The sequence below is a fragment of the Colwellia sp. Bg11-28 genome (genome assembly GCF_002836245.1).
In the GTDB taxonomy this organism is placed as follows: domain Bacteria; phylum Pseudomonadota; class Gammaproteobacteria; order Enterobacterales; family Alteromonadaceae; genus Colwellia; species Colwellia psychrerythraea_A.
This window is the reverse complement of the sequence record NZ_PJBA01000002.1, coordinates 173014-216600: the sequence shown is the minus strand read 5'-3', so window position 1 is coordinate 216600 and position 43587 is coordinate 173014. Positions and strand designations below refer to the sequence as shown.

General features: G+C 38.4%; 32 protein-coding genes. 10 read left to right on the top strand and 22 right to left on the bottom strand.

The annotated features are described in order from the left end of the window. Nucleotides 1-21 precede the first annotated feature (21 nt). Both CXF79_RS02870 and CXF79_RS02865 read right to left on the bottom strand, forming a co-directional pair. Nucleotides 22-1050 (bottom strand): DUF5677 domain-containing protein, encoded by a 1029-nt coding sequence (locus CXF79_RS02870; protein WP_198560022.1) that lies wholly within the window; start codon nucleotides 1048-1050, stop codon nucleotides 22-24. A gap of 121 nt (nucleotides 1051-1171) precedes the next feature. Further along, a complete protein-coding gene (locus CXF79_RS02865; RefSeq protein ID WP_101153862.1) occupies nucleotides 1172-1582 on the bottom strand; it encodes a hypothetical protein in 411 nt (136 codons plus the stop codon). Between the two features lie 342 nt (nucleotides 1583-1924). On the opposite strand from CXF79_RS02865, the gene CXF79_RS02860 reads away from it, so the two are divergent. Beyond that, complete coding sequence (locus CXF79_RS02860) at nucleotides 1925-2884, top strand: integron integrase (protein ID WP_101153860.1); 960 nt, start codon at nucleotides 1925-1927, stop codon at nucleotides 2882-2884. A gap of 418 nt (nucleotides 2885-3302) precedes the next feature. Here the strand turns inward: CXF79_RS02860 and CXF79_RS02855 are convergent, their stop codons facing one another. From CXF79_RS02855 to CXF79_RS02825, 7 genes are all read right to left on the bottom strand, one after another. Further along, on the bottom strand, nucleotides 3303-3848 hold the full coding sequence (locus CXF79_RS02855) for a DUF7010 family protein (protein WP_101153858.1): 546 nt from the start codon (nucleotides 3846-3848) through the stop codon (nucleotides 3303-3305). 125 nt (nucleotides 3849-3973) lie between these two features. Next, nucleotides 3974-4651, bottom strand: coding sequence for a hypothetical protein (locus tag CXF79_RS23475; RefSeq protein WP_198560021.1), 678 nt, complete (start codon nucleotides 4649-4651; stop codon nucleotides 3974-3976). A gap of 129 nt (nucleotides 4652-4780) precedes the next feature. Continuing rightward, nucleotides 4781-5254: a GNAT family N-acetyltransferase gene (locus CXF79_RS02845; protein WP_101153856.1), complete on the bottom strand. Its 474-nt coding sequence runs from the start codon at nucleotides 5252-5254 to the stop codon at nucleotides 4781-4783. A gap of 413 nt (nucleotides 5255-5667) precedes the next feature. Beyond that, on the bottom strand, nucleotides 5668-6450 hold the full coding sequence (locus tag CXF79_RS02840) for an ABC transporter permease (protein ID WP_011042718.1): 783 nt from the start codon (nucleotides 6448-6450) through the stop codon (nucleotides 5668-5670). Next, complete coding sequence (locus tag CXF79_RS02835) at nucleotides 6450-7178, bottom strand: ABC transporter ATP-binding protein (RefSeq protein WP_232769062.1); 729 nt, start codon at nucleotides 7176-7178, stop codon at nucleotides 6450-6452. The genes CXF79_RS02840 and CXF79_RS02835 overlap by 1 nt, the downstream gene beginning before the upstream one ends. Then, a complete protein-coding gene (locus tag CXF79_RS02830) occupies nucleotides 7175-8179 on the bottom strand; it encodes a YVTN family beta-propeller repeat protein (protein ID WP_101153852.1) in 1005 nt (334 codons plus the stop codon). The genes CXF79_RS02835 and CXF79_RS02830 overlap by 4 nt, the downstream gene beginning before the upstream one ends. A 38-nt stretch (nucleotides 8180-8217) precedes the next feature. Next, entirely contained in the window at nucleotides 8218-9396 is a 1179-nt protein-coding gene (locus CXF79_RS02825; RefSeq protein WP_232769061.1) for an ABC transporter substrate-binding protein, read from the bottom strand. 372 nt (nucleotides 9397-9768) lie between these two features. Here CXF79_RS02825 and pedF point away from each other — a divergent pair, with 372 nt between their 5' ends. The 7 genes from pedF (at nucleotide 9769) to CXF79_RS02785 (ending at nucleotide 21343) form a co-directional block, all read left to right on the top strand. After that, nucleotides 9769-10209, top strand: coding sequence for a cytochrome c-550 PedF (gene pedF / locus CXF79_RS02820; RefSeq protein WP_011042714.1), 441 nt, complete (start codon nucleotides 9769-9771; stop codon nucleotides 10207-10209). Beyond that, nucleotides 10199-11089 carry a substrate-binding periplasmic protein gene (locus CXF79_RS02815; protein ID WP_101153849.1) on the top strand — a complete coding sequence of 297 codons (891 nt, stop codon included), beginning with the start codon at nucleotides 10199-10201 and terminating at the stop codon, nucleotides 11087-11089. Before pedF ends, CXF79_RS02815 begins: the two co-directional genes overlap by 11 nt. A 274-nt stretch (nucleotides 11090-11363) precedes the next feature. Next, nucleotides 11364-13127 (top strand): PQQ-dependent methanol/ethanol family dehydrogenase, encoded by a 1764-nt coding sequence (locus tag CXF79_RS02810; RefSeq protein ID WP_011042711.1) that lies wholly within the window; start codon nucleotides 11364-11366, stop codon nucleotides 13125-13127. A gap of 289 nt (nucleotides 13128-13416) precedes the next feature. Next, nucleotides 13417-14937, top strand: a complete 1521-nt coding sequence (gene exaC / locus CXF79_RS02805) for an acetaldehyde dehydrogenase ExaC (RefSeq protein ID WP_011042709.1) — start codon at nucleotides 13417-13419, stop codon at nucleotides 14935-14937. Between the two features lie 105 nt (nucleotides 14938-15042). After that, complete coding sequence (locus tag CXF79_RS02800; RefSeq protein WP_101153847.1) at nucleotides 15043-17190, top strand: 4Fe-4S binding protein; 2148 nt, start codon at nucleotides 15043-15045, stop codon at nucleotides 17188-17190. A 447-nt stretch (nucleotides 17191-17637) separates the two neighbouring features. Further along, complete coding sequence (nosP, locus tag CXF79_RS02790) at nucleotides 17638-18786, top strand: nitric oxide-sensing protein NosP (protein ID WP_011042707.1); 1149 nt, start codon at nucleotides 17638-17640, stop codon at nucleotides 18784-18786. Further along, nucleotides 18779-21343, top strand: a complete 2565-nt coding sequence (locus CXF79_RS02785; protein WP_101153846.1) for a hybrid sensor histidine kinase/response regulator — start codon at nucleotides 18779-18781, stop codon at nucleotides 21341-21343. The genes nosP and CXF79_RS02785 overlap by 8 nt, the downstream gene beginning before the upstream one ends. A gap of 139 nt (nucleotides 21344-21482) precedes the next feature. Here CXF79_RS02785 and CXF79_RS02780 read toward each other — a convergent pair whose 3' ends face one another. Genes CXF79_RS02780 through CXF79_RS02755 form a run of 6 tightly spaced genes read right to left on the bottom strand, consistent with a single transcriptional unit; the run spans nucleotide 21483 to nucleotide 28643 of the window. Next, nucleotides 21483-22064: a Tll0287-like domain-containing protein gene (locus tag CXF79_RS02780; RefSeq protein WP_198560020.1), complete on the bottom strand. Its 582-nt coding sequence runs from the start codon at nucleotides 22062-22064 to the stop codon at nucleotides 21483-21485. Nucleotides 22065-22093: 29 nt separating this feature from the next. After that, nucleotides 22094-23893 carry an amino acid ABC transporter ATP-binding/permease protein gene (locus CXF79_RS02775; RefSeq protein WP_101153845.1) on the bottom strand — a complete coding sequence of 600 codons (1800 nt, stop codon included), beginning with the start codon at nucleotides 23891-23893 and terminating at the stop codon, nucleotides 22094-22096. Beyond that, entirely contained in the window at nucleotides 23890-25668 is a 1779-nt protein-coding gene (gene cydD, locus CXF79_RS02770; protein WP_101153843.1) for a thiol reductant ABC exporter subunit CydD, read from the bottom strand. The genes CXF79_RS02775 and cydD overlap by 4 nt, the downstream gene beginning before the upstream one ends. Before the next feature lie 51 nt (nucleotides 25669-25719). Then, nucleotides 25720-25851: a cytochrome bd-I oxidase subunit CydX gene (cydX, locus tag CXF79_RS02765; RefSeq protein ID WP_011042702.1), complete on the bottom strand. Its 132-nt coding sequence runs from the start codon at nucleotides 25849-25851 to the stop codon at nucleotides 25720-25722. A 40-nt stretch (nucleotides 25852-25891) separates the two neighbouring features. After that, nucleotides 25892-27046, bottom strand: coding sequence for a cytochrome d ubiquinol oxidase subunit II (cydB, locus tag CXF79_RS02760; protein WP_101153841.1), 1155 nt, complete (start codon nucleotides 27044-27046; stop codon nucleotides 25892-25894). A 10-nt stretch (nucleotides 27047-27056) separates the two neighbouring features. Beyond that, nucleotides 27057-28643: a cytochrome ubiquinol oxidase subunit I gene (locus tag CXF79_RS02755; RefSeq protein WP_101153840.1), complete on the bottom strand. Its 1587-nt coding sequence runs from the start codon at nucleotides 28641-28643 to the stop codon at nucleotides 27057-27059. A 401-nt stretch (nucleotides 28644-29044) separates the two neighbouring features. Here CXF79_RS02755 and CXF79_RS02750 point away from each other — a divergent pair, with 401 nt between their 5' ends. Continuing rightward, on the top strand, nucleotides 29045-30349 hold the full coding sequence (locus CXF79_RS02750; RefSeq protein WP_011042699.1) for a sigma-54 interaction domain-containing protein: 1305 nt from the start codon (nucleotides 29045-29047) through the stop codon (nucleotides 30347-30349). A gap of 50 nt (nucleotides 30350-30399) precedes the next feature. Here the strand turns inward: CXF79_RS02750 and CXF79_RS02745 are convergent, their stop codons facing one another. Beyond that, complete coding sequence (locus tag CXF79_RS02745) at nucleotides 30400-33435, bottom strand: DUF748 domain-containing protein (RefSeq protein WP_198560019.1); 3036 nt, start codon at nucleotides 33433-33435, stop codon at nucleotides 30400-30402. A gap of 427 nt (nucleotides 33436-33862) precedes the next feature. Here CXF79_RS02745 and CXF79_RS02740 point away from each other — a divergent pair, with 427 nt between their 5' ends. Then, nucleotides 33863-34138 carry an HU family DNA-binding protein gene (locus tag CXF79_RS02740; protein WP_011042697.1) on the top strand — a complete coding sequence of 92 codons (276 nt, stop codon included), beginning with the start codon at nucleotides 33863-33865 and terminating at the stop codon, nucleotides 34136-34138. A 65-nt stretch (nucleotides 34139-34203) separates the two neighbouring features. Here CXF79_RS02740 and CXF79_RS02735 read toward each other — a convergent pair whose 3' ends face one another. From CXF79_RS02735 to CXF79_RS02710, 6 genes are all read right to left on the bottom strand, one after another. After that, nucleotides 34204-35958: a Mur ligase family protein gene (locus tag CXF79_RS02735; RefSeq protein ID WP_232769060.1), complete on the bottom strand. Its 1755-nt coding sequence runs from the start codon at nucleotides 35956-35958 to the stop codon at nucleotides 34204-34206. Between the two features lie 48 nt (nucleotides 35959-36006). Continuing rightward, on the bottom strand, nucleotides 36007-38826 hold the full coding sequence (cphA, locus tag CXF79_RS02730; RefSeq protein ID WP_011042695.1) for a cyanophycin synthetase: 2820 nt from the start codon (nucleotides 38824-38826) through the stop codon (nucleotides 36007-36009). 253 nt (nucleotides 38827-39079) lie between these two features. Beyond that, entirely contained in the window at nucleotides 39080-39904 is an 825-nt protein-coding gene (locus CXF79_RS02725; RefSeq protein ID WP_011042694.1) for a cyanophycinase, read from the bottom strand. Between the two features lie 8 nt (nucleotides 39905-39912). Next, nucleotides 39913-41100, bottom strand: coding sequence for a beta-aspartyl-peptidase (gene iadA / locus CXF79_RS02720; protein WP_011042693.1), 1188 nt, complete (start codon nucleotides 41098-41100; stop codon nucleotides 39913-39915). A gap of 313 nt (nucleotides 41101-41413) precedes the next feature. Further along, complete coding sequence (locus CXF79_RS02715) at nucleotides 41414-42136, bottom strand: PTS sugar transporter subunit IIC (protein WP_232769059.1); 723 nt, start codon at nucleotides 42134-42136, stop codon at nucleotides 41414-41416. A gap of 29 nt (nucleotides 42137-42165) precedes the next feature. Then, on the bottom strand, nucleotides 42166-43422 hold the full coding sequence (locus CXF79_RS02710) for an IS110 family transposase (protein ID WP_101153835.1): 1257 nt from the start codon (nucleotides 43420-43422) through the stop codon (nucleotides 42166-42168). Nucleotides 43423-43587: the final 165 nt, after the last annotated feature.

The window sequence follows — 43587 nt, the reverse complement described above, 5'->3', positions numbered from 1 at the left end:
TTGTCCTGCTTTAATGACTTGTTATGAATTCATTTTTGCCACAGCTAGAAAATCTTCCCCAACTTGATCTTGAAACTCACGAATGATGTTCATTAATACAATATGATCTATCGTAGGATGTAACATTAATATTGTGCATGTTATTTGGCTTAAACTAATAGCTGTTGAATGTGCGGGATCTGTCATACCTGAATTACTTTGTCCCACGAGCAGTATATCTTCTGTTGCCTCATTAAGACCCAAACGGTTTCTTGTCCCTTTGGAACCGGAATGGATGTTCTGACTAGCCCACTTGTAGTAAGGGCGCATATGATCTAACTTAACGTCTTTTTCGATAGCTCCAAATCCAACACGATTATGCTCAGGAAATAAATATGCAGCCCAACCATAATGACCAGAAAACTTTTTACCATATTCTTTAACTAAGTTGTCATATTCAATTTTGCACTCGTCGATATCTTGCTGTTCTGGTGCTTTTTCGTTGAGTCTGCTTTCATATTTTTTATGTTCACGCATTCCATCGTATGAATCGACAACATCATGAAAATAAAACCTCTCTGCACATTCTTGCCCATGTTTAGCAATAAACATGGCTGTTACACTTACTTCATGGAGAGCGCGCCATCTTGCATGTGCGGCATCTGCAAATCCCGACTTCATTAGGCTCAATATTTCTTGAGAGATTTGACATGCTCTTGCGTGAAGCCTTACAACTAAATCAAATACTAAATTTTGCTCTTCCGCTGCTTCATTTCGATAGGAATAATTAACATCTTCTCCAGCTTCTGTACACGTAACAATTAATATCTCAAGAGTATCAAACCCTTTAGCCCATCTTTCACTGTTGCGTTTAACAAACCCCTCAGATAATCCTCGACGCTCTTTCAACATTTCAGCTGATGATTCTAATAGCGAAGCCTTAATTAGGCGAACTGCATCTGGAGTTACTTCAGAAATTAATTCAGAAATATCTATTTCATCTGCAACTTCAGGGTTTTCTTTCAATCTTTCATTGAGAGAGTCCATGAATTGTTTATGAAGAATATCCACCCAACTCTCCTATGATTCATAACGCCCTGTTAACAGGCAATAAAATAGTTGGTTAAAATAAGCGACGCAGGAGCAAAAACCAACTGTTTTTTGTCCTTGTTTAACAGCTTGTTATGTGAATTTAACTGCTAACATGCCAAGCACCACTTTCTTCACTTTTGTATAATTTAGATGATTCTTTAGGGAAACACTTTCCACTTAGTTGCCAAAAATCACCGTAGGTGCGGCGGTGAACAATATGACTTAAAACAGCAGAGTCTGTAGCAAACAAGATAACATTATGACTATCCGAAACTAATACATCAGTGTATTTATTTACATCCCAGTTAAAACCAAGAGCCTTTGACGAATCGGAGTTGTATGGACCAAGAAAGCATACTTTTGTCCATTTATTACCTTGCATGGTTGAGAAGTCTATATAGGCATAGTTATTAGCTTTATAGGTTTCACCAAGCTTAATACTAGATTCACTTCTAGGAAGTGGAGAATCTTCACACCCAACAAGTAATAGTAAAATTAAAACTCTCAACATAATGTATTCACATAACAGCTTATTATGGAGACTTCTCAGTAATGTCCGTCCCATAAAATTAATTCATTACCGCTTAATATTCCATAATTTCAATGAATTAGAAAGATTAAAATTTAAGAAAACAGCTCTAGTTGGATATTACTGAGAAGTCTCAGTAATATCCAATTACCATAACACTAATTAAATTGATGTTTTTCATAAGGTTAACCTATTACCCTAATGAGTTAATCCTATTTATTGGCATTTACTGAGACTTCTCAGTAATATCCCGCTGAGAAAATATTTGATATTTATTTACCTCAAACACATACTGTATATAAATACAGCTACGGGGTTTGAAAAATGTCTACATCGCCTTTTCTTGAAAGTATCCGTCATATCCTCCGTACAAAGCATTACAGTATCCAAACTGAAAAAGCGTATTTACTATGGATTAAACGATTTATTCTCTTCAACCAAAAACGCCACCCCAAGGATATGGGTGAACAAGAAGTAAGTAATTATCTCACTTATTTAGCGGTTAATAGGCAGGTAACATCTTCAACTCAAAACTTAGCATTATGTTCAATTGTTTTTATGTACAAACACGTCTTTGAAAGAGAACTCATTTTGCTATCTGATACTGTTAGAGCAAAAGCCCCAACCAGAGTACCGATGGTATTATCCAATAAAGAGGCGACTGCAATTATTAATGGATTAAAGCCTCCTTATCATCTGATGTTCAGTTTGCTATATGGCTCAGGGTTAAGAAAAGCAGAGTTGTTAGCGTTACGTATCAAAGATATCGATTTTGACGGGAATTCAATTTATGTTTTTCGTGGTAAAGGGGCTAAGGATAGAATGACCTTATTGCCTAAAATTCTTATAGAGTCACTTAAAGAACAAATAGAGAAAGTCGAAGGTCTACACCGTAAAGACTTAGCAGAAGGAGAAGGGAAAACGAGTTTACCGTCCGGCTTAGCACGTAAATACCCAAAAGCAATTACTGAATTTAAATGGCAATATCTATTCCCGTCAACTGTTAGATGTAAGCATCCAACAGATGGTTATTTTTGCCGTCACCACTTACATTGGACTTCATTGTCTAAAGCTCTGAGAGCTGCTGTTTTGAAAAAAGGCATTAGAAAACATGTCACAGCACATACCTTTCGGCATACTTTCGCGACTCAGTTATTATTAAATGGAGCTGATATTAGAACGGTACAAGAATTACTTGGCCATAATGATTTGAAGACTACTCAAATCTATACTCATGTGATTGGCCAGCATGCATCAGGGACTCTTAGCCCCATTGATAGATAACTTAACCATTAGTAAAAGTATCTCTTTTTTTATTTTGCTGATGCCCTCAGTTAGCATTAACTATTTGATGACGAATGACCGCTGTGGTGGCATTTTTGCCAGTTAGGATTAACAGGTTATTGTCAAAAAGTTATCATCAATATACTCATGTTTTTATACTTTGGGAACGTCCGCTAACGTATCAAAGTGAACATAAAACAGGGTTGTTTTGACCATTGAATTAGGTCAGGTTTGTGGCTACTGCCCTTAGAGTTATATTTTAGAAGTTAGCTATTTCAAAGTTTAATTAAATTTTTTGAAAGGTATTTTCGGCTCTTAAACGTAATAATTCCAGTTTCCGATTTTATTTAACGGTTTCCATCTTTATTTAGACGTTTCTAACTTTATTTAGAACCCACAGTTCAATTTGAAGTTATTGTTAGGGCTTTACTACAACAGGCTTTGCCACATTAGTTTCCGAAAAAAGTAATCCAATTGTAATTGCATATACTGGAATCAATGCCGCGAAAGTGTATTGGTATGAGATTTCTTTCCCAAGCAGTGCCAACAGGCACCCTAAACTTGGCATAACGATACCGATAAAATAATAAGCCTTACTTTTATAGAGCCACCCATAAGGTATAAAATGAGACCCGAATAGAATGGCCATAGAAAATGGTATCCAAGCAGGTGCAATATTAAAAACAAGGATAAAAAGAGGCCAATAAAATATCTGCACACCAGCCAAAATTGCACCAAGGTTAGATAAGGGAGGAAATTTAACAAATGGATTTACTTTAAATAACTTTGAGATAAACATAGCAATAGGAAACACACTCCCTGTCGCAATGAATATTGATATCAAGGCTTGCCTCTCTGGTAGTAGGTTAACTGCAATGGCGGCAAAAGTAATTATGATCAAACCTGCAACGGGAAACCCTATACCTTTTTTGGTTGCTACAATTAACTTATCTCTATAACTCATAAAGTACTCCAGGTTTGGCCTATAGCCCTAACGCTTTGCTAAGCGGCTAAAAATGGCTGGCTATAATAGCAAGGATTGAGCACAGCCAGCTGTTTGTGTCCGTTTAAGCAACTTATTATATGCCGTTACAACTTCCATGAAATTTTATTACGCAATTGCTCAACTTGTTTGACGTTTTTGCCTGCTACAGCCGTATAAACAAAAGTGGTGCTATCAAAACCTACACACTTTATGGTCGCACGATTCTGATTGAAGTTCCCATAAACATAATCGCCATTCTTCACAACAGAGCTAAAACCAAGAAAATTTAATATATCGACTCCCTTCTTAGCACACAATTCAGGTGATGTTTTTAACTGTTTATGGTGCGACCATAATTGAGGTGTATAAGAGATTTGAGGGTTTTTACTTTGTGTGATATCAGACTCGGTGTTAGTTAAAATAACCTTTGCTATACCCGAAGTTTCTTTTTCTTTAAAAAAATTTGTATTTAAATTATGTTTTAGAAGATTTTGTACAATATCATTTAGCATTACAGCAGATTTGTGATCTTTTTTAGCTACATACATGTAACTCGAATATTTATTTGATGAGGCTTTGTTTTTTGCAACGCTTACTAGGTAACCCTTTTTGATAAGTGCATTCTGTAAAGTTACAGCATCATCTTTTCTTAACGAATTATAATATACAGTAACCTTAATAATTTCATTGTTACTAGTGTCAATATCTTCAATGTTTTTTGTAGAGGAACACCCTTGCAGTAAAGTAATTAAAACCAATAATGTTTTCAACTGAAAATTCATATTCATCCTTGAGCCTTTTTAGACATATAACGCCACATTAAGCGGCTAAGTAATAGTTGACTATAATGTGCGAGGCACGAAGCGCAGCCAACTGTTGCGTGTCCGTTTGAATGCCTTGTTAGCAATATTTTACGCCAGTGCTTGTCTCATTTTACGACCACCAACAGGAATTAAACCATTTTTTTGATAGAAATTTAATGTTCTTTCAAATTCAGGTAGAGGTGGTGTGCATAATTCAATGCATGACCAATCGTGCTGCTTTCCGTATTTTTTAACTTGTTCGATTAATGTAGAACCAACACCTGAAGCTCTAAGTTCAGGTGAAACATAAAATTCTTGAATTACACCAATTTTACCACCAGCATATAAAGCATATGTTTCTGTAAAAGTAACAACCGCAACAGGCTTATTTTGATATTCACCAATAATGGCAGCGTAATGACCATCACTAATTAATTCACGGCAACGCTCAATTGTACTATTAAGATTAATATCAAAATGCTGAGCTTTTGTTAATTCACAAATTTCATTTGTAAGGTCAACAACCAAAGATCCTATGGTTTCTGAATCTTCGGATTTGGCCACTTTAAATTTAATTTGCATACAGACTCTTTAATATTGCTAACAGCTTATTATGAGGCAAAATTCCTTCTTTCTACAAGATGAGAAAAATCGTCCATAATTTTATAATGTAGTGAGATTACTTTATTGTTATTGATAGATCAATGAGTTAAAAACAAAGCTTAAAGTGGTTGATGTGTGAAAGGAGGCAATTTGTACGCTTTGTTGTAGAAAGAAGAAATCACGAATAATTGTGTAAATAAACAGCTGTAATTAAGGTAAATATAAGACTATTTTGTTATTAAATAAACATTATTAGAACGAATTAAATTAATTCCTCACTTAAATAAAAAATGTGACTTAATCTACACACAATAACATCACCAACTTAATAAAATGGCTGTGCCCTTAAGGTTAGTAATTTTACCTTAAGGGGGAAAAGTAGTCGTTTAATGCTATTTACGACCATGTAACGGTTTGAAACTCATCAGAGCAAAAAACGACGCTATGCTTGTGGCGATTAACACTGTCGTCAGTGCAGCAAGGTTCATTTGTCCATAAAGCGCAAATCGTAATAGCTCAACACATGAGGTAAAGGGATTAAACTGACAAAGCCAATATAACCACAGACTAGCTTCTTGCATTTTCCACAGCGGATATAAGGCACTTGAAAGAAAGAACATTGGGAAAATAACAAAGTTCATCACACCGGCAAAGTTTTCTAATTGTTTAATAAGATTAGATAACATTAACCCTAACGCACCAAGGAAAAAGGCAATTAAGAAAATTGCAGGTATTGAACTAACATAACCCATTAGCGGGATATCAACGTCAACTAGCCGAGCGAAAAGTAAAAATATGACTACCTGTAAAAGTGACAGCAACGCACTAGCAATTAATTTACAACATAATAAAAAAGGTCGCGGTAGCGGGCTCATCAATAGAACTTTCATACTGCCCATTTCACGGTCATAAACCATAGAGAGCGAGCTTTGCATGCCATTGAATAAAATGATCATGCAACAAAGCCCTGGGGTAATATATTGCTGATAGGTAATATAAGTACCGTAGGGCTCCATAATAGAAACACCTAATGCGGCTCTAAAACCGGCAGCAAACACAACCAACCAAAGTAGTGGCCTGACTAAGGCACTTAATAAACGCGAACGTTGTTGGAAAAAACGTAAAACTTCACGCTTAACGATGCCATTAAAACAATAAAGATAACGATTATTCATCAAGTGAGCTCCGCGTTAGCCGTTAACGAGCGATAAAGCTGGTATACATCGGTGACATTATGCTTTTTACATAATTCTCCACTAATACCCTGTGCTTTAATTTTTCCTTCATCAATAATAATTAATTGATCACCTGCTGATATTTCATCGATTAAATGCGTTGCCCACAAAACACAAATACCTAATTTTTGACTAAGCGAACCAACGTACTCTGTGATCATTTTTCTGCTATCAATATCTAAACCAACCGTTGCCTCATCAAGCAATAACACTTTGGGTTGATGAATTAATGCTCGAGCAATTTCAACACGACGGCGATGTCCGCCATTCAATGATCTGACTTTATCATCGAGTCGCTTTGTTAATTGCAGTTGGGACAAAATCTCACTGATATTGTCGAGCGCTTGTGCTGATGAAATGCCATGTAGCGCAGCATAATAGGTTAAGTTCTGCTTAACCGATAAATCTAAATCTAACGTACTTTGCTGAAAAACAACGCCCATTGATTGCATAATGTTCGACTTATGATGTTTATAGTCATAACCATTGATTTTAATATCCCCTGATGCCGCCTGATAAAGGCCCGTTAACATGGAGAACAAAGTACTTTTACCTGCGCCATTGGGACCAAGTAATACATTAAAACCACTGGTAATACTGAGGTCTAAACCATCGACTGCAGGCTTTTTACCGTAATAAAAACTGAGACCCTTTGTGACGATACTCATGGCACATTTCGTATCACTACGCCCCATGGATAACGTCCTACTTTAATTGATTTTGTAACTTTCATACGTTTTACATCAATCACTGATACATCACCACTAATACCATTGGTGGTTAATAACTTGCTTTCATCCTGATTAAAAGCAAGTTGCCACACCCTACGGCCAACTAATAAATATTCCTCAACTTCCATTTTTTTACGATCAATAACCGCGACATGATTTGCTGGCCCCAAAGCCACGAACGCATATCGCCCATCCTTTGTTAATTCGATGCCAACAGGTTGCACACGGTCATGATGAATACCTCGTATATCAAAGGTAAATTCCTTAATGATTTTTTGCGTGGCAACATCAAGTATCACCACAGTGCCGCCAATTTCAGAGCTCACCCATAAATATTTATTATCGTCGGTAAACTTTGCCGACCTTGGCCGTGCACTCACTAACGTATTAGCAAAATTTTCATGGGTTTTGGTGTCAATCCAATGCACCATGTTGGTCGTTTCCGAGGTTACCACGACAATTTTTCCATCGGGACTTACCGCTAAGCCTTCAGGTTCAACCCCTACATCTATCTGTGCGATAACAGTAGCAGAGTCAATATCAATCACTGTAAGCAAGGCATCATCTTCATTAGAGGTATAAATAATTTTGCCATTTGGGTGTAATGCAATCGTTTCAGGATCTTCACCTGAAGGTAGCTCACCGATAATCAGGTCTGTTGCTACATCGAGTATTTGAATCCTATCTGACTCGCTCGCACAAATATAAGCAAGTGATTGTTCCTTATTGAAAATGATGCCTCGAGGTCGTTCGCCTATCGCGATTGTTTTTATGACTTTATTAAGGCTTAAATCGATAACCGAAATATTGTCATCTTTTTCATTGGTGACATAAGCAAATTCAGTGGCATAACCAGCGGTAGCGTTAAACAAAACAGCTACAATTGATAATCTTAAAATTGTGCTAAAATTTTCTCTAAAATAAAGTGTCTTTTTCATAAGTTACCTTAAAAATTTACCGTGAATATTTACCGTGATCATTCGCATTGAGATTCTTGTGCATCAAAACCAAGCGTATCAAGCTCAGTAATGGGATGAAGCATGCCTGGCTGTGGTGATTGCGATACCAAAGCGTGAGGATGAACCAGCGCCAGCGGCATTCTTAATTGTCGACTCCAAGCACGAAAACTAAGCTTTCGCCCTTTGTACGCGGCCAATTCAAAATCCGTCGAGTTAATATATTCGATGAGCTTGTCACTGGTGTTTGAATGAAGTTTGTGCACTGATTGAGCAACACTGCGCACGGCGAGATAACCGGCAAAGTCTACTTCGTTCATTTTCCTATCAGCCATTTCTATAAAACGATTTTGCAGTTGAGTAGCGCCCCACTGCTCTATCGCACTATGCCACGCCAAGGCTTCCAAACCGGCCGAGCCTATAACAGGTCGAGGTAAATAAGTATTAAAGGGTAAAAATTCAGCAAACGCTTTTGACTTGTCAGCAACATAAACAACATCATAATCTTGTACGGTTTGAGTGAACAAAGGAATTTCTTGTTGTGCACTACGTCTTAGATCGGTATTAAAATCCCACTGTTTCTCATCAATAATTTTCAAACCAAAACGTTTCGCTGCCCGTTTAAACGAAGTGGCCAGCTGAATATCTTCGGCTTTACTCCCTTGTATTAATAATACTTTATTCATCCTACGATAAAGTAACCACTGAGCAAGGGCATCAGACTTCATTGCATTACTGGGTATGGTATGAAACACGGAAGGTAAACACTGGCTATTGCGAAGTTCATCAGCAGATTCACTAACATTAAACAGCAACACTGGTTTTTTTTTGGCCCAGTGATCTACTTGAACCAGTTGTGCTGACGGCGCTTGAAGAATAAAAATGCGTCGGCCCTGTTGGTATTCTTTCTCTAGATAATCTAAAAATTGCGTTGTTTTAGTCGCTATAAAATAGTTTAGCGTAAAGTGCTGCTGTAAAAATTTTCCGGTCGTATTAGAATCACTGATCGCAAGCTTAGCGCCCATATAACCACTATCTTCTGGCTTTTTAAAAAGAGTAGATACACCAGGAGCTTGTTGCTGCGCTAATTTCACATAACTGATATCAAGGGTAATTGGACTTGATATTGCCTCAGTACTTGAGATCGCATTAGTACAATAAAAACAAAAGAGCCCTATGCAGCTAGCTATCCTTTTCACTAGATACTTTTTAAACCTTACTCTTGTCACAATAAACATGGCAACCCCAATTAATAAAATTCAATAACTATCATTCAACTGATGTATAGCTAACCACTTCACACTGATTCATGCATTCTTAAAATACTTCTATCTTTATAAGCATATAGAAAAATCTCATAAAGTTAAAAAGCTAAGTATTCCAATAAAACACCATAATGAATTGATATATAACAAAATAAAATAAATTATGCAGTTTTCTATCCTTAAATTCATACTAAAGGATGAGGCTTAACCGCGCTAAAGTACAATTCTTGAAGCGCCCTAACCTCGTTAAGATGGTTCTATCAGAATTAAACACCACAATTTTCACGTGAAAGAAGGTACACAGCGATGATAAAACTTAACTTAGGCCGCAGCCATTTAATTGCATTCATATCAATATGTTCATTTGGCGTAGCGGCTCACGGCCCTGTGACCCCACAAGCAATAAACACCTCAACATTACCGACCTTAGGCGAAGAATGGGAAGACACTAACCCTTACCGCACAAAAGATGGCGAAGTAATGACAGAAATTTTACGCGTTGGAGCATCAGCCTATAACCAAAATTGCGCTCGCTGTCATGGTTTAGGCGGAATATCTGGCGGTATTGCTCCTGATTTACGTCAATTACCAGCAGATTTTGATGGCGATGAGTGGTTTATTTATCGTGTACAAAATGGCGCGGTGCGTAATGGTGCTGTTTACATGCCGAAAATGACAGAGCATTTAAATCAAGAAGCACTATGGTCTATTCGTACTTGGTTAGAGTCAGTAAGTGATGAAGAATAAATTTTATTATCTATTCTTGTGGTTAAGTTGTTGTAGTCTATTTTGCTCAACAACTTTTGCGCGATCTTATGATGATATTATTGAAAGCAATGAAATCACCGTTGCTGTTTATAGCGATTTCATCCCGTTTTCATACCAAGAAAACGGAGAAGCAAAGGGCATTGATATTGAAGTCGCCAAACATATTGCCAAACAGTTAGGCGTAACACTTCATTTTAGGTGGGTAACCGCTGATGAAAATGTTGAGGATGACTTACGCAATAATTTATGGAAAGGACATTTCCTTAAACGCAGTGTTGCAGATTTAATGCTTAGAGTTCCCTACGATAAAGCATATTCTGAGCTGCGTGACGATATTGGTGAACGGGTACATGAACAGGTACACATGTTCGCTCCCTACCATACCGAGTCATGGAAAATCGTTTTTAATGCTAAAAAAATCGACGATGTTAGCACCATGGCTGTCTTTCAATATCATGACATTGGTGTCGAAGTAGACTCCATTCCACAATTTTATCTTCTATCGGTCTTCAATGGTCGAATGCGCAATAAAACCAAACAATTCCCTTCATTAGCCCTAGCTATTTCAGCAATGTCTGAACAGAAGATTGATGCCGTCATGGGACTTCGCAGTCAGGTAAGTCATTACCAACATCAGCTCGATTCCCCTACTTACCAGTTAGCAACGAATGCTTTTCCAATGTTAGGTAAACAACAATGGGATATAGGCATGGCAGTCAAGAGTGACTATCGCCAATTAGGTTACGCCATTGCTGATATTGTCGAGGCTATGATAAGCCAAGGACAAATGAAGAAAATATTTGATCAATACCACGCTGTTTACCAAACTCCTAACCTGTACTCAGTGAGTGATAAATAGCGAGTAGTAATGAACAGCGTTCAAACTCATCCTTTTTCATCATACTAAATGATGAAAAAAACGCTACTGCTGTGTAATAGAGAAGTAAATAGAGACGTTTTAATATCGTTATAGCCTGCTTAATTGTTTTACTGATGTCGCGAGACGACATGTAAATTCATTGACGTTATGCAGGAAGGTATAGCCAAACTACATGAATATTAGTGTTTCAGGTAGCGTGGGTAAATAGAGAAGAATATCTTTAACCAAATTTACAACCCGAGAGGAAATAACAATGATAACAACATGTAAAACAAAGGTATTGTCATTATCCATGGCAGTTTCTTTAGCGTTAACCGGCATAGCAAGTGCTGAAGTAACCGATAAAGATATTGCCAATGACCAAATGACAACTGATGATGTTGTGTCCTATGGACTTGGTCTAAGAGGACAACGTTACAGCCCTCTTGATAAAATAAATATCGACACAGTTAAAGAAATGCGTCCAGTGTGGTCATTCTCATTAGGCGGCGAAAAACAGCGTGGTCAAGAATCTCAGCCTATGGTCAAAGATGGCGTCATGTATATTACTGGCTCCTACTCTCGTGTGTATGCTATAGACGTTCATACTGGTGACGAACTTTGGCAATATGATGCAAGATTACCTGATGGTATTATGCCTTGTTGTGATGTTATCAACCGTGGTGCCGCGTTATACGGCGACCTAGTTATTTTTGCTACGCTTGATGCAAAACTAGTCGCGCTTCATAAAGACACAGGTAAAGTCGTTTGGAAAAAGAAAGTAGAAGATTATAAAGCCGGTTATTCAATTACAGCTGCTCCTATTATTGTTAAAGGTAAAGTCATCACAGGTGTTGCCGGTGGTGAATTTGGTGTAGTAGGTAAAGTAAGAGCTTATGATGCTACCAATGGCAAACTAGTTTGGGAACGCCCAACAGTTGAAGGCCATATGGGCTACATCTGGAAAAATGGCAAAAAAGTTGATAATGGTATTTCTGGTGGCAAACCAGGACAAACATGGCCAGCAGAACTTTGGAAGTCAGGCGGAGCGGCGCCTTGGTTAGGCGGTACTTATGATGCCGATGTTGATTTATTATTCTTTGGTACTGGTAACCCTGCACCATGGAACTCTCATTTACGTCCAGGTGATAACCTTTTCTCATCATCACGTTTAGCTATTGATCCTGATACTGGTAAAATTGTTTGGCATTTCCAAACCACGCCACATGATGGTTGGGATTTTGATGGTGTTAACGAGCTGATTTCTTTCGACTATAAACAAAATGGTAAAACCGTTAAAGCTGCAGCAACGGCTGACAGAAACGGTTTCTTCTATGTACTTAATCGTGAAAATGGTGATTTCATTCGAGGTTTCCCATTTGTTGATAAACAAACATGGGCTTCAGGACTTGATAAAAACGGTCGCCCTATTTATATCGACAGTAATAGACCTACGGATCCAAGCAAGTCAAAAGATGGTAATAAAGGTAGCACAGTTGTTGCCGCCCCTGCTTTCTTAGGTGGTAAAAACTGGATGCCAATGGCTTACAGTCAAGACACTGAGTTATTCTATGTACCATCTAACGAATGGGAAATGGATATTTGGAATGAGCCGACCGCTTATAAAAAAGGCGCTGCCTATCTAGGTGCTGGCTTTACTATAAAAGCGATTAATAAAGACTATATTGGTGTATTAAAAGCAATCGACCCTAAAACAGGTGAAGTTGTATGGCGCTATAATAACTATGCTCCATTATGGGGTGGCGTATTGGCTACTGCTGGTAACTTAGTATTTACCGGTAACCCTGAAGGATACTTATTAGGTCTTGACGCTAAGACGGGTGAAGTTAAATATAAGTTTAATACCGGATCAGGCATTGTTGGTTCACCGATCACCTGGGAAATGGATGGCGAACAATACCTTTCAGTTTTATCTGGTTGGGGTGGCGCTGTACCTTTATGGGGCGGTGATGTTGCTAAGCGTATCAAGCACTTAAACCAAGGTGGTAGTGTGTGGACGTTTAAATTACCTAAATAATGTAAACAATCTTATCAAAAGGCTTTTGAATTTATTCAAAAGCCTTTTTTGTTTTAAAAACCTATACTTTCAATTGGTTAAAACAACACTTCAACAGAATTTAAATCAACTCATTCTAAAGTATGATGTTTTCTATGCAAAGGGAGAATAGTGTACTTGCCGTACTGCTACTAATATGGATACATGAAAGAACGCTTTGGTAGTTATCAATTTGATAAGTATCAAAGTAAATATAAACAGGGCCACGGAAAAGAGTTTTACTCTGGCTGGTCTAGATACGAGGTGATATATGATCTATGCAAACCCAGGCAGTGAAGGTTCTGTCGTTTCTTTTAAACCTAAATATGAAAATTTTATCGGCGGTAAATGGGTTGCTCCAGTAAAGGGAAATTATTTTACCAATACCACCCCTGTAACCGGCGAAGCAATTTGTGAAATACCACGTTCAAGCGCTGAAGATATTGAGTTAGCACTTGATGCTGCTCATGCTGCAAAAACGGCATGGGGAAAAACCTCAGTACAAGATCGTTCAAACATTTTATTAAAAATTGCTGACCGTATTGAAGCAAACCTTGAGTTAATAGCAGTAGCTGAAACTTGGGATAATGGTAAACCAGTACGTGAAACACTCAACGCTGATATTCCATTAACGGTTGATCATTTCCGCTATTATGCTGGTTGTATCCGTGCTCAAGAAGGCACTCTTTCACAAATAGATGACGATACTGTTGCGTATCACTTCCATGAGCCTATCGGTGTTGTTGGTCAAATAATTCCGTGGAACTTTCCTATGCTAATGGCTGCATGGAAATTAGCTCCAGCACTTGCTGCTGGTAACTGTATTATTCTTAAACCAGCTGAGCAAACACCTGCAAGTATTCTTGTATTTATGGAGTTGATCGCTGACTTATTACCTGATGGTGTTTTAAACATTGTTAATGGTTACGGTAAAGAAGCTGGTGAAGCACTAGCAACTAGTACGCGTATTGGTAAAATTGCCTTTACTGGTTCAACACCTGTTGGCCAACATATATTGAAATGTGCTGCTGAAAACTTAATCCCTTCTACAGTAGAGCTTGGTGGTAAATCACCAAACATTTTCTTTAGTGATATCACTCAATTTGAAGATGACTACCTTGATAAATGTGCTGAAGGTTTTGCTTTAGGTTTCTTTAACCAAGGTGAGGTATGTACATGTCCTTCTCGTGCACTAGTACAAGAAGATATTTTTGATGTGTTTATGGAAAAAGTGCTTGAGAAAACCAAAAATATCGTTCGTGGTAACCCACTTGATGTTAACACTATGGTTGGTGCACAAGCGTCTAAAGAACAGTATGATAAAATCCAAGGTTACCTACAAATAGGTAAAGACGAAGGTGCTGTTGTACTTTCTGGCGGTAGCGCTGAAAGCTTGGAAGGTTCACTTGAAACGGGTTACTACATCCAACCAACTATTTTGAAAGGTAATAACTCAATGCGAGTTTTCCAAGAAGAAATTTTTGGACCGGTTATCTCTGTTACTACCTTTAAAGATGCTGAAGAAGCCCTACAAATAGCTAACGATACTGCTTTTGGTTTAGGTGCTGGTGTTTGGACGCGTGATGCTAACCTTGCTCATCGCATGGGTCGTGGCATTGAATCAGGACGAGTGTGGACTAACTGTTACCATTTATATCCTGCTCATGCTGCCTTTGGTGGTTATAAGAAATCAGGTATTGGTCGCGAAACTCACAAGATGATGCTTGATCATTATCAGCAAACTAAGAACTTATTAGTAAGCTATAGCACAAGTCCTTTAGGTTTCTTTTAAGCGTCTATTTTAATTTTTAAGTCCCAGGTTAATGAGTGTCCCTTTATAAAGTAAGCGACACTCATTTTTTTTTTACAGCTCACGACAATTTATTCAGGTGTTAACATGCCTTTTAAACAATTAAAAAACCTAAAAATATGGCTTCTCCTTAGCCTACTTTTAATGTTAACAACCTCCTTTTATTCTGTTGCTCTTAATACAACCACTCATGCCAATGTCACCGCAATCTCCGATGAAGTAGCTCAACTCTTCCCTAGTGCCACACGTGTAGGTCCTATCGACAATAAAATTGCCGTAACCCCTGTTTATCAATTGAACGAACTACTGGGTTATGTTTTTGAATCAGATGATTTTGTCAATTTCATTGGCTTTTCTGGTCAAACAATTAACCTGTTAATCGGTATTGATACCCAAGGCGTTTTTACTGGTTTAAAAATACTCGCCCACAATGAACCGATTTTTTTGCACGGTTTAGGCGAACAGCCTATGTTTAAATTCATCAAACAATATCAAGGGCATTCAATTAAGGAACGATTTATTGTTAACGCTCGCGCTAAAACGTCTCTTGATGCAACCTATATTGACGGCGTCACGCGCGCAACAATATCAGTACTAGTAATCAACGACACCATTACCGCTTCAGCACTTAAAGTCGCACGTGAAAGATTATCCGGCTTTGTGGCGCCATCACAAACCAGCATCAACCCCGACTACTATCAAACACTTACGTTTGAAGAACTCGTTAACAAAAATCTCATTAAACATTGGCAGCTTACCCGTGAGCAAGCACTCACAATGACCAAAACATCACCGACAAATTTAGCCGATGAAATTAACCAAATTAGTGAAGAAGGAGATGAGTTTATCGACTTATACTTTGCCTTCGTCAATATTCCTATCATTGGTAAAAATTTATTAGGTGAACAAGAATACCAGCGTTTGCTCGAGAGTTTAAAACCCGGTGAACACGCCTTAATGATGTTTAGTGGCGGTGAATATCATTTTGTTAGTGAAGACTTTATCCCACAAACAGTGCCTAACCGTTTAAGTGCACAACAAGCGACTCTGCCAGTTGATATTCGAGATATCGACTTTTACAGTTTCTACGATCCGTCATTTTCGCTCGCCGTGCCTGACTTCAATGAAATTAAGGTGTTTAGAATAAAGTCTCAATCGGGTTTTGAGTTAAACAAAGAATTTTCTTTATCGTTAATGCTGAGTTACAACAAATCGTTTTTATCTAAGCAACAACACAGTTTTACTATCAATAACACCTTACCTGACAGTTTATTTATTCATAAAGAGCCCGAGATTAACTTGGAAGAAAATCGGCCTTTGTGGTTGAAAATTTGGATAAGTCGTAGCACTGATATCATTATACTTAGCATTTACCTTATCTTTTTGGTTTGGCTATTTATCAAACAAGAAACACTCGCCAAAAATGCTAAAACCACTCACAGAATTCGATTTGCCTCATTAATCTTTGTCATTGCTTTTATAGGCTTTTATGCGCAAGGCCAATTATCAGTGGTCAATATTTACACCTTGTTCTTATCAATCTGGCAAGGTTTTAATATCAATGTATTCCTACTTGACCCGATAATTTTTATCTTATGGGTATTTGTCTTTATTAGCCTTTTCCTCTGGGGAAGAGGTTTGTTCTGTGGTTGGCTGTGTCCCTTTGGTGCATTACAAGAGTTTGCCGCGTTAGTGGCGAGTAAACTCAAAATAAAACAAATCAAAATAAAACCTCAACACCATAAAAATGCACAAAAAATAAAATATGTGGTGCTAGTTTTACTGGTTGGTAGTTCATTTTATTCACTCACACTTGCAGAGCAGCTCGCAGAAATTGAACCCTTCAAAACCAGTATCACGCTCAATTTCGTGCGTTATTGGCCGTTTGTCTTGTATGTCGTATTACTGCTTGCGCTTAGCCTAAAGATTCACAAAGTTTACTGTCGTTATTTGTGCCCGTTAGGTGCAGGACTTGCGGTTATTGGCCGATACCCACTTTTCAAATGGCTAACACGACGTCAAGAGTGTGGTACACCTTGTCAACTATGCCGTAATAAAAAGTGTGGTATTGATGCCATCAATAAAGACGGTTCTATTGACTATGGTGAGTGTATTCAATGCTTGGAATGCTTAGTTACCATCAAAGACCCAAATGAGTGTGTCGTAGATAAGTATTCGAAAAAAAGAAAAGCGGTCGTCGTAACACCCAATACTTATTTTATAAATCAGCTTTAATGAAAGTAATGCGACCAAGAGTATTCAATAATATTTTTTCAGACAATGTGTATAAAATTACTTATAAGTTAGCGTGTTAATAGCAAAGTTAGCACATGCAAATTAGGGTAAATATGGTTATTCTATATTTCATTCATTTTAAAAATGTATCAGGTAGCATTAGGGGCTGCTGATCTTTTGAGATTACTTTTGCAGCTTTTTGTTTGGTGTTTATACAAGGCAGAGTCTTTGTAATGTAGTTTATCTACATAAAAAGACGATAACGCCGTAAAAATGACCAACAAACGCTGCCCGAAGGGTTCGGCTAAAAGCGTTTTATTCTTTGTTGAGTAATGTTTGCGTAGAATGACTAGGCTACACACTACTCGCCGTGATTAAAATGCTTTTACCTCGAACAAAACTTAACCGCGAAAGGTCAGCAGCCCCTAGGCTGCCCATAGGAATTATATGAGTACAATTAAAACAATTACCGCGGTCAGTAATGCCACTGATCCCTTCCTTGCAAGCCAGGAATTGTACCAACAACTTAATCAAGACAATATCTGCTTTGTGCTGTTTTATTGCTCCTCAACTTATGCGCTCGATACACTTGCAAAAACGATGGAAGATACCTTCAAAGAAACTAAAATTGTGGGTTGTACTACGGCAGGAGAAGTAACACAGCAAGGGTACGAGCAACATTCTATTGTTGCCATAGGCTTTTCTAGTGACTACTTTGCTATTAGTGCCCAACTTATCGAGTCGATGGAAAAGTTCGATACGATCAATGCACAATCAACCATAAATGAGTTAGTAGAAGATTGTCAGTCACGAGATTTAACCGCAATTAAAAACAACAGTTTTTTACTTACCTTACTCGATGGGCTTTCCTCAAACGAAGAACAATTCCTGGTTACCCTAAACTCTGCGACCCGAGGTATTCCACACTTTGGCGGCTCTGCTGGAGATGATATTAACTTAGCGAAAACCCATGTCTATTATCAAGGTAATTTTTATCAAAATGCCGCTATTGTCATTATGGTCAACACCACGTTATCTTTCGAGGTTTTTAATTGTCATCATATAGCACTACCGACGGAAAAATTAGTGGTGACAAGCGCAGATGCTGATAGTAGAACGGTCTATGAATTAAATGCTGAACCTGCTGCGCTTGAGTATGCAAAGTTATTAAATATGGATTTAAAGGATTTGAGTCCTGAAGTGTTTTCGCTCAATCCTTTAGCGGTAAAAGTCGGCGGTCAATACTATATTCGTTCCATTCAAAAAGTGAATGAAGCTGACTTAAGCCTCACATTCTACTGCGCTGTAGATGTTGGCATTGTACTCACTGCGGTAGAAATGGGTGACATATTTGATCCCGTGACTCAAAAGTTAGATGAGATTTCACACCGTTACGGAAAACCAGAATTAGTACTCGCTTGCGATTGTTTTTTAAGACGCTTAGAAATCGAACAAAAAGGCTTAGAAAATAAAGTAAAAAAATTAAATGCTAAGTACAACATTGCTGGATTTAATACCTATGGTGAACACATTAATGGCACCCATTTAAATCAAACCTTTACCGGTGTTTACATCGCAGGAGGTATTAATGAGTGATCAATCCCTAGAAGAAGAGTTAGCTGAATTAAAAAAGCAAAATACCAAGTTAAAGAAAATCAACGACGCTTTGATGCAACGGGTAGAAGACAGCGGAGAAAATCAGTATGCGCCTTATACTGCCTTTGAACATTCGGTGCACCTGGCTGAACAAGTAAGAGAAAAAACGCAAACCTTAAATGAAACACTGGCAAAACTTGAACGAAGTAATCACGCATTAAAACAAGCCAATGCTCAAGCTAATCTGTTCAAACAACGTTTCATTGATGCAATAGAAAGTATTTCAGAAGCCTTTGTTTTACTCGACAGTAAAGGTCGAATTATTTTACAAAACAGTAACTTCGCCAATTTTTGGCTCGACTCAGGTTTACCCATTACAGAAGGCGTCAATCTCAAAGATTTAAAAGATTTAGCGAAAACCCGCGGTATTATTCAACGAGCTTCTCCAGGTGATGCGTTTGCCAGCCCGGTATATCAATTATCAGATGGTCGATGGTTTCAATTAAACGAACACCAAACCAGCGAAGGTGGTTGGGTAATGCTCTATACCGACATTACCGCAGTGAAAACGGCCGAAAGTGCCCGTTATGAAAGAGGCATGGCGCAAAAGTCGCTGTTACTACAAAACTTGATTGATAACATTTCTCAAGGTGTTGTGTTGATCAGCAGTCATAACAAAATCGAAGTATGGAATACGCGTTTTGCCCAGATCAGTCAATTATCCCCTCACCTGTTACGAGGAACGCCCACCACTGATAATATGCAACATTTAACGGAACTCGATTTAGCACAAAAATCAAGTACCAATAACTATTCTTACACCCAAACATTGATTAACGGAACCGTATTAGAAATAAAAAGTCACCGACTTAAAAACGGAAAAACCATTAAGACCTATAGCGATATTACCGAACGTCATCGTTACGCGGAATCCTTAAGAAAAAGTGAAAGTTGGTTACGATTAATCACGGATAACGTACCCGCTATGATTGCTTATGTCGGTAAGGATCTAAAGTATCAGTTTACCAATCAAGTGTACGTTGACTGGTATGGTTGGCCTCAGGGTGGCCTTAATGGCTTAGAGTTAGAACAAAGTCGTGTCCATTCAAACTTTACTAAAATAAGACGTTACGTTGATCGCGCTTTGGAAGGTGAAAGTGTTAGTTTTACCATTGATGAAAAAAATAAATTTGGTGAATCAAGTTATTTATTAAAATCTTATGTGCCTAATCGTGATGTTAACGGCGATGTTCTTGGATTTTTCGTACTCATTCGTGATATCACCGAACGAAGAAAGAATGCCTTAGCCCTACAAAAAGCTCATGACCAACTTGAAGTTAGGGTACAAGAGCGAACCTCTCAATTACAAAATTTAAATGACAAGCTGCAAGTGGAAGTAGAAGATCGACGCCAGGCGCAATCCAATCTTGTCAAAGCCAAAAGCGAAGCAGAGTTTGCCAACGTTTCAAAAACAAAATTCCTTGCCGCCGTGAGTCATGATTTATTACAACCGTTAAATGCTGCTCAATTATTTACCAGTTCATTAATGGAGCGTCCTTTAGAAGATAAGACTAAAAATCAGCTTAATTCGGTCGCTAATTCATTAGACGATTTAGAGAATTTAATCTCAACATTGGTTGATATTTCAAAACTCGATGCTGGTGTGGTTAAAGCTGATAAAAGCTCATTTAAATTGTCAGAGTTACTCAACAATCTTGTGAGTGAGTACCAACAAATCAGTGGTCAATTTCAGGTAGAATTGCACTATGTCAGCAGCGATGTTGTCGTAAACAGCGACAGTGTTTTACTTGCCCGTATACTGCGTAATTTCCTATCAAACGCCTTTAGATATACCAACAACGGTAAAGTATTATTGGGCTGTAGGCGTCAAGGTAACCATGTATCTATCGAAGTATGGGACAATGGTACTGGCATTGCTCAAGACCAAATTAAAGAAATATTTAAAGAGTTCAAACGTCTTAAAGCTTCTCAAACGGCGTTTCGTAATGGCCTTGGTTTAGGGTTAGCCATAGTCGATAAAATTTCTAAAGTACTCGAACATCCCATTAATGTTAGCTCTGCCTTAGGTAAAGGTTCGGTGTTTTCAGTAAAAGTACCGCTTGGAAAGATAAGTGATTTACCCCAATCAAGAGACCCGCTTAATTATATTATGGATACCCCAGTGTTAGCGAAAAGTAAAATCTGGCTTATTGATAATGACGCAAGTGTTTGTGCTGGTATGTCACAACTATTAGAAGGTTGGGAGTGTGTGGTAATAACTGCCACTAGCCTTGAAGACTTGCAACAACAAGTCGATATCAGTCATGAACATGCTGATATATTAATCGTCGATTATCACCTTGATGACGGCGTAAATGGCTTCGATGTAGCAAAAGAAATTAACCAAAGTCGAGATACACCATTACCCGTGATGATGATCACCGCTAATTACAGTAAACAGCTGAAAAAAGAAGTCAAAGATAGTGAAATTTTATTATTAAATAAACCCGTTAAACCGATGAAACTAAAAACTTCAATGCTGTATTTATTGAAATAATGGCTTATTTACATTAGTTAAAAACTCTATATTTAGTTCTCAGTGCTGGGTGATTAGTGTTCAGCGAGTATTAGAAACGCCTTTAAGCTTCTAATACTCACTAAGCTCTGCTGAGCATAATCCGATTTTATTCGAATGATTAATTCATTCTTTTTTGCAATGTGAATGCCCCTCGAATATCACCAACCTTAAATCCTGTCGCCTGATCGTTAGGATATAAGGATTTCACCTTCGTAGTAATTTCTTCAGCCATATCGCTCCCATGACAAGTTACACATAAGCCAGCAGTGGGTATTGGCTTCATATAACGGTAGATTAATTTGTCGCCTTCTTTTATCGTTTCAGCATATTCCATAGTTTTCAAATTTTCGCCTGCTGCTTTACGTTGTTCAAATTGACGCAGCGTCTTAATTTCCCATTCATCAGGGGCATTTTTTTCGTTTCGAACTTTCAATGAAGTCCTGCCGATGTCCCACCCTGATGAAGAAGAATTCTTTTCGGCAATTGGACCCGCTTGAATATTACACTGCGCTAATGCTGTTATTGGGCCACCTGATTTCATCGACGTTTTTAATACGTGCTTTAAATCACTGCCGAACGATTTTACTAACGAACGTGCTGCTAAAGTATCTGAACTAGCCGCTATCTCTCCGGCACTTGCCAGCAATGGTAATATTGATAATGTGCTGACTAAAAACACCTTAATGCTCATTGATTTCATTTAATTCTCCATAGTTATGTAAGTTGTGTTTAAAAATAATTTAGTAGTTTTTGATAATAATCGTTATTGTTAACCAGTTGACTGTGGCTGCCCTGAGCAACAATTTCTCCTTGCTGCATGACGATTATTTTATCCATTTTTTCTAACATCAAAGGTTTGTGAGTGATCACCAGTAAGCTTTGTTGCTGTCGCTTCACATGGGCTAATATATTACGCATAATCTGTTCTTCATTATGACGGTCTAACCCTTTTGTTGGTTCATCTAAAATCAGCACACTGGCAGAGCGCAGTAGTAATTGGGCAATTTGTAATCGCTGAGCTTGACCACCTGACAACCCTGCACCACTGGTTCCTAACCAAGTATCTAAACCTTTGGGTAAGCCCTCAATAAAATCAATTATGTTAACTAATTGACAGACTTTACGCATTTCTTCATGCGTAGCATCGTGTTTAGCTAAACGTAAATTATCCGCAATACTTGCCTCAAAGATATGCCCTTGCTGGCTCATCAAGGCAATATGTTGGCGCAGAGACTCATGTTCTATCAAGCTCAAATCACAATCGGCAATAGTAATCCTGCCTTTGTTATTTTTACTTTCGGTGGCATTTGATGAGGGGTTCGTTAAAGAATTAAAAGAAGCATTTATTGATGAAAGAGCCTGCCCGGTCGGCCAAAAGCCCATCAGTAAATTAACTAATGTTGACTTCCCTGCCCCACTTGCACCAATAATTGCAACTTTTTCGCCGGCTTTTATTGATAAGTTTATATCAATTAAACTAGGCGTTTTTTTCTCTGGATAACTAAAAGTGAAGTTCTCAAAATGAATATCACCATGTTTCACTCTCTCAACGCCAATATCTACAGGTATTTCTTTATCGATAATAGCGAATAACCTTGCCGCGCTGGCTAGGCTTTGCGGTAACAACTGCAATGCCAATGGCATGCTACTCACGGTTTCAAAGCTCACCAATACCAATAAAATAACCGCGACTAAAGACTTACTGTCAACTTCGCCCGTTGATAACTGTGGTAATAACAGTAATAAGCACGCTAACGCTGATAAATGAATAAGTAGAAAAATTATCGCTGTCAATCTGGCATTAATTTTAACTAAGCGATAACGCACACCATAATATTGTTTGGTAATGTTTGCTATTGAGCGCTGATAACTGATGCTTACTTGGTACACCAATAGCGTTTTAATCGCGCCAATACCATTAACTAACTCTTCAGTGAGATGACTTTCTAGGTGAGATTTTTCTTGCGAGAGTATTGTTGACGCTAAATAACTGATCACCGGGAAAACAAGTCCGACAATCAAAAATGCCGCTAGCATGACCCAAGCAATAGTGGGTGAGAAAATAGCAAGTGCATAACAAACAATAGGGACTGATATTAGGGCAACCACAATAGGTAGCAGTACCCGTAAATAGAAATTATCAAGATTATCTATATCTTGCTGCAACCTTGCTAACAAATCACCCGAGCGTAAATTAATACGGTAATAAGGTAGTAGCAGCTCTAGCTGTTGATAGAAGTAATGGCGTAAATGTGCCAGTGCATTAAACGTTGCTCGATGCGTTAACATCCGTTCTGCGTAGCGACCCGCGGTGCGCACTATGGCTAAAAAACGAATAATTGCCGCAGGGGTAAAGTAATTGACCGTGATACCTGTTGTTCCGGCAATGGCCATCAAGGTAATAAACCAGCCTGACACTGCCAGTAAACTAATATTGGCTAACACGGTAATGACTGACAATAATGCGCCAAGTAACATTAACGGCAACTGCGGTTTAAGTAAGCAAATTAAGCGTATAAAGACCTTCATACATTCACCTGCTGCGCGTAATAGCCATCATGACTTAACAGCTCTTGATGTGTGCCCGTTTCGATGACTTTCCCTTGCTCAAGCACAATGATTTTTTTTGCGTCGATAACAGTATGTAAACGATGGGCAATAACGATGACAATATGATTTTCAGCATATGCATTGATTGAAGAGGTGATGATTTGTTCAGTTTGTTGATCAAGGTGGCTTGTTGGTTCATCTAGTATCAAAACATCAGGTTGATGATAGAATACTCGCGCAAGCGCTAAACGTTGTGCTTGTCCACCTGAGAGCCCTGCTCCGTCTTCGCCAATTTCACTCTCAATACCTTGTTCAAGGGTTTGCACAAAGCTGGCTAATCCTGCCTTTTCTAGTGCTTCGATCACTAAGTCATCTTGATAATTATCAGATAAGGCAATATTAAAAGCTAATGAGCCATAGAATACTTGTGCTTGTTGGGAAATCCATCCGCAATGTTTCAACCAGTGATCACGATTAGCAGCAGTTAACGGCTGATTGTTGACTACGACCTGCCCAGAATCTGGTTGAACAAATCCTAACACCATGTCTATCAAGGTTGACTTGCCAGAGCCACTTTCACCTATGACGGCATATAAACCCTGAGATGAGAATTCAATATTTACTTGAGTTAAAGCATTACTGCGGTCAGGGTAAGCAAACTCTGCCTGCACAAGGCTGATAGAGAATGGTGCTGTAAATTTTTCTTCCAGCGAATAATGTACTTGTGGCTGACTCAGTACTTCAACCAAGTCTTCTGCTGCTGTGACGCCAGCCATCTTTGCATGATACTGGGTCCCGAGTTGTCTAAAAGGCAGATAAAATTCAGGCGCGAGTAATAGAACCCATAGCGCAAAAACGTAATCAACATCGCCATAATACAAACGAAAGCCGAGTACCACCGCCACTAATGCGATTGAAATAGAGGCTAAAAACTCTAAAACAAATGATGACAGAAAAGCAATTTTTAAAATGCCCATAGTTTCATCACCATAGTCATCACTGATTTTTTTTACCGCAGCGATTTCTCTACGAGAAGCGTTGAATATTTTAAGTTGTGTTAATCCTTGAATAATATCGAGAAAGTGACTGCTCATCCTTTGTAACTTAGCCCAATGTTCTTGATTTAAACGCTGTGCCTTATGACCAATGAGTATCATGAAAAATGGCACCATGGGCGCAGTAATTAACAAAATTAATCCTGATTGCCAATCAATGGGAAATACAGCGATAAGTATTGCTAGAGGTATAACCGCGCAGTAAGCAATTACCGGAAGATAACCCGCAAAGTAATCCTCCAATGAATCAATACCTTGATGCAATAAGTGACTTAACTTGGCACTGCCTTTAGTTTGCGTAAAAGCAGGACCGAACTGAAATAAGCGATTGAGCAATCGTGAACGAATATTGGCTTTAATATCCATAGCACCACGACGACTATAACATTCACTAAAATACCCTAATGCCGCACGACAAAAAATAACGGCGACTAATGCCATGCTTATTAGAGTGGTCTCTGAAAAAAGAATACTCTCTGTGGTTACACTGTTGCTTAAGCTATTCGTTAAACTCAGATCTTCACTCGGAAATATCACTAAATCAATAAGGTAAGCCAGCATTGCTGTTTGTATTATCATTAATAATCCATTTAATGATCCTAAGGCAATAGCGCGACTTAACTTACCGTGAGCGTATTTTTTCTGATATTTGAGCCAGTCGTTAACTTGCTTTTTTTGTTGTTCATTTTTCTCTGTCATTTCTACCAACTTATTACCGGCTCATTTTTAATGCTATGCACTCATTTTCTTTTACGCTTGATCGTCAGTGTCTTGGTCTTTAGCAACATTATCTACATGCTGCTCCATTTCATACCACATCACATTAATGATGCCCAATGACACCGCAAGTAATACGCCTAAAATCCAACTGAAATACCACATAATGTTTCCTCTGTTCTTGTTTAGTTTCGTGCCGACCAGATTAATAGGCGGTGTGATTATTCTGCTCAATTTCAGCGATGGTAACCGTACGCCACATTTTTTTGTAACACCAAAGGGTATAACCGATAATGATAGGGATAAAAAAGGCAACGACCATGAACATTAACCCTAACGTTCCTTCACTAGAGACGGTATCCCACATCAATAAACTGTGATTTGGAACACTGCTCGATGGCATAACAAATGGAAACATAGCAACGCCAGCGGTTAAAATAATACTGATAATAGTTAAAGAACTCCCGATAAAAGCAAATACTTTTACTGAGGTACTCTTACTTTTTATGCTCAACAAAAGTGCCACAAAAAGTGGTGCAACTACCCCAACAGCAGGTACTAGCCATAACAATGGAGCCTCTTTATAATTATTGAGCCAAGCCCCTGAACCTGTTGTCACTTCTTTTATTGTTGGCTGTGCTTGTCCCATGGTATCGATAGTACTAACAACCAAGTAACCATCAATATTTTTCCAAATCATCACCCCTCCCAATGCAAAAGAAAGCGATAATACGACGGCAACCACACGACCAATATTGGCTGAACGCTGAGCAACATCAGCATCTGTTCTCATGACTAACCACGTTGAACCATGCAGCAACATCATGGCTACGCTCACTACACCCGTTAATAACGTAAAAGGGGTAAATAAAGCAAAAAATGAACCGGTATACGTTACCCGCATGAGCGAATCAAAGCCAAAAGGTACACCTTGTAATAAATTACCAAAGGCAACACCGAACACTAAGGGTGGCACCATAGAGCCAACAAATAATGCTTTGTCCCAGTTAGTTCGCCACTTTAATGAGTCAATTTTACTACGGTAATCAAAGGCAAGAGGACGTAAAAACAAACTAAATAGTGTTAACATCATGGCAAAATAAAAACCGCTAAAAGCCGTTGCATACACTAAAGGCCACGCCGCAAACAAAGAAGCGCCTGCGGTAATAAACCAAACTTGGTTGCCATCCCAGTGCGCACCAACCGTATTGATAACCACTCGACTCTCGACATCTTTTTTAGCAACAAAGGGCAACAAACCACCTACGCCCATATCCATACCATCGGTGATTGCAAAACCGATGAAAAGAAAACCGATAAGACACCACCATATAAATTTTAATGTTTCGTAATCAAACACATCTTTCTCCTTAAGAATTCTGGCTGCGAAGACCAGACGTTAACTCTGGTGCTTGTTCAAAATGATAACGTCCAGTGTGTAAAGCACTGGGACCCAAACGCGCAAACTTAATCATCAAGTACATTTCGATAACAAATAAAATGCTGTAAACAACAATGAAGGCAATAAGAGAAAACAGCACATCGCTTGCCGCTAACGATGAAGTAGATAAGAAGGTCGGCAATATTTCACTAATTGCCCAAGGCTGACGTCCAAATTCAGCAACAAACCAACCCGTTTCTATCGCTATCCAGGGTAGCGGTAATGCATAAAATATTGATTTTAGTAACCAACGTTTTTGTTCGATTTGACGTCGCGCATTAAAATAAAATGCTAAACAAAATAGCAGTAACATAATAAAGCCGGAAGCAACCATCATGCGAAATGCCCAAAAAACAGGCGCTACCGGTGGCGTAGAATCTTTAACAGCCATTTGTATTTGTGCTTCGGTCGCATCGACTACCTTATCGGTATAACGCTTAAGTAGTAAACCGTAGCCAAGGTCATGTTTAGTTTCATTAAATTTAGCAAGGTTTTCAGGCGTGTCTTCACCATTACGTAGCTTAACTAAGTACTTGTAAGCGATCATGCCATTACGAATACGCGGTTCATGCGCTTTTTGTAAGTCTCGTAAACCAGTCACTTTTTCGTCTAAAGAGCGCGTGGCAATAAGGCCCAAAGCATAGGGGATTTTTACTGCATAATGGGTTTCCATTGCTTCATCATCTGGTATGCCGATTAAGGTAAATGCAGCAGGTGCTGGCTCGGTATGATATTCCGCTTCAATAGCAGCAAGTTTAACTCTTTGTACTTCACCTACCTCATAGCCTGATTCATCACCCAATAAAATAACGGAAAATATCGCTGCTAGACCAAATCCTGCGGCAACTGAAAAAGAACGTTTTGCAAACGCAATATCTCTGCCTTTAAGTAAGTAATAACTGCTAATGCTCAACACAAACATTGAACCAGCAACGTAGCCGCCCGCTACAGTGTGAATAAATTTAACTTGAGCAACCGGATTGAAAATAATTTCGCTAAAGCTCACTAGCTCCATACGCATTGTCATGTAGTTAAATTCACTTCCCACGGGGTTTTGCATCCAACCATTGGCAATCAAAATCCATAACGCAGAAAAATTGGTACCTAACGCCATAAGAAATGTGCCCATTAAATGCTGACGTTTACTTAATCTATCCCAACCTAAAAAGAACATTCCGACAAAAGTAGATTCAAGAAAAAAGGCCATTAGCCCTTCAATTGCTAACGGTGCGCCGAACACATCGCCGACATAATGAGAGTAGTATGACCAATTAGTACCAAACTCAAACTCCATCGTTAGACCGGTAGCCACACCAATCGCAAAATTGATACCAAATAGCTTGCCCCAAAACTTTGTCATATCGCGATAAATTTCACGCCCTGTCATGACATAAACAGCTTCCATGATAAATAAAATCCATGTTAAACCGATGGTTAAGGGAACAAACAAAAAATGGAATAGTGCGGTAACAGCAAACTGCCATCGCGATAATTCAACTAAAGCTTCACTTATCATGTTAATTACTCTCACTTCTGTGCTTTTGTTATTAAAAAGTTGTGCTGATGTGCATTCAACTAGCGTTCAATTTTCTAGAATGACACCGGATTAAAGTAAATATAGCTGATCGTTATAACCACGGTAGTTTTAATCACAAGCAAATGGAGAACGATTAAACAGCTGGCGGTTTAACCTCGTTGTTTCACCGGCAGTTATACAATTAGCTCTACTTATTACTCAATGAGTATTTAGCAATAAGTACGCCATAAAAAAACAAAAACCTAACTGACTGAAAAATAAGGAAATATAGGTTAGGTACAATAATAAATTCAAAATAACTTTCATTTAAGACATAAATGACATTAAATAATGACAGCCAGTGTCAATTATGACGTAAAAAATCAAGGGGTTCACAGCAAGTGGTACACCAAACTATTCAAGCAATTATCGAAGCTGTAGAGAAACCAGCAATATTCATTACCCATGATTACTCAATTGAAGCAGTTAATCAGGCTTATCGTGATACCTATACGACAGAAGTAATGCTAGGGAAAAGTAAGTGTTACGGGGTATCACATAATTTCACTAAACCTTGTGACCAAAAAGGCGAAGCCTGTCCCCTTTCATCATGTAAAGAAACAGGGAAAAACAGCTCTGCTTTGCACATTCATAAAACGGGCTCTGGTGATATTTATTGTAATATTCTGATGAAACCTGTTAAAGACAACAACGGCATGACCATTGGCTTTTTAGAAATACTAGAAAAGGTCGATTTTGCAAGTAGTGTTAGTAGCGATCTAAAATTAATTGGTAAAAGTGAGCCGTTTCAAGAGCTCCTCAAAATGATCACGCGTAGTGCAAAAAGTAATATCAGCATATTATTACAAGGTGAGACCGGAACAGGTAAAGAACTCGCGGCTTTATCAATACATCAAGCAAGTAAGCGAGCTGATCAGCCTTTTATAGAAGTTGAATGTACCGGGCTCAACGAATCCTTATTTGAATCAGAGTTATTTGGCCATGAAAAAGGCGCGTTTACGGGCGCAAACACCAGTAAAAAAGGTTTAGTGTGTATGGCAAATGGTGGCACCTTATTTTTAGATGAAATAGGCGACGTGCCACTGAATTTGCAAGTAAAATTATTACGATTACTTGAAACAGGTCATTATCGACGTGTCGGTAGTGTTGAAAAGCAAATGGCCAACTTTCGGCTAATTTGTGCCAGTCATAAGAATTTAGAAAAGATGGTTGAAGACGGTGAATTTAGAGAAGATTTATATTACCGGATTGCCGCTTTTCCCATTAGTTTGCCAACACTAAGACAAAGAAAGTCTGATGTTTCGTTATTAGCAGAGCATTTATTATCAAAAAGTGAATTTTCCTCGAAAAAGTTTACCTCTGAAGCCTTAGTTGCATTATCTCATTATCATTACCCAGGTAATGTCAGAGAGCTTAAAAACATAGTGCAACGAAGTGCCTTATTAAGTGATGATGACTTAATAAGCATTGAACACTTACCCAAAAATCTTGTCGGTTTAAACGAGATAGAAACTCACTCAAGCAATCTACTATCAAACGAAAAAGAGCACATAACCAAATTGCTTAACCAATATGGTAACCAACCCAAAACCATCGCTGATAACTTAGAAGTTAGCGTTAGAACCTTATACAGAAAACTGCAAAAGCATCAGTTAAACATCAAAGACTTTTCTTCGACTAAATAAAAATGCCTCTTATTCTTAGAGGCATCGGTAATCCATTTAACCAATGAGCGCTATTTGGCTTTTAGACTAAGGGGTAGCGTTATTTCTGATTTCTCAATATTGGCAAGCTTGTTTTCAATTTCAATACTACTGTCGAGTAAGAACACATTAACAGTTGGCACTTGAGCCGTTTCAATCAGGTGCTTTTGAATTTGTAATGCGCGTTGTTTTGCCAGCATTAAATATTCTGCGTCTGTTATCGGTGTTTCAGCAAGCATAAACTTAATCGCCTCATTAAAGAGTTTCTCTTTAGCTAGTTCCTGATCTTCTTTAGTTAACGTAGGAGCAACGTCTACTTGATTTGAAGGTTCTTCTTTCGGATTTTCTTGCGCTGTTTGTTTATTCAACGAATGGTAATAAGTAACTAACGATTTTTTCTCATCTTCGCTGAGCACGCCCGATAAGGTTTTAGGCGCAATTTGCAATTGTTTTAATATTTTTGCATACGCCATTTCGTCATGATCAATTAAGTTTGAACTTAATCCTCTTATTTCTATGTATAAAGAAGGTCGCTGTAATAATGCTTTGGCGAGTGAATTAAGTTTGCCCTGCTCCGCCTCATTAAGTTCAAAACTATTTGCGGTAAAAATCACATGATCTAAATTGTCATTATCTCCCTCAACCAAGCTTGCTAACGCTTTAAAAGGAGAGCTTATAATACCGGTAATCAAATTCCCCAATGCACCCCAAACCAAACTTGAATATTTAAAATCTGGGTTATCGATGTCACCTCGAATAGGCAAGTTAAATTCTATTACCCCATCGCTATCTTTTAGCAGAGATAATGCAAATTTTATCGGTAAGCTGGTGGCTTCTTCGCTGTTAACAACCTCACCTAAAGTGAGCTGATCTAACGTTACATTATTTTCAGCAACCAGCTTATTATTAGACAATTTATAATTTAACCCTAAACTCAGTTTGCCTTTATCTATTGCATAGCCAGCAAATTTCCCACTATAAGGTGTAAATGTCGTTAACTCAATTCCATTAAATAACATGTCAATATCAGTGAAGGCATCATGACTTAGCGGGTTCACGGAACCTTTGATAATAACAGGCGCATATTTATCGACTTTACCTTTTAAATCTATTTTTGCTCTGCTGTCTTCATTGGAAGATAATCCTGTGATATCGCCATTTAGACTATAAATTCCAGCACTGAATTTAGGAGTTAGTGAGCTATCTGAGAAATCCAATTTCCCATTAGTTATATTGATTTCATTAATATCTGCTGTAAAACTTTGCTCTGCTGAGCTGACTTCATTGTTAACCTCAGACTTACTGTTTTTCGTCTCTGAATCTGACGCATCTGCTTGTTCCACTTTCATCAATTGTTGAATATTGGTAGTACTACCTTCATTAATAACTAGACGTAGAAAAGGTTCATTAATATTAATCGCAGACAAGTTCAAACGTTGCGCTGGGTAACTAAATTGCATATCGTTTAAAGTTAAATTTTCCCAACTTAAAAACTCTTCATTTAATGTTGTCTCAATGACATTTAGCGAACTTACTTTAATATCACCCTTAATATTCAATAAAGGAGTAACCTTAGCAGCGTCAATATCTATCATTAAGTTTGTCGCTAACTCACCATTAAGTATTTTCATGTTAGCAACAGAGTTAATATAAGGCTGGAAATCTTTTAGCGATATTTGCTCGGTATCAAGGGCTAGGGACAACTGTTTAGATTCAGGTTTTATTGTGCCCTTCAGGTTAATAATACCTTGAGTGTTCAAGCCTATAGTTGAGGATAATAGTGCTAATTCGTCGGTAAAAGGTTTTAAATGTTCAATTGTTAATGACTTTATTGTGACGTCATGAATTGCTATGGGTGATACTGAACTATCGTTAATGACAATATTATTATTACTTGTACTGATGACCTTTATTTCTAGATCCCAGTTCTCACGCTTATTATCCTTATGTTTTACGGCTTGATCTTTTTCAATCGAACTTTCCGTTGAAACTTCAGTTTTATTAGTACTCACTGATTGATTTAGCTGCTGTAGTATAAATAATTTTTCTATATCAAACTGCGATAACTTGTCCCGGCTCACCGCAATAAAACTGCCTGTGTTAGAAATACTATTAATTACTATTTTTTTATCCGATGAACTCAATTGCTCAAGGTCTACACTTAGTTCATCCGAGGTAATTATTTTTTTGTTGTCATCTCTACGGCGGATTTCTAATGCTGAAATTGAAGCCATTAAATTATTGATAATAAATTGTGGCTGTTCACCTGCAAAGTTAAAATCATAATGACTATTAACCTTCAATGACCCTTCAGTAATATTGAATAATATTCTTTGCTGCAAATAGTCTGAGACAATCTTTAATGGACTGACAAAACTAATATCACCTGAAGACTTAAGCGGAGATAAACTAAATTTTCCGTGCCAGTTGAGCTCAGTACCTTGTGATGTTTTAGCTTTAACAAGGTGCATATTATTGTCACCCGCTTTAGTGGAGAAATTATCCAACGCAACATTAATTTCTTTAATTGTATGGTGGTAAGCTGTTTCTCTATTCTGATCACTGAAGTTGATAATCCCTTCATTATGACGAAACTTATCTATTGATAAAATCCAAGCAGCTTCATTCGTATTTTCACTGTCAACTTCACTATCGAGAGCGGTATTTTTAAGGATAATATCTTGAAAGTTGAATTCACCATTAGCAAGTATGATTACGCTAACTTCGGGTTTATTAATAATTATTTCGTCAAAAGAAATCGTTTTTTGTAAAAGCGGAAAGGCTTGCAAATTTACCGTTAACAAATCGAAATCAAGTAGTTTATCGGTATGCTTACCGCTAATACTGAAACCTTTTAAGGTAATTGATAAAGTGAACGGGTTAAATTCGATAACGTCTAATTGCGCTTGTCGTTCTAATTTTTCTGTCACTGTGTCAATGATGAGTGGTTTTACTATAAGAGGTAAGATAAAAAAGCCACTTATGGCATATAGGAATATCACAATGCCACTATAAATGATGGCTTTAATACGCTTATTTAATAAAGAAAACTTTTGCCAAAAGGTCATAATAAAACTCATTTAATATACTTATTCAAACACGGGTTTGGATATGGAAAATAGTCACTATCTAATCATTTTATCCCGTAAATTACCATTATTTTCAAAAGTTTAAATATCATAAAACGATAAAGTATTAATCGCTCTACTTTTGAGGTGCTGATAAATTGAAATCAGGCGACATAACATTTTATCTCGATGAAATGTTATGCCTAAAGACTTAGTATAGAAAAAGTTAACTATTTATCGAGAAAACAATGATTGTTCATGCACTCTGAGATAAGCATATTGCTTGAAAATTAGTATACATATTGCTTTAACTAACCGTAAAACAAATAAAATGTCGACATTTCGCACAAAATTTACGATTTCTATTGCTCAATTCACAGTTATTTTTTAGTATGTTAGTGACAACCATAATTAAGGAATAATAATAATGAACAAAAGTGAATTGGTAGAGAAAATCGCTGAAGGCGCAGACATTTCAAAAGCTTCAGCTGGCCGTGCTTTAGATAGTTTAATTGGTTCTGTAACAACTGAATTAGCTAATGGCGGTGATGTCGCATTAGTGGGTTTTGGTACTTACAAAGTAAATGACCGTGCTGCTCGTACAGGTCGCAATCCTCAAACAGGTGCAGAGATCCAAATTTCTGCGGCGAAAGTACCTGCTTTTAAAGCGGGTAAAGCATTGAAAGACGCGGTAAACGTTTAGTCATTTGATGTCAAATAAGCCCCCCTTAATATAGGGGGCTTATTTGTGACTGATACAGAGTTTCCCTATCTAACAAAAGCTTTATCAAGCAAAAGCTCGATTATCTCTTCTCGCTCTGATAAAACCATCAGTAATGCTAAATCCTTTTCTCGTAACTGTTCTACAATATAGTTTGCTCCTTTAAAAGGACTATCTGCAATATAAATGTCACTTCTTTTCATGCCATAAGCCAGCGCCGTATCTACAATAAGCTGAGGTATTTCTCCCAATGTTCTCCCTCGTAAATAAGGAACTAACTCCGCAGCAACGATGAAATCAGGTTTCATTTTTAATGCCGTTTTAGTCATATTGATGATCTCATTGTCAGTTCGATCTCCCGCATGACTTAGCATTAAAAATTTACGCTGTGCTTTCATATTCGCCGTGGTTACAGCCATCGCTTCCATGCTATGAACATTATGTGCAAAGTCCATGATCACTTCTGCACTTTTAACAGTAAAATGATTACCTCTGCCGGGATTATCCTCAACATTGCTGGCAAAATTTGATAGCGCTATTTTAATAGCCTCATTCTCAACATTGAGACATTTAGCTAACGCGATAGCGCCAAGGGCATTTTGAATATTGTGCAAAGCCGCACCGTTTAGCGTCATAGGAATGTCATTAACCGCAATGATTACCGACTCTTCATTACCGACTGAATAAACCAAGTGTTGTTCTCTAACAAAACAAACAGCGCCACCTTTTTGTTTATGTTGCTGTAATGTCGCATTATCTTCATGTAAGGAAAACCATGACTTAGTAACGGGTATTTCAGGCGCTAAAACAACTAAATTTTCATCATCTGCATTGAGCACCAACCTGCCCTTATCTTGCCTATTATGCTCCTGCCCTTTATCTTCTAAGTTAGGTAGCAACCCTTTAGCAACAACAGCTTTAGCTTGAGCCAATGCTGAAACAGTATTAATACCATATTGCCCTAGGTGATCCTCGGCAATATTAGTGATCAATGCTGCATCTACATTATCTATCGGTAATCCTCTACGTAAAATTCCACCCCGAGCAACTTCTAAAATAGCGGTTTCTGTATCAGGGTGTCGTAATAACATTCTTGCACCTCCCGGACCAGAATAGTCGCCATGATCAATAATATTATCGCCTACCCGGATAAAATCGGTTGAGGTAACACCACAACATTTACCCGCTTGTTTGATAATTTGCGACATAATGCGAACACTGGTCGATTTGCCATTAGTGCCTGTTACATAAGCCAGTGGAATCGATTTGTATTGTGACCAGTTTATAGTTGATACCTCAGGCAATGCTGATATTGGCCAACTTTGTGCCGTAGTACCATAACCCAATGAAAATTCATCATCATCAACCAAATAGACAATATTTTTAGACGTTGACTGCTTAATTAACTCAAGTAACTCTGGATTGACTTCCTCAGCTATCAATTGGTTTAAACGACTTATTGCTGCTGAAATTGATTCTTCATTGGGTGTTTGAGTTAATTCATTACAGGTAAGCTGCCATGCTAACTCATTCAAATCACACGCAGCATAAAGTGCATCTAAGGGTGCGCTAATGGCAATAGATATTCCATCTTCGAAAATTCGAGAGAACGTTTTTTCCTCTAACCAGTTAACGGCGTTGAGTAACTGTTGAGCATACTTTGACCAAACATTTACCACGGTAATTTTATCAATACCTGATACAAAAGCATCAATGATTGCGCCAGGCTGATCGGATAATAAATTTCTACCCGTCAGCCGACGATTATCATCTAAGCTCAGTGTTATATTTTCTTTTAGCATATATTACTTCGCTTTTGGAACTGTGTTTATCAATGAGAAATCGAACGATTAATCACTATCTTCGTCGTGTTCAGATACCACACGAACACCTCGTTCATCGGTAACAATTTTCATACCGCTTTCCAAAACAAAAGTATCTGGCTCGCTGGTTTCTAGCATAGAAACAACGGTTTGAACGGCTGTTTTTTCTGCTTCTTGCTCAGGCTCGTGACCACTATTGAAATTAATAATTTGTTTCCAACAGCGTGTAATAGCATCACCAAAGATCATCAATAAGTCATCAGTATTTGCGAGTTCAAGCCCTTTGTTTATTGCCTCTACTTCATCTGAAATACAATATATTTGTGATTCATCAATTCCTTCAGCTCTTAATGACGACGCTAAGAGTTCTGGAACTTCATTGACTCCTCGACCACGTCTATTATCATCGGCCTTACAAATGTAGATATCGAAATGCCCAGCTGCCGCTTTAGCAATATTCACTATATCTTCATCACGACGATCACCTGGGCCTGCCAGCACAGTAATACGCTTACCTTTAACTTCTAACTTACTCGCCAGTTCACTCATGCAACGCACACCATCTGCATTATGAGCATAATCAAGTATTACTCTAAAGTGATGTTCATCAAAAACATTCATTCTTCCGGGTGCTTGATAAAAGGTCGTGGTAAAGGTTCTTAAACCTTGTTGAATTGCCTCGAGCGGTTTATCTAAACAATAAGCTAAGGCTGCAGCAAACATAGCGTTTTGCACATTGTGCAGTGCTTTACCTTCCAAGGTCGCAGGAATTAAATGGGTCCAAAGTAAGGGAATATGAGTGCCGTTATCAAAAATGGTGATCATGTCACCGTTGATACCTTTTTCTAATACTACCGCACGACCGCCTGCACGAATATGCTCGCGGACTAAACTATGGCCGGTGTTCATAGTGACATAGCATAAGTGTTTAGCTTTGGTATGTTCAGCCATTTTTAAACACTGAGGGTCATCAGCATTAAGAACAACACTATCTTTGGCTACTTCAACAACAATACGTTTAACTTCAGCAAGTTGATCAAGCGTATCTATGCCTCTAAGGCCTAAATGATCTTCTTGAACATTAATACAAGCTGCTACATCACATTCATTGTAACCAAGACCTGAACGAGCAATACCCCCACGTGCTGTTTCTAACACGGCAATATCTACCGAGGGATCGCGTAAAACAATCTGAGATGAAACAGGACCAGTCATGTCACCTTTAACAGATAATTGACCATCAACATAAACGCCATCGGTAGACGTCATACCGACCACATGCCCAGCACTTTTTAAGATATGAGCTAACATTCTAGAAGTTGTCGTTTTACCATTTGTACCGGTAATTCCGGCAATAGGAATGCGCTTAGGTATCGATGGCGGGAACAACATATCAATGACTTTTCCAGCCACATCTCTTGGTTTGCCTTCACTTGGCGCTACATGCATTCTAAAGCCAGGTGCAGCATTAACTTCAACAATACCGCCACCAATATCTTTGTAAGATTGAGTGATATCAGACGTTAAAAAGTCAACCCCGCCGATATCTAGACCAACAGCTTTTACTGCACGTTCAGCCATGGTCTTATTGTCAGGATGAACCACATCAGTCATATCAATAGCGGTACCGCCAGTCGACAAATTAGCGGTTGAACGTAAGTAAAATATTTCACCTTTGGGTAACACAGTGCCTTGTGTATAATCGGCTTCTTCTAATAACCGTTCGGCTTGGGTGTCTAATTCTAACTGGGTCAGTACTTTTTCATGACCAACGCCTCGGCGAGGGTCTTCATTGACAATATCAATCAACTGACTGATATTATTAACGCCATCACCAATTATATGACCAGGTACACGTTTCGCAACAGCAACTAATTCGCCGTTAATAACCAGCATGCGATGGTCTAATCCTGTTAAGAAAGATTCAACTAAAACGGCCCTACTGGTACCCTGTTCTTTGGCAAAGGCAAAAGCGGTAATGACTTGCTCTTCCGTGTTTAAATCAATAGAAACACCACGACCATGATTCGCATTTAACGGCTTTAATACCACTGGATAGCCAATGCGTTTTGCCATTCTTACCGCTTGCGTATCTGAATACACCATACGTTGCTGAGGAACCGGTAAGCCGAGATCATTTAATAAATTATGGGTGTCTTCTTTATCACAAGAAATCTCAACGGCAATATGCTTAGTTTCACTGGTGATGGTTGCCTGAATTCGCTTTTGATATTTACCATGGCCAAATTGAACTAGGCTGTACTCATTTAAGCGTAACCAAGGAATATCACGTTCTTCTGCAGCATCAACTAATGATTGGGTACTAGGACCGAATTCTTTACGTTGAGCAAAACGAATAAAATCAGCTAACTCTTGCTGAAAATCAAAGTCGTCTTCAATTTTGGTTTGTAACTCAACTTGAATAGCAACAGGCATTAATGAAATTAATAGATTTCTCGCCAATATCGCCGCTTCAAGGCCGACATCACGTTGTTTGTACTGGAAAACCATGTTGTATTCAGCGACTTTACCTGTGCCACGTGTTTTACCAAACGTGACTTCTGTGCCTGCAATACATTGTAATTCGAGGGTAACATGCTCCCAAATATGAGCAATCCAGGTACCGTCATCTTCTTTTAAGCGTCTGATAAAACCACCAGGCTCTCCATAAGAGCAACCATGCTGGTCTAAACTTGGCAGGTGAGTGAGTAATCCTTGAATAAATTCATTACCCAGTCTAACTGAGGGATATTTTTCCAAAATGCCGATATCTACTATATGGCGAATCACAGGAAAATGAGCATAAACATTAGGGCCAACATACACGTTGGAAGATTGTATTTTCATAGTGATTTCCTTTATTACTCTGACGAGAACTTTATATTATCCAATAACAACTAGACTACGATTACAACTACATAAAACGTCGTTTAGAAAAGATAACACGGTTTTATTGAAGCGCAAACTACTTGCTAAATAATATTTTTAGAGGGAATATGAAAACGTTGGGGGTACGGTTAAATGGATGAAATATAAAAATAAAAGCCTGACAACTAAAAAGGTGGCAGGCTTTAAAAAGAAGGATAATTTACCTGCTGGTCTAAGTTGCAGGTTTCGCTATTCTTTCGTTGATACAATAAGTTGCGCCGGGGCTAAGCACGTGCAACTTTAGTCCAATTAACGTTATGGCTTCGCCTCTATTAGCATCAGCCATTGAACTGTGGGTTAAATCTGAAGGGTCAACCACAGTAATGCTACCGTGACCAACGACTTCCAAAGTTCCTGACGGATCAATAAAGGCAGCTGTATTTTCACAAATACCAAGACCTGAAGCAAATGGGTTGTAAGAGATGGCCGATAACAAACGTCCTAATCGGTTTCGTTGGCTAAAATGCTGATCAATTATGACTTTATTAATCAATCCCATACCTGGTGCAAAAGTAACCCCTTCTTCATTGGGTAAAGCCCCAGTGCGTCCGCCGGCAATCATATGGCCAGGCATAATAGCTGCTCCTGCAGAGGTACCGGCAACATGAACACCTGCAGCATTAAGTTTACGAATGCTTTGAGCCACCGGAGTACCACCTAAAATAGTAGACAAGCGTAATTGGTTACCACCAGTGATAAAAATGCCAGTGGCATTGTTTAATTCTGCTAGATAGTCTTCACTATTTGCCTGCTCACGATCATTAATAGGCAAAGAAACAGCTTTCTTCACACCTAATTCATGAAAAACAGTTTCATAATTTGACCCTGTATCATCGAGTTGTGATGCGGTTGGAATAATAACTATATAAGCATTCTCTCCACCACAAAGCTCAACAAAACGCTTTAAAATAATAGGATCATTTACGCGTTCTTCTGCCCCCCCGATTGGGATTACGAATCCCCTTTGTTGACCGTCAGTCGTTTTTGCTGGACACATATTTACCTCTATTCGAATGTACCTTTAATCATTGTTTGATTATTTTGCTTATGCCATACACCTTGTGCCATGACATCAGTAATTTCATACTTTTCATTCATCACCAATAAATCCGCATCAAAACCAACGGCGATTTGCCCTTTGTTTTTAAAACGTAAAATATTAGCAACATTGCTTGTTAACATAGGCAGAACGGTTTCAAGTGACAAACCTTTATTTAACGTTGCTACCAATGTTTCTCCTAATGTACTCGCTCGACCAAAATCCATATGTTGTAATTCACCTTGTGGGTCAAAACAAGGTAAGCAACCTCCGCCATCCGAGCTAAGGGTTATTTGTTCTAAGGGTAATTGCCTTTCAACAGCCATTTCAATTGCGTCACAAGCTTCCCAGCCTGGCTGAGCGGTTCCTGCGGGAAATGCTGTTAAGTCAATATGACAACCTTTACTTAATAATTTACAACTATCTTCAAACAAAGGTTTGTTACGATTAACATGCGTTGGATTAAATACTCGTGCAGGAAGTTCAGTTTCTCTTATTGCGCGTTCTATTAATTCTAAACGTCTTTCACCATCACCTAAATGAAAATGAATAACACCCGCTTTTCCAGTGATTAACCCTGCTACATGAGTTTCACTCGCTAAGCGAATCACTTCTTCAAACGTTGGTTGGCTAGAGCGATGATCACTAATGGCAAACTCTCCGATACCAATAACGGGTTCAAGAAAAGCAATATCTGACTTTGCACTACCCGTGATAGTCGTTAGAGGAAAGTGGTAGCCACCAGTCCAACAATAAGCCGATAATCCTTCTTCACGCAAGCCATAAACTCGGCTTAATAAATTTTCGGTACTGCGGGTAGTATCATCAGTGCCAAGTAAACCAACCACTGTGGTTACACCAGCATGAGTAAATTCAGTTAGACCAACAGGAGGTACTTGCGTCGCAAAACCTGCTTCTCCGCCGCCACCGGTAATGTGAGCATGACTATCAATAAAACCAGGCGTTAAAATAGCGCCATCAAAATTAATAACCTTAACGGGCCATTGTTTTGGGATGGTAATTTCGCCTTGGCCATGATCATAAATTGCGGCAATTTTATTACCTGCAATAAGAACATCTTTAATACCTAGGGGATTTGGTGCATAAATATTTACATTACACAATAATATGAGCATCGTTTGGCTATCGTTCATGGTAGATATAATGAAGTTGCATTTAGCTTAACTCATTAGTTTTTATGATAAAAAACATAATAAACAACAAACCAAATCAACACTGAAAAAAGTAAACGCCAATTGTAACACAATTTACTAGACTGAAATGAAATGTATGAATACGTTAGGTTTTATTATTATGCTTTCTTTGAATGGTATGAGTGACATGCAGATTGTTCATGAGGATTGACAGAAACATAATAGGCAAGCTTAAGCGTTATCTCTAGCTTTTATAACCTACTTTATACTAGTGATAAAAGGCTGTGAACAGCCTTTTACCACATCAATCAATTTAAGTAGTTACCGGAGTAACTCCGCTAAGTTTATTGGCACGTTTTTCATCTAACTTTAGATGAATACTACTGCCAACATAACCTGCGGCAATACCACAAATAGACGCAGCCAAAACAGCCATTAATACAGTACTCGCTTCATTAAAGGCAAAAGGAGCAAGTAAACCAGGTATTGGAGCAGCAGTGCCCGGAGCATCGTTGATGATATTAAAATAAACCGCAACTAAACCAGATAAGGCTCCGCCGAAAAAGTTACAAGAATAAATCTTGAAGGCATTTCTTGTGACAATATCCGCTTGGGTGAGTGGCTCCAACATAATAGCGATAACTTTGTTTCTATCGCCTAATTTGAGTCTCTTCATTAAGATACCATTAGTGAAAGATCCGCCAACACAGGCAATTGCAGCTATTCCCATAGGAAGACCCGTCAAACCTAGGATAGCAGTAAGTGCCATAGAGCTTAATGGTGAAGTACAGATCATTTTGATTAAGCCACCAAGTAAAAAGCCCATAACATAAGGCGATGCAGAAGTAGCCCCAGTGATAGCTGAGCCTATAATGGCCATAATACTACCGACGACAGGCCCTGATGCATGAGCAATGATATAAGCACACGGTGCGAGAATTAAAGCGCCAACGATAACATCGATCCCCTCAGGAAGGTGTTTTTCAATAACTTTGGAAATAAAGTAACAAATATAGCCTGCAATAAAACCAGCCAATATACCGGTTCCTTCACGCCCTGAGTCTTTCAGTCAACTATTTTTAACAATAATAGTGGCGACTCTCTATCTCTGAGTGACTTCAGATATTTCGTTTCACTATAGTTCGTTCTCGACTTCCAGCAACGAAATAAAATCCGGATCCACTTAAACGCTAATGACCTTACCGCCGACTGATGAGAATTCCCCTTCCTTCTTTGTTGGGTGTAATACAAACCTGCCCAATAAGATGAATGAACGGTTTTAGCTGACCATTCTATAAATGATTGTCGAAGGAATGTTGAGCATTGCCAGCGCCAATGTACCCATGATTTTTGTCCGCTTCTGACGGTTACAGGAGCGACGCCAGCGTACATTTGTACTTCTGATGCAGTCGTAAACCGATCTCTATTTTCACCAAAGGCGACGAGTAACCGTGGTGCCATGCAAGGGCCTGCACTCGGTAAAGATTCAAAGAACTCTGCATCTGGTTGTTCATGAAATAACTTGTCTATCTCGATGTCGAACATGCCAATAGCTCTAACTGTTGTTATTATTTGATCTGAAATTGATATTGCTAGAAGCTGATGTGAATCAATTATAGCGGTATCTTCGGTGATGTATTGAGCATGATTAATGATCTCAATCCGCTTTTCAATTAGTGGCACTGAGCGCCCACCAGCAGCTAAAAAGAACTTTCTTATGGTATCCGCTCTTGCTCTTTTCAACTTTTGCAAACTAGGCCAGCGATGAATAAAATTGCAAAACATTTCCGAATCTCGATGGCTAAACATCTCTAATAATTGAGGAAAGTATTGTTTAAGGACGTATATCAATCGATTCCCAAAACGTCTTCTATCCTCAACTAATCGGCGTCGTTGCTCCACCAGGTACATGAGCTTCCGTATTGGTGTACTTTGTAAAGCAAGGGGTTTGATTTTTTTAGGGTAATTAATCATTAAATCCAAAGCTAACTCAGCATCTGTTGGATCATCTTTAGCTTTGCTCGGTGTAAATGCTTCACGATATTTAGCTAGCAGCAAGGGATTGATAGGGAAGATTGTGATGAAGTTGTATTTTTGCAAAGCATACACAATCGGTCCTTTTGTCAGCTCAATAGATATGGCCAGTTGCCCTCCAAATCGTTGATGTAAAGACTGTACCCAGTCATCTATTTTTTCTGGTGAGTGAGTTAAAACTCCAAATTCACGGGTCGATTGATTGACACCTTGAATACAAAAGTCGTGTTTTTTATCTGCCCAATCAATACCTATATGAGCAGTAAATTCAGTAGTGAACGTAGTCATATTACCTCCTAAACATTAAGGCGTTCAGTCAGTATGCTCAGCTCTTCGAAAGCAATATAGCCAGTAATGAATGGTACAAGCCCTGAGTATTCGTTATTGAGCTTAAGCGTACCTAAAACATCGAAAGCAAAGGAGTAAACATTTAATGTTATGTGGCAATTATTC

Bases quoted from the DNA above. Each gene is read 5' to 3' on its own strand.
- pedF (WP_011042714.1), top strand. From the start codon at position 9,769: ATGATAAAACTTAACTTAGGCCGCAGCCATTTAATTGCATTCATATCA.
- CXF79_RS02830 (WP_101153852.1), bottom strand. From the start codon at position 8,179: ATGAAAAAGACACTTTATTTTAGAGAAAATTTTAGCACAATTTTAAGA.
- CXF79_RS02780 (WP_198560020.1), bottom strand. From the start codon at position 22,064: ATGAAATCAATGAGCATTAAGGTGTTTTTAGTCAGCACATTATCAATA.
- CXF79_RS23475 (WP_198560021.1), bottom strand. From the start codon at position 4,651: ATGAATTTTCAGTTGAAAACATTATTGGTTTTAATTACTTTACTGCAA.
- CXF79_RS02735 (WP_232769060.1), bottom strand. From the start codon at position 35,958: ATGCTAAAAGAAAATATAACACTGAGCTTAGATGATAATCGTCGGCTG.
- exaC (WP_011042709.1), top strand. From the start codon at position 13,417: ATGATCTATGCAAACCCAGGCAGTGAAGGTTCTGTCGTTTCTTTTAAA.
- CXF79_RS02865 (WP_101153862.1), bottom strand. From the start codon at position 1,582: ATGTTGAGAGTTTTAATTTTACTATTACTTGTTGGGTGTGAAGATTCT.
- CXF79_RS02860 (WP_101153860.1), top strand. From the start codon at position 1,925: ATGTCTACATCGCCTTTTCTTGAAAGTATCCGTCATATCCTCCGTACA.
- CXF79_RS02855 (WP_101153858.1), bottom strand. From the start codon at position 3,848: ATGAGTTATAGAGATAAGTTAATTGTAGCAACCAAAAAAGGTATAGGG.
- cphA (WP_011042695.1), bottom strand. From the start codon at position 38,826: ATGAAAATACAATCTTCCAACGTGTATGTTGGCCCTAATGTTTATGCT.
- CXF79_RS02800 (WP_101153847.1), top strand. From the start codon at position 15,043: ATGCCTTTTAAACAATTAAAAAACCTAAAAATATGGCTTCTCCTTAGC.
- cydX (WP_011042702.1), bottom strand. From the start codon at position 25,851: ATGTGGTATTTCAGTTGGATTTTAGGCGTATTACTTGCGGTGTCATTG.
- CXF79_RS02785 (WP_101153846.1), top strand. From the start codon at position 18,779: ATGAGTGATCAATCCCTAGAAGAAGAGTTAGCTGAATTAAAAAAGCAA.
- CXF79_RS02745 (WP_198560019.1), bottom strand. From the start codon at position 33,435: ATGACCTTTTGGCAAAAGTTTTCTTTATTAAATAAGCGTATTAAAGCC.
- nosP (WP_011042707.1), top strand. From the start codon at position 17,638: ATGAGTACAATTAAAACAATTACCGCGGTCAGTAATGCCACTGATCCC.
- CXF79_RS02775 (WP_101153845.1), bottom strand. From the start codon at position 23,893: ATGAAGGTCTTTATACGCTTAATTTGCTTACTTAAACCGCAGTTGCCG.
- CXF79_RS02810 (WP_011042711.1), top strand. From the start codon at position 11,364: ATGATAACAACATGTAAAACAAAGGTATTGTCATTATCCATGGCAGTT.
- CXF79_RS02835 (WP_232769062.1), bottom strand. From the start codon at position 7,178: ATGAGTATCGTCACAAAGGGTCTCAGTTTTTATTACGGTAAAAAGCCT.
- iadA (WP_011042693.1), bottom strand. From the start codon at position 41,100: ATGAACGATAGCCAAACGATGCTCATATTATTGTGTAATGTAAATATT.
- cydD (WP_101153843.1), bottom strand. From the start codon at position 25,668: ATGACAGAGAAAAATGAACAACAAAAAAAGCAAGTTAACGACTGGCTC.
- CXF79_RS02710 (WP_101153835.1), bottom strand. From the start codon at position 43,422: ATGACTACGTTCACTACTGAATTTACTGCTCATATAGGTATTGATTGG.
- CXF79_RS02815 (WP_101153849.1), top strand. From the start codon at position 10,199: ATGAAGAATAAATTTTATTATCTATTCTTGTGGTTAAGTTGTTGTAGT.
- CXF79_RS02725 (WP_011042694.1), bottom strand. From the start codon at position 39,904: ATGTGTCCAGCAAAAACGACTGACGGTCAACAAAGGGGATTCGTAATC.
- CXF79_RS02755 (WP_101153840.1), bottom strand. From the start codon at position 28,643: ATGATAAGTGAAGCTTTAGTTGAATTATCGCGATGGCAGTTTGCTGTT.
- CXF79_RS02840 (WP_011042718.1), bottom strand. From the start codon at position 6,450: ATGAATAATCGTTATCTTTATTGTTTTAATGGCATCGTTAAGCGTGAA.
- CXF79_RS02845 (WP_101153856.1), bottom strand. From the start codon at position 5,254: ATGCAAATTAAATTTAAAGTGGCCAAATCCGAAGATTCAGAAACCATA.
- CXF79_RS02740 (WP_011042697.1), top strand. From the start codon at position 33,863: ATGAACAAAAGTGAATTGGTAGAGAAAATCGCTGAAGGCGCAGACATT.